General features: G+C 62.1%; 37 protein-coding genes, 1 tRNA gene and 1 pseudogene. 15 read left to right on the forward strand and 24 right to left on the reverse strand.

Annotated features, from left to right (window positions below; genetic code table 11):
• Nucleotides 1-146: 146 nt before the first annotated feature.
• Together gltX and uvrB are read right to left on the reverse strand one after the other, a co-directional pair.
• Entirely contained in the window at nucleotides 147-1628 is a 1482-nt protein-coding gene (gltX, locus tag FHK92_RS21900) for a glutamate--tRNA ligase (protein ID WP_039593947.1), read from the reverse strand.
• A gap of 231 nt (nucleotides 1629-1859) precedes the next feature.
• The gene (gene uvrB, locus FHK92_RS21905; protein WP_181289954.1) at nucleotides 1860-3875 is read right to left on the reverse strand and encodes an excinuclease ABC subunit UvrB; all 2016 of its coding nucleotides are present in this window, start codon (nucleotides 3873-3875) and stop codon (nucleotides 1860-1862) included.
• Between the two features lie 332 nt (nucleotides 3876-4207).
• Here uvrB and FHK92_RS21910 point away from each other — a divergent pair, with 332 nt between their 5' ends.
• The 4 genes from FHK92_RS21910 (at nucleotide 4208) to FHK92_RS21925 (ending at nucleotide 6521) form a co-directional block, all read left to right on the forward strand.
• Nucleotides 4208-5404 carry an amino acid aminotransferase gene (locus FHK92_RS21910; RefSeq protein WP_181289955.1) on the forward strand — a complete coding sequence of 399 codons (1197 nt, stop codon included), beginning with the start codon at nucleotides 4208-4210 and terminating at the stop codon, nucleotides 5402-5404.
• A 317-nt stretch (nucleotides 5405-5721) separates the two neighbouring features.
• Nucleotides 5722-5797 (forward strand) — tRNA-Asn (locus FHK92_RS21915).
• Between the two features lie 258 nt (nucleotides 5798-6055).
• The gene (locus tag FHK92_RS21920) at nucleotides 6056-6250 is read left to right on the forward strand and encodes a hypothetical protein (protein WP_003179723.1); all 195 of its coding nucleotides are present in this window, start codon (nucleotides 6056-6058) and stop codon (nucleotides 6248-6250) included.
• An 88-nt stretch (nucleotides 6251-6338) separates the two neighbouring features.
• Nucleotides 6339-6521: a hypothetical protein gene (locus FHK92_RS21925; RefSeq protein WP_030142043.1), complete on the forward strand. Its 183-nt coding sequence runs from the start codon at nucleotides 6339-6341 to the stop codon at nucleotides 6519-6521.
• Here the strand turns inward: FHK92_RS21925 and FHK92_RS21930 are convergent.
• Nucleotides 6518-7579, reverse strand: coding sequence for an AI-2E family transporter (locus FHK92_RS21930; protein WP_181289956.1), 1062 nt, complete (start codon nucleotides 7577-7579; stop codon nucleotides 6518-6520). The genes FHK92_RS21925 and FHK92_RS21930 overlap by 4 nt on opposite strands.
• A gap of 146 nt (nucleotides 7580-7725) precedes the next feature.
• Between FHK92_RS21930 and trhP the strand changes: the two genes are divergently transcribed.
• Nucleotides 7726-9057 (forward strand): prephenate-dependent tRNA uridine(34) hydroxylase TrhP, encoded by a 1332-nt coding sequence (trhP, locus tag FHK92_RS21935; RefSeq protein WP_181289957.1) that lies wholly within the window; start codon nucleotides 7726-7728, stop codon nucleotides 9055-9057.
• Nucleotides 9058-9257: 200 nt separating this feature from the next.
• Here trhP and FHK92_RS28185 read toward each other — a convergent pair whose 3' ends face one another.
• The 7 genes and pseudogenes from FHK92_RS28185 to FHK92_RS21965 all read right to left on the reverse strand — a co-directional run bounded on the left by FHK92_RS28185 (nucleotide 9258) and on the right by FHK92_RS21965 (nucleotide 15310).
• Nucleotides 9258-10079, reverse strand: a complete 822-nt coding sequence (locus FHK92_RS28185) for a methyl-accepting chemotaxis protein (RefSeq protein ID WP_371914218.1) — start codon at nucleotides 10077-10079, stop codon at nucleotides 9258-9260.
• A 36-nt stretch (nucleotides 10080-10115) separates the two neighbouring features.
• Nucleotides 10116-11051: pseudogene (locus FHK92_RS28190) on the reverse strand (cache domain-containing protein); the annotation flags it as partial.
• Between the two features lie 109 nt (nucleotides 11052-11160).
• Nucleotides 11161-12477 carry a Na+/H+ antiporter family protein gene (locus tag FHK92_RS21945; protein WP_181289989.1) on the reverse strand — a complete coding sequence of 439 codons (1317 nt, stop codon included), beginning with the start codon at nucleotides 12475-12477 and terminating at the stop codon, nucleotides 11161-11163.
• 235 nt (nucleotides 12478-12712) lie between these two features.
• A complete protein-coding gene (locus FHK92_RS21950) occupies nucleotides 12713-14026 on the reverse strand; it encodes an ATP-binding protein (RefSeq protein WP_181289959.1) in 1314 nt (437 codons plus the stop codon).
• Nucleotides 14023-14691, reverse strand: a complete 669-nt coding sequence (locus FHK92_RS21955; RefSeq protein WP_181289960.1) for a response regulator transcription factor — start codon at nucleotides 14689-14691, stop codon at nucleotides 14023-14025. Before FHK92_RS21955 ends, FHK92_RS21950 begins: the two co-directional genes overlap by 4 nt.
• Entirely contained in the window at nucleotides 14691-15002 is a 312-nt protein-coding gene (locus tag FHK92_RS21960; RefSeq protein ID WP_181289961.1) for a PepSY domain-containing protein, read from the reverse strand. The genes FHK92_RS21955 and FHK92_RS21960 overlap by 1 nt, the downstream gene beginning before the upstream one ends.
• The gene (locus tag FHK92_RS21965) at nucleotides 15002-15310 is read right to left on the reverse strand and encodes a PepSY domain-containing protein (protein ID WP_181289962.1); all 309 of its coding nucleotides are present in this window, start codon (nucleotides 15308-15310) and stop codon (nucleotides 15002-15004) included. Before FHK92_RS21965 ends, FHK92_RS21960 begins: the two co-directional genes overlap by 1 nt.
• A 226-nt stretch (nucleotides 15311-15536) precedes the next feature.
• Here FHK92_RS21965 and FHK92_RS21970 point away from each other — a divergent pair, with 226 nt between their 5' ends.
• The 5 genes from FHK92_RS21970 (at nucleotide 15537) to codA (ending at nucleotide 20942) form a co-directional block, all read left to right on the forward strand.
• Nucleotides 15537-16616 (forward strand): patatin-like phospholipase family protein, encoded by a 1080-nt coding sequence (locus tag FHK92_RS21970; protein WP_181289963.1) that lies wholly within the window; start codon nucleotides 15537-15539, stop codon nucleotides 16614-16616.
• An 83-nt stretch (nucleotides 16617-16699) separates the two neighbouring features.
• Entirely contained in the window at nucleotides 16700-17056 is a 357-nt protein-coding gene (gene queD / locus FHK92_RS21975; protein WP_181289964.1) for a 6-carboxytetrahydropterin synthase QueD, read from the forward strand.
• A gap of 249 nt (nucleotides 17057-17305) precedes the next feature.
• Nucleotides 17306-18121, forward strand: a complete 816-nt coding sequence (locus FHK92_RS21980; RefSeq protein WP_181289965.1) for an alpha/beta fold hydrolase — start codon at nucleotides 17306-17308, stop codon at nucleotides 18119-18121.
• Nucleotides 18122-18410: 289 nt separating this feature from the next.
• Complete coding sequence (gene codB, locus FHK92_RS21985) at nucleotides 18411-19682, forward strand: cytosine permease (RefSeq protein WP_181289966.1); 1272 nt, start codon at nucleotides 18411-18413, stop codon at nucleotides 19680-19682.
• A 12-nt stretch (nucleotides 19683-19694) separates the two neighbouring features.
• Nucleotides 19695-20942: a cytosine deaminase gene (gene codA, locus FHK92_RS21990; RefSeq protein WP_181289967.1), complete on the forward strand. Its 1248-nt coding sequence runs from the start codon at nucleotides 19695-19697 to the stop codon at nucleotides 20940-20942.
• A 143-nt stretch (nucleotides 20943-21085) separates the two neighbouring features.
• On the opposite strand, the gene FHK92_RS21995 is transcribed toward codA, so the two are convergent.
• Nucleotides 21086-22105, reverse strand: a complete 1020-nt coding sequence (locus FHK92_RS21995; RefSeq protein WP_181289968.1) for a diaminopimelate epimerase — start codon at nucleotides 22103-22105, stop codon at nucleotides 21086-21088.
• 180 nt (nucleotides 22106-22285) lie between these two features.
• On the opposite strand from FHK92_RS21995, the gene FHK92_RS22000 reads away from it, so the two are divergent.
• The gene (locus FHK92_RS22000) at nucleotides 22286-23437 is read left to right on the forward strand and encodes an MFS transporter (protein ID WP_181289969.1); all 1152 of its coding nucleotides are present in this window, start codon (nucleotides 22286-22288) and stop codon (nucleotides 23435-23437) included.
• A gap of 175 nt (nucleotides 23438-23612) precedes the next feature.
• Here FHK92_RS22000 and FHK92_RS22005 read toward each other — a convergent pair whose 3' ends face one another.
• The 13 genes from FHK92_RS22005 to FHK92_RS22065 all read right to left on the reverse strand — a co-directional run bounded on the left by FHK92_RS22005 (nucleotide 23613) and on the right by FHK92_RS22065 (nucleotide 39838).
• Nucleotides 23613-26042: a TonB-dependent siderophore receptor gene (locus FHK92_RS22005; RefSeq protein ID WP_181289970.1), complete on the reverse strand. Its 2430-nt coding sequence runs from the start codon at nucleotides 26040-26042 to the stop codon at nucleotides 23613-23615.
• A gap of 98 nt (nucleotides 26043-26140) precedes the next feature.
• Nucleotides 26141-27112, reverse strand: coding sequence for a FecR family protein (locus FHK92_RS22010; RefSeq protein ID WP_181289971.1), 972 nt, complete (start codon nucleotides 27110-27112; stop codon nucleotides 26141-26143).
• A 38-nt stretch (nucleotides 27113-27150) separates the two neighbouring features.
• Nucleotides 27151-27648, reverse strand: coding sequence for a sigma-70 family RNA polymerase sigma factor (locus FHK92_RS22015; RefSeq protein WP_181289972.1), 498 nt, complete (start codon nucleotides 27646-27648; stop codon nucleotides 27151-27153).
• Nucleotides 27649-27834: 186 nt separating this feature from the next.
• Entirely contained in the window at nucleotides 27835-29010 is a 1176-nt protein-coding gene (locus FHK92_RS22020) for a baeRF3 domain-containing protein (protein WP_181289973.1), read from the reverse strand.
• A 10-nt stretch (nucleotides 29011-29020) separates the two neighbouring features.
• Nucleotides 29021-29443, reverse strand: coding sequence for an HPF/RaiA family ribosome-associated protein (locus FHK92_RS22025; protein WP_181289974.1), 423 nt, complete (start codon nucleotides 29441-29443; stop codon nucleotides 29021-29023).
• 233 nt (nucleotides 29444-29676) lie between these two features.
• Nucleotides 29677-30117 (reverse strand): carboxymuconolactone decarboxylase family protein, encoded by a 441-nt coding sequence (locus FHK92_RS22030; RefSeq protein WP_181289975.1) that lies wholly within the window; start codon nucleotides 30115-30117, stop codon nucleotides 29677-29679.
• A 274-nt stretch (nucleotides 30118-30391) separates the two neighbouring features.
• Nucleotides 30392-31834, reverse strand: a complete 1443-nt coding sequence (locus FHK92_RS22035) for a mechanosensitive ion channel family protein (protein ID WP_181289976.1) — start codon at nucleotides 31832-31834, stop codon at nucleotides 30392-30394.
• A gap of 199 nt (nucleotides 31835-32033) precedes the next feature.
• Nucleotides 32034-32900: a pirin family protein gene (locus FHK92_RS22040; protein ID WP_181289977.1), complete on the reverse strand. Its 867-nt coding sequence runs from the start codon at nucleotides 32898-32900 to the stop codon at nucleotides 32034-32036.
• A gap of 130 nt (nucleotides 32901-33030) precedes the next feature.
• Nucleotides 33031-33645 (reverse strand): response regulator transcription factor, encoded by a 615-nt coding sequence (locus FHK92_RS22045; RefSeq protein WP_181289978.1) that lies wholly within the window; start codon nucleotides 33643-33645, stop codon nucleotides 33031-33033.
• Between the two features lie 114 nt (nucleotides 33646-33759).
• Complete coding sequence (locus FHK92_RS22050) at nucleotides 33760-34140, reverse strand: response regulator (RefSeq protein ID WP_375154622.1); 381 nt, start codon at nucleotides 34138-34140, stop codon at nucleotides 33760-33762.
• Between the two features lie 194 nt (nucleotides 34141-34334).
• Nucleotides 34335-37604 carry a transporter substrate-binding domain-containing protein gene (locus FHK92_RS22055; protein WP_181289980.1) on the reverse strand — a complete coding sequence of 1090 codons (3270 nt, stop codon included), beginning with the start codon at nucleotides 37602-37604 and terminating at the stop codon, nucleotides 34335-34337.
• 272 nt (nucleotides 37605-37876) lie between these two features.
• Nucleotides 37877-39211 (reverse strand): lysine N(6)-hydroxylase/L-ornithine N(5)-oxygenase family protein, encoded by a 1335-nt coding sequence (locus FHK92_RS22060; RefSeq protein ID WP_181289981.1) that lies wholly within the window; start codon nucleotides 39209-39211, stop codon nucleotides 37877-37879.
• Between the two features lie 144 nt (nucleotides 39212-39355).
• Nucleotides 39356-39838: a sigma-70 family RNA polymerase sigma factor gene (locus FHK92_RS22065; RefSeq protein WP_181289982.1), complete on the reverse strand. Its 483-nt coding sequence runs from the start codon at nucleotides 39836-39838 to the stop codon at nucleotides 39356-39358.
• Between the two features lie 481 nt (nucleotides 39839-40319).
• On the opposite strand from FHK92_RS22065, the gene FHK92_RS22070 reads away from it, so the two are divergent.
• The 4 genes from FHK92_RS22070 to FHK92_RS22085 form a co-directional block, all read left to right on the forward strand.
• A complete protein-coding gene (locus FHK92_RS22070; protein ID WP_181289983.1) occupies nucleotides 40320-41468 on the forward strand; it encodes an efflux RND transporter periplasmic adaptor subunit in 1149 nt (382 codons plus the stop codon).
• On the forward strand, nucleotides 41469-43430 hold the full coding sequence (locus FHK92_RS22075) for a MacB family efflux pump subunit (RefSeq protein ID WP_181289984.1): 1962 nt from the start codon (nucleotides 41469-41471) through the stop codon (nucleotides 43428-43430).
• A gap of 10 nt (nucleotides 43431-43440) precedes the next feature.
• Nucleotides 43441-44835 carry an efflux transporter outer membrane subunit gene (locus FHK92_RS22080; protein ID WP_181289985.1) on the forward strand — a complete coding sequence of 465 codons (1395 nt, stop codon included), beginning with the start codon at nucleotides 43441-43443 and terminating at the stop codon, nucleotides 44833-44835.
• Nucleotides 44836-45376: 541 nt separating this feature from the next.
• A partial coding sequence (locus tag FHK92_RS22085; RefSeq protein ID WP_181289990.1) for a DUF6124 family protein occupies nucleotides 45377-45640 on the forward strand: 264 nt, incomplete at its 3' end.

Raw genomic sequence — 45640 nt, forward strand, 5'->3', positions numbered from 1 at the left:
TCATCGCTGAGGACGGGGCGAATCTTAAGGGCGTATCGGAGGGCTGTCAAATTTATTTTCAAAGAATTTGAAAATTTTTTGCCGGGATAACAATCACTTACCGACAAACCCCGGAAAACCGGGGCATGTCCTGCTCCATCGACCGCTTAAGCAATCGCGCCCAGCAGTTTTTCCCACTCCTTGTTTTCCTTCTTCGACACACCACCGAGCAGATCGATGGCTTGGCGAAGACGGAAACGGGTCAGGTCCGGCCCGAGGATTTCCATGGCGTCGAGCACCGACACCGAGCTCGCCTGGCCGGTAATGGCGGCGAACATCAGCGGCATCGCATCGCGCAATTTCAACTCCAGCGATTCGACCACGGCCTGGATGGTCGCGGTGATGCTGTCCTTTTCCCACTGACGCAGGCTTTCTAGCTTCCACAGGATCAATTGCATCAACTGCCGCACCTGGTCGCCCGAGAGCTTCTTGGATTCGAACAGCTTCGCATCAGGGGTCACGCCGCCGGCAAAGAAGAACCCGGCCAATGGCGCGATCTGGCTGAACGTCTCGACCCGGCCCTGCACGTGCGGCGCGATCTTCATCATGTATTCAGGGTTGAACGCCCACTTCTGCACACGCGCGGCGAACTCTTCAACCGGCAGGTCGCGCAGCCACTGGCCGTTGAGCCAGGACAGTTTCTCGACGTCGAAGATCGGCCCACCCAGGGAGACGCGGGACAGATCGAAGTGCTCGACCATTTCCTGCAGCGAGAACTTCTCGCGCTCGTCGGGCATCGACCAGCCCATGCGGCCCAGGTAGTTGAGCATCGCCTCGGGCATGAAGCCCATGCGCTCGTAGAAGGTCACCGAGGTCGGGTTCTTGCGCTTGGACAGCTTGCTCTTGTCCGGGTTACGCAGCAGCGGCATGTAGCACAGCTGCGGTTGTTCCCAGCCGAAGTATTCGTAGAGTAGGATCAGTTTCGGCGCCGACGGCAGCCACTCTTCACCGCGCAGGACGTGGGTAATGCCCATCAGGTGATCGTCGACCACGTTGGCCAGGAAGTACGTCGGCAGGCCGTCGGTCTTCATCAGCACTTGCATGTCCATGCGATCCCACGGGATCTCGACATCGCCACGCAGCATGTCCGGCACCACGCAGACACCCTCGGTCGGCACCTTCATGCGGATCACATGCGGTTCGCCAGCGGCCAGGCGACGGGCGACTTCTTCCTTGGACAGCAACAGCGCACGGCCGTCGTAGCGCGGGGTTTCGCCCCGGGCGATCTGCTCGGCGCGCATCTGGTCGAGCTCTTCGGCGGTGCAGAAGCAAGGGAACGCGTGCCCCATGTCCACCAACTGCTGGCAGTACTGCTTGTAGATCTCACCACGTTCGCTCTGGCGATACGGACCGTGCGGGCCGCCGACGTCCGGACCTTCGCTCCAGTCGATGCCGAGCCAGCGCAGGGCGTCGAAAATCTGCTGTTCCGACTCACGGGTCGAACGCAACTGGTCCGTGTCCTCGATCCGCAGGATGAACTCACCACCGTGCTGCTTGGCAAAGCAATAGTTGAACAGGGCGATGTAAGCGGTGCCGACATGGGGATCGCCAGTGGGCGAAGGCGCGATGCGGGTACGGACGGTGGTCATGGCATGTCTCGGAAAGAAGATAAAAGCAAAGATCGAACAGGGGGCGAATGGTAACAGGCGATGGTGGGCGGGCTCCAGTGAGAGCGGGATTTGTGTGGCCTGCCGTTAGACCGAGTCGCGCCCATCGCGAGCAAGCTCGCTCCCACAGAGGATCGCGTCCAGCCTGAACAACGCGGTCAACTGTGGGAGCGAGCTTGCTCGCGATGAGGTCCTCAACACCGCCACAAAACCTCAGACAGTCAACAACCGCTCACGCAACTTGCCAATCTCATCGCGCAACTGCGCCGCAGCCTCGAACTCCAGGTCTCGGGCCAGTTGGTACATCTTCTCTTCCAACTGCCGGATGCGCTTGGTGATTTCGCTTGGCGAGCGCAGTTCGGCCTCGTAGCGGGCGCTTTCTTCGGCGGCCTTGGCCATGCCCTTGCGCTTCTTGCTGCGCGAGCCAGGCACGGTGGCGCCTTCCATGATGTCGGCGACGTCCTTGAACACGCCTTTCGGAGTGATGCCATTGGCCAGGTTGAAGGCGATCTGCTTGTCGCGGCGGCGCTCGGTCTCGCCGATGGCCCGCTCCATGGAACCGGTCATGCGGTCGGCATACAGAATCGCGCGGCCATTGAGGTTACGCGCCGCGCGGCCGATGGTCTGGATCAACGAGCGCTCGGAACGCAGGAAACCTTCCTTGTCGGCGTCGAGGATCGCCACCAGCGACACCTCGGGCATATCGAGGCCTTCACGCAGCAGGTTGATCCCCACCAGCACGTCAAAGGTACCCAGGCGCAGGTCACGGATGATCTCGACCCGCTCCACCGTGTCGATGTCCGAGTGCAGGTAACGCACCCGCACGCCATGGTCGGCCAGGTAATCGGTGAGGTCTTCGGCCATGCGCTTGGTCAGCGTGGTGACCAACACCCGCTCCTCCAGCGCCACGCGCTTGGTGATTTCCGACAGCAGGTCATCGACCTGGGTCAGCGCCGGACGCACTTCGACCTGCGGGTCCACCAGTCCGGTTGGCCGTACCACCTGCTCGACCACCCGACCGGCATGCTCGGCCTCGTAGTTGCCAGGGGTGGCCGAGACGAAAATCGTCTGCGGGCTGACGCTTTCCCATTCGTCGAAGCGCATCGGTCGGTTGTCCAGTGCCGAAGGTAGGCGGAAACCGTATTCCACCAGGGTTTCCTTGCGCGAACGGTCGCCTTTATACATGGCGCCGACCTGGGGCACGCTGACGTGGGATTCGTCGATCACCAGCAAGGCGTCAGGCGGCAGGTAGTCATACAAGGTCGGCGGCGGCGCACCCGCCGGACGACCCGACAGGTAGCGCGAGTAGTTTTCGATGCCGTTGCAGTAGCCCAACTCCAGGATCATCTCCAGGTCGAAGCGGGTGCGTTGTTCCAAGCGCTGGGCTTCTACCAACTTGTTGTTCGAACGCAGGTATTCCAGGCGCTCCTGCAACTCGGCCTTGATCCCTTCGATGGCGCCCAGCAGGGTTTCCCGTGGCGTCACGTAGTGGCTCTTGGGGTAGAACGTGAAGCGTGGCAACTTGCGGATCACTTCGCCGGTCAACGGATCGAAGGCCGAGATGCTTTCGACTTCATCGTCGAACAGCTCGATGCGGATCGCTTCCAGGTCCGACTCCGCCGGGTAGATGTCGATCACATCGCCCCGCACCCGGAACGTCGCCCGGGCAAAATCCATGTCGTTGCGGGTGTACTGCAGATCCGCCAGGCGCCGGAGCAAGGCGCGCTGGTCGAGTTTGTCGCCGCGGTCCACGTGCAACACCATCTTCAGGTAGGTTTCCGGGCTGCCCAAGCCGTAGATACACGACACCGTGGTGACGATGATCGCGTCCTTGCGCTCGAGCAACGCCTTGGTCGCCGACAGCCGCATCTGTTCGATGTGATCGTTGATCGAGGCGTCTTTCTCGATGAAGGTGTCCGACGACGGCACGTAGGCCTCGGGCTGGTAGTAGTCGTAGTAGGAAACGAAGTACTCCACGGCGTTGTTCGGGAAAAACGCCTTGAACTCACCATATAACTGCGCCGCCAGGGTCTTGTTCGGCGCCAGTACCAAGGTCGGGCGCTGCACCTGGGCGATCACGTTGGCGATGCTGAAGGTCTTGCCCGAACCGGTCACACCGAGCAATGTCTGGTGCGCCAAGCCAGCCTCGATGCCTTCGACCATCAGGCGGATGGCCTCTGGCTGGTCGCCGGCGGGCTGGAAGCGAGTGACGAGCTGGAATTCAGACATGACATGACCCCTGGATTCATTCCCGTCGGCCAGGCGATGGGAACAAGAAAGACCGAAACGACTGACGCCGCCCGAGGAAAAAGTTGGAATTCACACAATGTGGAGGTGAATGCCTTCGCTTTCAAGACGAACGTCCTACACGCCTTGCAGACTTTGACGCTGCGAAGGGACTAACGGTCGAAAAAAATCGAAAATACTTACGGTAAACACCGATTAGCCTGTCGCCCTGCTCGGTGATGGCCTCTATACTAGCTCCCCGTTTGTGCACCGCTCTAGTGCATCCGGCTGGAGCGCGACACGTCCCCTCACTCTCCATTCAGAGCCGCGCACTAATGAGCCTGTTTTCCGCTGTCGAATTGGCACCACGCGACCCCATCCTGGGCCTCAACGAAGCTTTCAACGCCGACACCCGTACCAATAAGGTCAACCTGGGCGTGGGTGTTTACTGCAACGAGGAAGGGCGCATTCCATTGCTGCGCGCCGTGGTCGAAGCCGAAACGATTCGCGTGGCTCAGCACGTTTCCCGTGGCTACCTGCCGATCGACGGCATCGCCGCGTACGACCAGGCGGTCCAGACCCTGCTGTTCGGCAAGGATTCCGCGCTGATCGCCTCCGGTCGCGTCATCACCACCCAGGCCGTGGGCGGCACCGGCGCGTTGAAGATCGGCGCCGACTTCCTCAAGCAACTGCTGCCTGACGCAGTCGTCGCCATCAGCGACCCGAGCTGGGAAAACCACCGCGCCCTGTTCGAAACAGCCGGTTTCCCGGTGCAGAACTATCGCTACTACGACGCCGCCACCCACGACGTGAACCGCAGCGGCCTGCTGGAAGACCTCAACGCCCTGCCCGACCGTTCGATCGTCGTGCTGCACGCCTGCTGCCACAACCCGACCGGCGTCGACCTGAGCCCGGAAGACTGGAAAAACGTGCTGGCCGTGGTCAAGGCCAAGAACCACGTTCCGTTCCTGGACATGGCCTACCAGGGCTTCGGCCAAGGCATCGATGAAGACGCCGCCGCCGTGCGCCTGTTCGCCGAGTCGGGCCTGACCTTCTTTGCCTCCAGCTCGTTCTCCAAGTCGTTCTCGTTGTACGGCGAGCGCGTCGGCGCCCTGTCGATCGTCAGCGAATCGAAAGAAGAAAGTACCCGCGTGCTGTCCCAGGTCAAGCGCGTGATCCGCACCAACTACTCCAACCCGCCGACCCACGGCGCCAGCATCGTCGCCGCCGTGCTCAACAGTCCAGAGCTGCGGGCCCAGTGGGAAGAAGAGCTGGCCGAAATGCGCCTGCGCATCCGTGGCATGCGCGACCAGATGGTGGACATGCTGGCCAAGGCCGCGCCGCACCACGACTTCAGCTTCGTGGCACGCCAGAGCGGGATGTTCTCCTACTCCGGCCTGACCGTTGAACAAGTGACGCGCCTGCGCAACGAGTTCGGCATCTATGCCTTGGACACCGGCCGCATCTGCGTAGCCGCGCTGAACCAGAACAACATCGAAGCGGTGACCAAGGCCATCGTCCAGGTGATCTGAGCCTCGATGGTTTGAAAAATGGGAGGCCGTCGGCCTCCCATTTTTTTTGGCTGCCCCCCCCCTGTGGCGAGGGAGCTTGCTCCCGCTGGGCTGCGTAGCGGCCCCAAAGCCATCCACCTCGGTATCTCAGGCTGCTTAGTCCAAGCATCAAGGGGCTGCTGCACAGCCCAGCGGGAGCAAGCTCCCTCGCCACGAAAGCTTTTAGTGGCTGTGTGAAGTAGTAACATTTGCTACCCGAACACCACAGCCACAAAAATCCCGCCCGATCATCAACCCAAGCTTGACTTCTCTTTTCCAATCAGTAACATACGCATCATTCCGCGATAGCTCAGTTGGTAGAGCAAGTGACTGTTAATCACTGGGTCCCTGGTTCGAGTCCAGGTCGTGGAGCCAGACAGCAACAATCAAAGCCCCTGAATCGAAAGATCCAGGGGCTTTTTTGTGGGCGCTTTTCACCCTCCAAGGCCCGCCGGTGGCCGTGGACCGCCTGCCCAAGGTCGCTACCAGAACAATAATCTGGCGCCAATGCGGCATCATGGTCTGAATCCTGCTTTGTTTTTCCGACTCCCCAAGCTGTCACCTGAGCGTCATGGCGGTGCCGCACACTGTCCCGGTCCGCCATTGCAGCTTCATAACAACAAGGACGAAGCCATGCCAACACAAAACCCTCACCGCATCGTCGGACTGTGCACCTCAAGCAAGGTGTACAACGCCCTGACCGAGCTCAAGCACCTGGAAGGCCACCGCAGCGCCAAGTTCCTTTCCCTGCTCGCGGAAAACCTGGTCCGCAAGGGCCTGCTCAACGAGCAGGAAGTGGTGCACATGCTCGATCTGGTGGTCGATTGAGCGACATCGATTCCAACTATCGAGCCTGTTGATTTTTCCTCATCCCACAGGACACGTAAGGTAACCCCATCGATTGATGGAGGTTCTCATGCCGAAGGTTCAAATCATGTCTGTAGTTGGCAGTGCCGTCCCCGCCCCGCTCAGGGAGCGCGGCCTGTTGGCTTGCTGGTATCTGGTGCAGGACGGCGTGACCGTCAGCGGCCCGCTGACTTCCCTGCCCGCCGCCCAGGCCATGTCGCAGCGTATCGGCCCCTACCTGCTGCGCGCCTAGGGCAACTGCACCCGAGGCGTGTTCTCGACGAACAGCGCCCAGCACGACATGAACAGCGCCGCGATCAACGGGCCGATGACGAAGCCGTTCAGGCCGAACACCGCCAGCCCGCCCAGCGTCGAGACCAGCACCATGTAGTCGGGCATCTTGGTGTCCTTGCCTACCAAAATCGGCCGCAGGAAGTTGTCCACCAGGCCGATCACAAAGACACCGAAAAGCGCCAGCACCACGCCCTGCCAGATCGACCCCGAGAGCAGGAAATACACCGCCACCGGCGCCCAGACGATGCCCGCGCCCACCGCCGGCAGCAGTGACAGGAAAGCCATCAACACCGCCCAAGGCAACACCGTCGGAACGCCCAGCACCCAGAAAATCAAGCCGCCCAGCGCACCTTGGGTGATCGCGACGAGCAGGTTGCCCTTCACTGTCGCCCGCACTACCCGGTTGAATTTCAGTTGCAGGCGGCGCTTCTGGTGCTCGGCCAAAGGCACGGCCGAACGGACCTTGCGCACCAACTCCGGACCGTCGCGCAGGAAGAAAAACAACAGATAAAGCATCACGAAAAAGCTCACCAGGAACTGGAACGTGCCCTGGCCGAAACTGAATGCCTGGGTGGCGAAGAACTCGCTGCCCTGCATCGCGCTCTTGACGATCTTGTCCCGCAGCCCGCTCAGGTTCCCCAAGCCAAATCGATCCAGCAGATGCTGGAAGTACGGCGGTAACGCATCCTTGAAGCGAGCCAGGTAATCGGCAACATCCAGCTCGCCGCTTTCCAGGCTTTTATACAGCGCAGCCCCTTCCTGGACTAGCAACGTGCTGATGACAATCACCGGCAAGATCGCGATCAGCAAACAGATGGCCAGGGTCAACAGCGTGGTGAGGTTGCGCGGCCAGTTGAGCTTGAATTGCAGGCGACGCTGCAGCGGCGCGAAGACAATGCCCAGGATGACCGCCCAGAATACCGCGCCATAGAATGGCAGCAGGATCCAGACGAAGGCGATGCTGACCAGGATCAGCAGCACCATCTGCGACTTGTTTTGAAGGTTCTTGCGGTTCATTTGCTTTCCATGTCCTTGGCAGATACACGTTAGTCCGCCAGGACGCGCCGGAGTGCCGTCGCGTCTGCAGCGCATCCTTGATCCAGATCAATACCGCCTGGCCGGTCGTGGCCTACCCTCGCCGCTTTTTGCGATCCGACGCCACCATGCCCCTCGTAGCTCCCGAACTGCTCGCCCCCGCCGGCACCCTGAAAAACATGCGCTATGCCTTCGCGTACGGCGCCGACGCGGTATACGCCGGCCAACCGCGCTACAGCTTGCGGGTGCGCAACAACGAATTCGACCATGCCAACCTGGCCGTCGGCATCGACGAGGCCCACGCGCAGGGCAAACGTTTCTACGTGGTGGTGAACATCGCCCCGCACAACGCCAAGTTGCGCACGTTCCTCAAGGACCTCGAACCGGTGGTCGCCATGGGGCCGGACGCCCTGATCATGTCCGACCCGGGACTGATCATGCTGGTGCGCCGACATTTCCCACACATGCCGATCCACCTGTCGGTGCAGGCCAACACGGTGAATTGGGCGAGCGTCGAGTTCTGGCAACAACAGGGCTTGAGCCGGATCATCCTGTCCCGGGAGTTGTCGCTGGAGGAAATCGCCGAGATTCGCCAGCAGGTGCCAGCCATGGAGCTGGAAGTGTTCGTCCACGGCGCGTTGTGCATGGCCTATTCCGGACGCTGCCTGCTGTCCGGCTATCTGAACAAGCGCGATGCCAACCAGGGCAGTTGCACCAACGCCTGTCGCTGGAAATATTCAGCACAACCGGCGGTGGAAAACGCCGTGGGCGACATCGTCCAGGTGTATCAGCCGGAACCGACCCTGGGCCTCGGCGCGCCGACCGACCAGGTGTTCCTGCTGCAAGAGGCCAATCGCCCGGACGAATCCATGCCGGCCTTCGAAGACGAGCACGGCACCTACATCATGAATGCCAAGGACCTGCGAGCCGTGCACCATGTGGAAAAACTCGCCCATATGGGCGTGCATTCATTGAAGATCGAGGGCCGGACCAAGTCGCACTTCTATTGCGCGCGCACCACCCAGGTCTATCGCCGCGCCATCGATGACGCCATGGCTGGCCGGGAATTCGACCGCAGCCTCATGGCCGACCTGGAATCCCTCGCCCAGCGCGGCTACACCGAAGGCTTCTTGCGCCGGCATGTGCATGACGAATACCAGAACTACCAGAACGGCAGCTCGGTATCGGAGCGCCAGCAGTTCGTCGGGGAACTGACCGGCGCCCGGCGCGAGCGCATGGCCGAGGTCCGGGTGAAGAACCGCTTCGCCCTGGGGGATCACATGGAGTTGATGACGCCCAAGGGCAACTTCCACTTCGACTTGCATCAGTTGCAGAACGTCAAAGGCCAGGGCATCGAGGTCGCGCCGGGAGATGGGCATGTGGTGTATGTGCCGATTCCGGATGCGGTGGATTTGCGGTTCGGGTTGTTGATGCGGGATGTGCGGGAGTTGCCCGCTTAAGATCACTGGGTTACTTGTGGCGAGGGAGCAAGCTCCCTCGCCACAATGGTGTATGACTCAGATAGGCGGAGTGACTTCCCCAACAGAAACTGCCGAAGGCTGCGATCCTCCGCTTTCGATAAGGCCTGGTAGGCCAGGCGAAAAACGTCTGGATCGAAAGCGAAAGATCGCAGCCTTCGGCAGCTTCTGCTGCCCCGGGGTCAGATCCGGAACTGCCCCACCAGTTTGCCCAGGCGCTGGCCCAGGTCGGCCAGGCTGCGGGAAGTCTGGGCGCCGAGCTGGGTTTCGTCGGCCACGCTGTCCACCGCCACGGCAATCTGATGCACGCTACGGTTGATTTCTTCGGCCACCGCGGTTTGCTCCTCGGCGGCGCTGGCGATCTGGGCGTTCATCGAGTTGATGGTGCCGATCAGCTGCGCCATGGTGTCCAGGGAGGCACCGGCCTCGTTGGCCCGCTCCGAGGTGCCATCGCCGGCCTCGCTGGAACGGCGCATGGCCTCCACCGCCGCATGGGTGCCGGATTGCAGGCGGTCGATCATGCCCTGGATTTCCTGGGTGCTTTGCTGGGTCCGACTGGCCAGGGCGCGCACTTCATCGGCCACCACCGCAAAACCACGCCCCGCCTCACCGGCACGCGCAGCCTCGATGGCGGCGTTGAGGGCCAGTAGGTTGGTCTGCTCGGCAATCGAACGAATCACCCCCAGTACACTGACAATCGAGGCCACGTCCTGTTGCAGGCTGTCCAGGGACACGCCGCTGCTGCGGATATCGTTCACCAGTGCGTGAATCTGCTGGATGCTGCCGGCCACCACGCGCTTGGCGGACTGGCCTTCTTCATCAGTCTGCTGGGCTGCGACGGCAGCGCCCTGGGCACTGCGAGCGACTTCCTGGGCTGCGGACGACATTTCGTTGATCGCCGTGGCGACCTGATCGGTCTCGTGGCGCTGGCGCTCCATCGCCTGTTCGGAGCGCTGGGCCTGCTCGGACACCTGCGTTACCAGCCCCGTCAGTTGCGAGGTCATGTCGGTGATCTGCCGCACCAGGCCATGGATCTTGTCGACAAAACGGTTGAACGAACCGGCCAGTTGCCCCAATTCATCCTGACTGGTGATCTCCAGGCGCCGGGTCAGGTCGCCTTCGCCCGCCGCAATGTCATCGAGGTTGTCTTTCATCAGATGCAGCGGCCGCAGGATGGTGTTGGCGAGCAGCAGGCCCACCACCGCGATCACCAGCAACACCACGGCGGCAATCCCGACGATGCTCAGGATCACCCCTTGCACTCTGTCATGGACCTTGGCTTCCACCAGTGCGACCTGGGCTTCGATGCCGTCCAGGTTGACCGAGCTGCCGACCGCCATGTCCCATTTGGACAGGTATTCGGTGTAGCCGAGCTTGGGCACCAGGTCCTTGCTGCCGGGCAGCGGCGAGCTGTATTCCAGGTAATGCGTACCGTCCTTGGCGACTTTCACCAAGTCACGGTTGACGTAGACACCGTTCGGGTCGCGGTTGTCCTTAAAGCTTTTGCCCACCCCATCGGGGCTATTGGCCTTGAACAGGCGAATGGTCTCGGAGTCGTAGCCGAAGAAGTAACCATCCTTGCCATAACTGACGTTGGACAGCAGCTTGATCGCCTGGGCGCGCGCCTCGTTATCACCCGGCGCGGCGGCATCGTAGAGCGGCTTGATCGCGGTAAGGCCCACCGCCACGTAGTTCTGCAACGTGGCCTTGGCTTCGCTGAGCAGACGCTCGCGAGTTTGCTGGACTTCGTTGCTGGCCTGCTCCTTCAAGATGAATGCCGTGGTCAGGCTGATGATCACCGCAGACAGCAATACGGGGAGTATCGCAAGGGACAGGACTTTTGCCTTCAAGCTCAGGCGCATGCTGTTCACTCTTGTAGGTGTTATGGCGTGGTTAGCTGGGTTAACGGCAGCGCACGGCAAAACTGTAGGACAAGGTGAACGGTTGGCGGGAGTCGCTGAACTCAAAGGCCCCATCGCGAGCAAGCTCGCTCCCACAGGGGGATGGTGCGAACACAAGATGTGTGAACACCACCGGACCCTGTGGGAGCGAGCTTGCTCGCGATGAAGGCAACGCGGTCCCGGACTACAGCACCATCGCCGCCACCCAACCAAACGCCAGCAATGGCAGGTTGTAGTGGATGAAGGTCGGGACCACGGTGTCCCAGATGTGATGGTGCTGGCCGTCGATGTTCAGGCCGGAGGTCGGGCCCAGCGTCGAGTCCGAGGCGGGCGATCCAGCGTCACCCAGGGCGCCCGCGGTGCCGACGATGCAGACGATCGCCAGCGGGCTGAAGCCCAGTTGCAGGCACAGCGGCACGAAGATGGTCGCCAGGATCGGCACGGTGGAGAACGACGAACCGATGCCCATGGTCACCAGCAACCCCACCAACAGCATCAGTAGCGCACCAACACCTTTGTTATGGCCGATCCAGGCCGCCGAAGTTTCCACCAGGCTCTGGACTTCACCGGTGGCCTTCATCACTTCGGCGAACCCCGAGGCGGCGATCATGATGAAACCGATCATCGCCATCATCTTCATGCCCTCGGTGAACAGGTCATCGGTCTCGCGCCAACGCACCACACCCGATACCGAGAAAATCAGGAAACCGGCCAGCGCCCCGATGATCATCGAATCGAGCAGCAACTGAATGGCGAACGCCGCCGCGATCGCCAGCCCGGCCACCAGCAGGCTGAGGGGGTTGTAGCGCACCGTCACCTGCTCGGCGCGAGCGATTTTCTTCAGGTCGTAGACGCGTTTCTTCCGATAGGTGATAAAGGACAGCATCAGGCCAAACACCATGCCCAGCGCCGGGATGCCCATGGCGTGGGTGATGTTGATGCCGCTGACGTCCACGCCACTGCGGGCGATATTGGCGAGCAGAATCTCGTTGAGGAAGATATTGCCGAAGCCCACCGGCAGGAACATGTACGGCGTGATCAGGCCGAACGTCATGACGCAGGCGATCAGTCGACGGTCCAGCTGCAGCTTGGTCAGCACATAAAGCAGCGGCGGCACCAGCAGCGGGATGAAGGCGATGTGAATGGGCAAGATGTTCTGCGAGGCGACCGCAACCGTGCCCAGCAGACCGATCAGCACCCATTTGACGCCTGTGCCGCCCGCGGCGTCCTGGCGATCCACCATCGCCAGGGCTTTGTCCGCCAGGGCGTGGGCCATGCCGGATTTGGCAATCGCCACCGCAAAAGCGCCCAGCAGCGCGTAGGAAAGTGCCACCGTCGCACCGCCACCGAGGCCTGCGTTGAACGCCTTGAGCGTCGCCTCGATCCCCAGCCCACCCATCAAGCCGCCGACCAACGCGCCGACAATCAGCGCGATCACCACATGCACGCGGGACAAGCTGAGCACCAGCATGACGCCAACCGCGGCAATTACTGCATTTATCATCGTTACCTCAAAGCACAGCGATGGAAAGCCACCGGACAAAAAGGTCGCGACTTTGCAGCAAGCGGCGGCAAGCTGCAAGGGTCATGCGGCGGGTTTTGCAGTCACTGCCCATCCATTGTGGGAGCGAGCTTGCTCGCGATAGCGGAGGGTCAGTTGATATTCATTTTGCTGAACTGACGCTATCGCGAGCAAGCTCGCTCCCACAGGGGCTCTGCGCCACCATTGGTATGTTTCAGCGCCTGGGCAAGTCGATCACGACCTTCAACCCGCCCCACTCGCTTTCATCCAACCCCAACGTCCCGCCCCAGGTATCGACGATGTCGCGCACGATGCCCAGGCCCAGGCCGTGGCCGTCGGTCTGCTCGTCCAGGCGCGTGCCGCGGCTGAAGACCTGGTCGCGGCGGTCTTCGGGGATGCCCGGGCCGTCGTCCTCCACGGTCAGGCTGTAGCCGTCGGCCGTCTCGGTCACGCTCAGGCGCACTTCGGCGTCGGCCCATTTGCAGGCGTTGTCCAACAGGTTGCCCAACAGTTCCAGCAGGTCTTCCCGATCCCACGGCAGGTGCAAGCCGGGCGGCGCGACGCAGGCCAGATGCAGGTGCTCGCCATGGATCATGTTCAACGTCGCCAGCAACCCCGGCAACTCGGCGTCGCAGTCCAGGTGCGCGCCGGGCAAGGCATCGCCCGCCAACCGGGCGCGGTTGAGTTCGCGGTTCAGGCGCTGGCGGACTTGTTCAAGTTGTTCAAGCAACAGCTTGCGCAACTCCGGATAGGGATCGAGCTTTTCGTTCGAGGCCAGGCTTTGCAGCACCGCCAGCGGGGTTTTCAAGGCATGGCCCAGGTTACCGAGGGCATTGCGTGAACGCTTGAGGCTGTCTTCGGTATGGGCCAGCAGGTGGTTGATCTGTGCCACCAGCGGCTCCAGCTCCCTGGGTACCTGTTCATCGAGCTGCGAACGCTGCCCGCGCTGCAACTGGGCGATCTGCTCCCGGGCTTTTTCCAAGGGACGCAAGGCGCGCTGCACCGTAAGCCGCTGCAACAGCAGAATCAGCAGCAATCCCGCCAAGCCAAGACCAAGACCGACCTGCTGCATTCGCAGGAAGCTGTCGCGCACCGGGGTGTAGTCCTGGGCGACGCTGATGGATATAGCCTGGCCCAAGCGTCGATAGTCGGTGCGCAAGACCAGCAGCTTCTGGCCTTCGGGGCCCAATTGCAGGTTGCTGTGCAGCCCCGGATGGTCGAGTTGGGGCAGTTCCTGGTCCCATAGAGAACGAGAGCGCCAATGCTCCTCGGCAAAATCGATACGGAAGTAATGCCCCGAAAACGGTCTCAGATAAGCCGGAGACAAGCGTCGCTCATCCAGTTGCAGGCCTTGCGGACCGCGTACCAGGGCGACCAACAGGTTTTCACTGTCGTTGCGCAATCCTGCTTCCAGGTAACGCTGCAAGCCCAGCTCGAACAACCACAAGCTGGTCTGCGCCAGGATCAGACCGACCACGACCATCACACCGATCAGTCCAAGGCTCAAGCGCCGCTGGATGGATCTCACTGCGCCTGTCCGCCGAACAGGTAGCCCTGGCCGCGGCGGGTTTCGATCACACTGCGCCCCAATTTGCGGCGCAGGTGGTTGACGTGGACCTCCAGCACATTGGAATCGCGCTCGGTCTCACCGTCATACAGGTGCTCGGCGAGATGAGTCTTGGAAAGGATTTGCTCGGGATGGAGCATGAAATAGCGCAACAGGCGGAACTCGGCGGCGGTCAATTGGATTTCCGCACCGTCGCGAATCACGCACTGGCGACCTTCATCCAGATGCAACCCCGCCGCCTGGAGCGTCGGCTGGTTGGCCTGGCCGTGGGAGCGGCGCAACAGCGCCTGGATGCGCAGGTGCAGTTCTTCGGGGTGGAATGGCTTGGTCAGGTAATCATCGGCCCCGGCCTTGAGCCCTTCGATGCGCTCGGCCCAGGAACCCCGGGCGGTGAGGATCAGCACCGGAGTACTCAAGCCTGCGGCCCGCCATTGGGCCAGGACGTCGAGCCCCGGCACGCCGGGCAGGCCTAGGTCGAGAATGATCAAGTCGTAAGGCTCGCTGCTGCCCTGGTACACCGCATCGCGACCATCGGCGAGCCAATCGACCGCGTAACCCTGTCGGGCCAGCCCGGCCATCAGTTCGTCCGCCAGGGGAACATGGTCTTCCACGAGGAGCAGGCGCATCAATCTTCCTTATCTTTGAGTAAACGGCCGGTTGCGGCCTCAAGGTCCAGTTCGCGCACTACGCCATCGGTATCCAGCAGCTCGACTTCATAAATATAGACGCCGTGCTTTTCCTCAAGCTCGGCTTCCAGCAACTTGGCGCCGGGGTGAAGATCCAGCGCCTGTTGCAGCAACTGCTCCAGCGGCAGGATCACGCCCTGCTGGCGCAATTGCAGGGCTTCGTCCTGATCCAGGTCTCGGGCTGCGGCCAGCGAGCAAAACGTCAACAGCGCCAACGCCCAGCGGCTGCGGGCGCGTAGATTAAGCTTCATTACGTATCCTGATGATTCTTGAGCACCTCGCCGGTAACGGCGTCGAGTTCCAGGTCCCACTCGATGCCTTTGGCATCACGCAGGTCCACCTTGTAACGGTACTTGCCGTAATCCTCTTCCAGCTCGGTATCGGTCACCTTGGCATCAGGGTGTTTGGCCAGGGCAGCGGCGTTGAGTTTCTCGAAGGACAGGATGGTACCAGCGTCCAGCAGTTTTTTGGCCTCATGGTCATGGAGGTCTCTTGCTTGAGCCAAGCCAGCGATCAGGATCATGAACGTCGCGATAAAAACGGCAGTCAGGCGGTTCACGGGTTATCTCCTTTTTATAATCTTTGCCGGAAAACTGTATCGGGGTGAACTTAACTGAAACTGAATTGCCATCATGGGACGCACATCAATGTGGGAGCGCGCTTGCTTTCCACAACAGTCTTCCAGTTGACATCGAAACATCTGAACTGACGCTATCGCGAGTAGGCTCGCTCCTACACCGCCCCATGTCGTTATAATCAGCCGCTTGCCAGCATTCGAGACCGGTATGACCGCCATCCATATCAAGTTTCCCGCCCTTACCCTCAAGGCCGGCCCCCGTGCCTTCCAGCGTATCCGCCAGGCGGGCCTCAATGCCGCCGACGTCGGCATCCTGCCCGGCGCCGCCGGTGGTCCGAAGGCGCTGGGTATCCAGGGGCTGGACCTGGCACTGTTCGGTGAATGGCTCCCCGCCGCGCCCCGGGAACGTTCGCTGATCGGCGCTTCGGTGGGCTCCTGGCGCTTTGCCAGCGCCTGCCTGCCAAACGCCGCCGAGGGCATCCAGCGCCTGGGCACGTTGTACAACGAGCAAAGTTTCGCCAAAGGCGTGACAATGGCCGGCGTCAGCCAAAGCTCCCAGCGCATGCTCGATGACTTGCTGGAAGGCCGCGACCTGACGATCCTCGACAACCCGCATTACCGGCTCAACATCATGGTGGTCAAGAGCCACGGCCTGCTGTCACAAGACCACCGAGGCCGGCTGGGCCTGGGTTTGTCGTCGGTGATTGCCGACAATCTGCGGGGCCGTGCGCGACTGTCGCGGCATTTCGAACGGCTGATCGTGCACGACCCACGCCTGGCTCCGCCGCTGCATCCTTTGACCGACTTTCCGTCGCGCTTCGTGCCGCTGGTGGCCGGGAATCTGCGCCAGGCACTGCTGGCGTCCGGCTCGATCCCGATGGTGATGGAAGGCGTGCGCGACCTCCCCGGCGCCGGCGCGGGGACCTACCGCGATGGCGGCCTGCTGGATTATCACCTCGACCTGCCCTACAGCGGCGACGACATCGTCCTCTATCCGCATTTCACCGACCGGGTCATCCCCGGCTGGTTCGATAAGGGCCTGCCATGGCGCAAGGGCAATGCCAAGCGCCTCCAGAACGTGTTGTTGCTCGCCCCGTCGCGCGAATACCTGGCCCGCCTGCCCTACGGCAAACTGCCGGACCGCAACGACTTCAAGCGCTTCATGGGCGACGACCCGAGCCGCCGCAAATACTGGCGCACGGCGATGGACGAGAGCCGCCGGCTCGGCGACGAATTCCTCGAACTGACGGCCAACGGTGGATTGGGCGAGCGTTTGCTGACCCTTTAGTCAGCATGCTCGCGCATCACAGGGATCAACCTGATAAACTCCGCCGCCTGCCTCGCGACCGCTACCTTAAAGAGCCTGAACCTGTGGAAATTTTCAAAGAATTCACCTTCGAATCCGCCCACCGCCTGCCCTACGTGCCGGAAGGCCACAAGTGCGGCCGCCTGCATGGCCACTCGTTCAAGGTGGCGATCCACCTCAGTGGCGACATCGATCCGCATACGGGCTGGATTCGCGACTTCTCGGAAATCAAGGCGATCTTCAAGCCGCTCTACGAACGTCTCGACCACAACTATCTCAATGACATCCCTGGCCTGGAAAACCCGACCAGCGAAGTCCTGGCCAAGTGGATCTGGAATGAGTTGAAGCCGCTGCTGCCGGAACTCAGCGCCATTCGCATCCACGAGACCTGCACCAGCGGCTGCATTTATCACGGCGAATAAAACCGGCGCAGCTCCCTGGCGAGCCTTCTGTGACAAGGAACTTCCGTGGCGAGGGAGCTTGCTCCCGCTGGGCTGCAAAGCAGTCCCCTCCAAAGGGCGCCACTCAATCCACCTGAAACACCGCGCCGCCAGGTTTCAGGGCCGCTTCGCGCCCCAGCGGGAGCAAGCTCCCTCGCCACAAGGGTCTCCCTGCTGAATCGCATTGGCCTATGCTTGATCCCCTGAGCCATTTTCAGTGGAGTATCAAGCATGACCAACTGGCCGCTGGATCAGGTCTACGACTTCAACGGACATCCCGTCCGCTACGCCATCCACGGCGACGGCCCGCCGCTGGTGTTCGTCCACGGCACGCCGTTCTCCTCTTATGTATGGCATCGGATCGCGCCGCTGTTTTTCGCCACGCATCGGGTGCACTACTTCGACCTGCTGGGGTATGGCCAGTCCGCGCAGCCGAATGCCGACGTGTCCCTGGGGGTACAGAACCAACTGCTCGCCCAGTTACTGGAACATTGGAACCTGGAGCGTCCAGACGTGGTGGCCCACGACTTCGGCGGCGCCACCGCCCTGCGTACGCATCTGCTCGATGGCAAGGACTACCGAAGCCTGACCCTGATCGACCCGGTGGCTCTTTCACCTTGGGGTTCACCTTTTGTCCAGCACGTACGCCAGCACGAAGCGGCATTCAGCGGCCTGCCCGACTACATTCAGCGCGCCATTGTGCCGACCTATATCCGTGGCGCGATCAAGCGGGATATACCCGATGAGGAATTGGCCCCCTACGTGCAGCCGTGGCTCGGCGATCCGGGCCAGGCGGCGTTCTATCGGCAGATTGCGCAGATGGACCAGCGCTACACCGACGAGGTCGAGGGCCTGTATCCAAACGTTCGCTGCCCGACGCAAATTCTCTGGGGCGAAGATGACCAGTGGATCCCCATCGAGCGCGGACGGACGTTGCACGGGATGATTCCGGGGGCGCTGTTTCAGCCCGTTCCGAACGCTGGGCACCTGGTCCAGGAAGATGCGCCGGAAATGGTGGTTGCGGCGGTGTTGCGGTTCCTGGCGTGACTTCCCTCAAAATAAGCACACCACCTACCCTGTGGGAGCGAGCCTGCTCGCGAAAGCAGTGTGTCAGGTCCAGATACATTGACTGACACACCTTCGCGAGCAGGCTCGCTCCCACAAGGAAACCGGATAGGCAGTGAAGCTGTGTTCCAACTTGAATCATTGCCGCACCGCTTTTGCTCCTCGCAGCTCACCCAACCCAACAGATTGACTATAAATAACCGGCGATCACCCGCTTGGCACGGCCGCTGCACGCTTGCGACTTTCCCTCTCCTACGCAAGGACCGCCACAATGACTCAGAACGATCCGGGCAACGACTATCCCTTGAGCGAAGTCCCGATGAACGCTCGCAAGGGCCTGGCCTCCACGGCCATGGTGCTGCTGGGCTTCACGTTTTTCACCGCCACTATGTTTGCCGGCGGCAAGCTGGGCGTGGCGTTCGGTTTTGCCGAGATGCTCACGGTCATCGTCATCGGTAATCTGCTGCTGGGCCTTTATGCCGCAGGCCTCGGTTATATCGCGTTCAAGAGCGGGCTCAATTCGGTGCTGATGGGCCGCTTCTGTTTTGGCGAGGTGGGCAGCAAGCTCAGTGACTTGATCCTCGGCTTTACCCAGATCGGCTGGTACGCCTGGGGCACGGCCACCGCGGCGGTGGTGCTGGGCAAGTATTTCGAGCTGGGCCAGGGGACTGTGCTGGGGCTGATGGTGCTGTTCGGGCTGGGGTTCTGCGCCACGGCGTATATCGGCTATCGCGGGCTGGAGATCCTGTCGTACATCGCCGTACCGGCCATGCTGTTATTGCTGATGCTCTCGATGTGGGTCGCGACGCAAAAAGTCGGCGGCCTCGATGGCCTGTTGGCAGTGGTGCCCACGGGCAACCTGGATTGGTCGACGGCGATCACGCTGGTCTTCGGCACGTTTGTCAGCGGCGCCACCCAGGCGACCAATTGGACCCGGTTTTCCCGTTCAGCGAAGGTCGCCGTGCTGGCGAGCCTGATCGGCTTTTTCCTGGGCAATGGCTTGATGGTGCTGATCGGCGCCTACGGGGCCATCGTCTACCAACAGCCTGATGTGGTCGAAGTGCTGCTGTTGCAGGGCTTTGCCATGGCCGCGATGGCGATGTTGCTGTTGAACATCTGGAGCACCCAGGACAACACCATCTACAACTTTGCCGTGGCCGGTTGCAACCTGCTGCGCACCCGTCGGCGCAAGGCCGTCACCCTGGCCGGCGCGGTGATCGGCACGCTGCTGGCGCTGCTGGGCATGTACGACATGCTGGTGCCTTATCTGATCCTGCTCGGCACGGTTATCCCGCCCATTGGCGGCGTGATCATGGCCGATTTCTTTTTCCGCTGGCGCGGTCGTTATCCGCGCCTGGCAGAGACGCAGCTGCCGGCGTTCAACTGGCCCGGGCTGTGCGCCTATGGCGTGGGCACCGTAGCCGCTTTCAACGCACCATGGATCGCACCACTGGTAGGAATCGCCGCTGGCGCGCTAACGTATGTGCTATTGATCGGCGTAACCGGCACTCGCACCGCAGACGCCCCTCTACAAGACCTATAAAGGACTCACCCGATGCATATCATCAACGCCCGCCTGCGCAACCGTGAAGGCTTGCATGAACTGCACCTGGAAAACGGTCTGATCGCCAGCATCGCCCGCCAGACCGAGGCCCCCAGCCTGGGGCCCGAAGACATCGACGCCGGTGGCAACCTGGTGGTGCCGCCCTTTGTCGAGCCGCACATTCACCTGGACGCGACCCTCACTGCCGGCGAACCGCGCTGGAACATGAGCGGCACGCTGTTCGAAGGCATCGAGTGCTGGGGCGAACGCAAGGCCACGATCACGGAAGAGGACACCAAGACCCGCGCCCGCAAAACCCTCCAGGCCCTAGCCGCACATGGCATCCAGCATGTGCGCACCCACGTCGACGTGACCGATCCTGCGCTCACCGCCCTCAAGGCAATGCTCGAAGTGCGCGAGGAGAGCCGTCATCTGGTGGACATGCAGATCGTCGCGTTTCCCCAGGAAGGCATCGAGTCCTACCGCAACGGCCGCGAGCTGATGGAAGAAGCGATCCGCATGGGCGCTGATGTGGTAGGCGGCATTCCCCACTTCGAATACACCCGCGACCAGGGCGTCAGCTCGGTGAAATTCCTCATGGACCTGGCCGAGCGCACCGGCTGCCTGGTGGACGTGCATTGCGACGAAACCGACGATCCACACTCGCGTTTTCTCGAAGTGCTCGCCGAAGAAGCCCGCAGCCGCGACATGGGCGCCCGCGTCACCGCCAGCCACACCACGGCCATGGGCTCCTACGACAATGCCTACTGCGCCAAACTGTTCCGCCTGCTCGGGCATTCGGGCATCAGCTTCGTGTCATGCCCGACCGAAAGCATTCACCTGCAGGGACGCTTCGATAATTTTCCCAAGCGCCGCGGTGTCACCCGGGTCAATGAACTGCTCGAAGCCGGGATGAACGTGTGCTTCGGCCAGGATTCCATCGTCGATCCGTGGTATCCGCTAGGCAACGGCAACATCTTGCGAGTGCTCGAAGCCGGGCTGCATATCTGCCACATGCTCGGCTACCGCAACCTGCAAAGCGCCCTGGACCTGGTCACCGACAACAGCGCCAAGGCCATGGCCCTGGGCGAGCGCTACGGGCTGGAGCCTGGCCGACCGGCGAACCTGCTGGTCCTCTCGGCCGACAGCGACTACGAAGTGATCCGCAGCCAAGGCCTGCCGCTCTATTCGATTCGCAACGGTGAAGTGCTGATGAAGCGGCAGATGCCGGTGGTGGAGTTCGGGCCGCAGCTGGGCTGAAATCACCAATACCTGTAGGAGCGAGCTTGCTCGCGATAGCGGTCTGTCAGTTGACAGCGATGTGAGCGACCGGGCGCTATCGCGAGCAAGCTCGCTCCCACAGGGGACCTCAGTCGTACGCTGATTTTGCGCACGACGAATATCTACTGTGGGAGCGAGCTTGCTCGCGATGGCGTCATTGGCCGCGCCGCACCAAACAACCTCACCCGCACCAGCTCACCCGGCTCTTCCTCCAGCAAAATCGGTGCAGTCCCGCCAGGCATCACGACCCTGACCACCCCGGCCTTCACCCAACCCACCCGCCACGCGGCACTGGCCACGGCGCTGGCGCTGGTGCCGGACGACGCGGTAGGGCCTTCGCCTCGCTCGAACACCCGGGCAGCGATTCGTCCTTCGGCTTCGAGGCACGCCCATTGCAGATTGACCCCCGCCAGACAAGGATTCCCCGACCCACCGGGCGCGGCATAGGCAATCTCGGTCAGGGGCTGCGACAGCGCCGACGCGCGCATCTGCGCAAGACTCGGCAACGCCGCCACATCATCGACCAACGTCACGCAATGAGGATTGCCAATGCGCACGAACTGGCTGTTGCCCCATGCCGTACTCAACGCCTGAAGCGCCGGCACACGGCTCACTTCGCACTGATTGAACATCACGCTTTCAATACCTTGGGCATCCACGGCCCGGGGTCCGAACAGCGGCTTGCCCAAGTCCAGCCAAAAACCCTGGACGCCTTCGAATTCAGCAGCGCGAACCAACGTCTGCATCGGTGAGACGCTTTCAGGTTTGTCATGATGAACCTGCAGCAGACATTCACCGTCGCCCACCAGCAAACCTCGCTCCTGCAGCGCCACGGAAAAAATCGTCAGGCCATTGCCGCTGCGCTCGGCCAGCGTCCCGTCGGTATTGACGATCAACAGATCAAACGGTGGTTCGTCCTGGAAGGGCCCGATCAGCAGACCATCACTGCGATGGGCCTTGGCATCCGGCGGGGCTTCGCCCGGCGCCCATGCACAAAAAGCCTGCACCGCGGCGCAGCTCCAGGCCTCGCGGGTTTGCGCGGCCTGGGCGGCAGACAATGGCAGGTCGATCCCCTGGGCACGGACTTGCAGTGGCGAAACAACGCCATAGATATTGCCGCGTGCATCGTAAAACTGTGTCATGGACCCAACCCGGATCGGCCAGCAAGGGCCGCTACTGTATGCCGGCGAACGCTGCCGGGCAAAGCTTGCCGGCTTCCCAGGCATTCGCGTCGGCACCTTGAGGTCGCGGCGAGGTCAGTGGATATGCAAGCATAGGCCCCCGCTCGCAACACCGTACCGCACGAAAGCCAAGGACGTTTCATGACCGCCATCACTCCTCCACCAACTTTTGCTCCCGGACGCCTGGAGCAGATGTCCACCCGCATCGCTTATCTCATCGCCGGGATCGGCATCGCCGCCTGGGCACCGCTGGTGCCCTACGCCAAGGTGCGAGCGAACCTGGACGAAGGCGCCCTCGGGTTGCTGCTGCTGTGCCTTGGGGTCGGATCGATCCTGGCGATGCCGATTTCCGGCGCGCTGGCGGCACGGTTCGGCTGCCGCCGGGTGCTCAGTGGCGGCACGTTGCTGGTCTGCCTGGCGCTGCCGCTGCTGGCGACGATGAGTTCCCTGCCATGGCTGGTCGCGGCGTTGTTCCTGTTTGGCGCCGGGCTCGGCACCGTGGACTCTACCGTGAACCTGCAAGCGGTCATCGTCGAGCGCGCCAGTGGCAAGACGATGATGTCGGGGTTCCACGGCATGTTCAGCCTCGGCGGGATCATCGGCGCGGCCGGCGTCAGTGCGCTGCTCGGGCTGGGGCTTTCGCCGCTGGCGGCGACGCTGGTGGTCAACGCCGTGCTGTTGGTGGCGCTGTTCAAGGCGGCGCCGCACCTGCTGCCCTATGGCAGTGAAAGCTCAGGCCCGGCGTTTGCCATTCCCCACGGCGTGGTGCTGTTTATTGGCATCCTGTGCTTCATCGTATTCCTGGCCGAAGGCGCGGTGCTGGACTGGAGCGCGGTGTTCCTGACCACTGAACGCGCGGTAGATACCGCCTATGCCGGGTTGGGTTATGCCGCGTTTGCGCTGACCATGACCGTCGGCCGACTGACCGGCGATTCGGTGGTGCATCGCCTGGGCGCCAAGCGCGTGATCATCTACGGCGGATCGATTGCGGCGGCGGGCTTCCTGATGGCCACCGTCGCGCCGATGTGGCAAGCCGCGCTGCTGGGCTACGCGTTGGTCGGCGCCGGGTGTTCGAACATCGTGCCGGTGCTGTACACCGCCGTCGGCAAACAGACACTGATGCCCGAAGCCATCGCCGTGCCGGCCATCACCACCATCGGTTACGCCGGCATTCTCGCGGGGCCGGCATTGATCGGGTTTGTTGCCCATGGCAGCAGTCTGGGGATTGCGTTCGGGTTGATTGCGCTGTCGCTGGTGGCGGTGGCGGCCAGTGGGAAGGTGCTGAAAGTCTGAAGCCTTGCAGATTTCCCCGTGGCGAGGGAGCTTGCTCCCGCTCGGCTGCGAAGCAGTCGTAATCCGGTGGATACGTGTGCCTGAAGCTCCGCATTCAGCAGGTTTTGGGGCCGCTTCGCGGCCCAGCGGGAGCAAGCTCCCTCGCCACAGGGTCCCGCTCAATCTTGGGGCTCGATCAAAACCCCACGCTCGCCTGCACAAAGAACGTCCGCGGCGCGCCGACGTAGATACCCGAGTTGTTGTCGCTGGAACGGGTGTAGTACTGATGGTCGAACAGGTTCTTGACCCCGGCGCCGACTTTCAGGTTCGACAGCTGCTCGCCGAAGTCATAACCGGCCCGTGCGTTCCAGAGCATGTAGCCGGGCATGTTGCCGTATTGGCCATCGGCGCTGCCGTCGGTGATGTAGTGGTCGCTGAAGCTCCCGTCGGGATTGACACTGTTGCCCGGTGAACGCTGCTTGGACTGGGCGAAGCCGTCGAGGTTATAGGTCCAGCGATTGACGTCGTAGCGCAGGCCAACGGTGGCCACCTGGCGGGAGTAGAACGGCAGGTCGCGGCCCTTGAAGCTCGGGATCTGGCCTTCATAAGTCGCGCGGGTGTAGGTGAAGCCGGCGCTGGCGGTCAGGCCGTCGAGGCGTGGATCGAGCGCGGCCATGTCGTAATGCACCGAGGCTTCAAGGCCCTGGTGCTTGGTGGCGCCCATGTTGGTCCAGCCGACATCGTTGCTGATGTACTGCAACTCGTCGTCGAAATCGATGTAGAACAGCGTCACTTCACCGCCCCACACGTCATCGTTGTAGCGCGTACCGATCTCGTAGGTCTTGGCCTTTTCCGGGCTCAGGCCATTGGCGGTGTTGTTGCCATCTCCACCCTGACCTAATTGGAAATACTGCAAACTGCCAAACGAGGTTTCGTAGTTGGCGAACAGCTTCCAGGCATCGGACACGTGATACATCACGCTCAGGGCTGGCAGCGGTTCGTTGCTGTCGATGCTGCGGCGCTTTTCCAGCACGGGATTGCCAGCGGTGTCGAGCACCGGGCGGTCGTGCCATTCGGTGCTGATGCTTTCGAAGCGGATGCCCGGAGTGATAGTCCACTTACCCACGTCGATCTTGTCATCGATGTAGACCGCATGGGCTTCGGTGCCACCAGTCCGGTCCTGGTAGACGTGGCCGTCGGCCCCCGGACGCACCACCGGTTCATTGTTGCGCAGCGCCAGGCGACTGGCTTCCTCGTGCATGCCTTCCTTGAGGTAACGATAACCGACGCTGGCTTCCTGGGTGGTCGGCCCGAAATCAAACACATGGGAAACTCGAGGTTCGATGCCGAAGGTGTAATACGTGCGCGGGTAGGACACCAGGTTGCGCTGGTCCCGGGAAGCAATGGTGCTGCCACGGTAGCTGTCGGAGTAGTAGGTCAGCACCTCGGCCTGGGTGCGATCGCTGATCTCGCGAATCCACTTGAAGGACACGTCCTTGCGCCGGCCGCTGAAGTTGTCCCAGTCGCGGTCGGACTGGTACGGATCCGCGTCGTACTGGGCCTGGTTCAGACCGCCGGGCATGTCGGCCTTGGCGTCGTAATAATGGAAATTCAACGAGAAGTCATCGACATCGGTCGGTGCCCAATGGGTCTTGAGAATCACGTCGTCGATGTCGTTGTCGTTATTGCTTTTGCGATAACCGTTGCCGTTGACGCCGGAGTACAACAGCGCCACGCCCAGGCCGTTGTCAGCGGTGCCGCCGAGGAACGCCGTGTCGATGTGCTTCCAGCCGCCGCGCTGGGAAGTCTCCAGGGTGCTGCCGATTTCCCCGGTGGCTTTTTCCGGAATGGCGCGGGTCACGAAGTTGATCACCCCGCCGACGTTCTGCGGTCCATAGCGCACCGACCCGGCGCCGCGCACCACGTCGATGCTGTCCAGATTGCCAGATGAAATCGGCGCCATGGACAATTGCGGTTGGCCGTAGGGCGCGAACGCCGCCGGTACGCCGTCGATCAGCACCGTGGAGCGTGGCGACAGGCGTGAAGTGAGGCCGCGCACACCGACGTTCAAGGAGATATCACTGCCACCCGTGCCGTTGGCGTCCTGCACTTGCACACCGGGCACGCGACGCAGCACATCGCCGACGTTCATGGCGCCCTGCTCGACCATCGCTTCGCGGCGGATCACCGTCCGCGCGCCGGCGTGGTTTTGCACCACTTCGGCATTGGCATCGCCGAGCCAGTCGCCAACCACCTGGATGTCGGTGGTGCCCAGTTCCAGCGGGCCCGCCGTGGGTGCCGGCAGAATGGTCACCGAACCTTCGTCGATCTGGTATTGCAGGCCGCTGCCCCGCAACAATTGGCTGAGCGCCGCCTCCGCGGACAAGCTGCCTTCCACCGCCGGGGCTTGCTTGCCGGCCACCAGTTCCGGGCTGAAAAACACTTGCAACGAGGTCTGCTGGCCCAACTGGCTCAGCGCCTGGCCCAAGGGTTGCGCCTGGATATGGACGGTCGTGACGGCCTGGTCGGCAAAGGCCTGGGGCAACCCGGCGCTGACCGCCAGGCTCAGGGCCAGCGGCAGCCAGCGTGCGGGGAGGCGTTTGTTGTTTTTGGCGGAAGTTTTCACGTCGAACCTTGTCCTGTCGAATCGCAAGAATACGCGTCTGTTAATGCAAACCAGTTGCAGTTGGACAAGAAGACGAAGAACTCGAAAAAAACCTGAATCTATTTCGAAATTATTTCCTGGCTGCCGTCATCCAGCGTGCGTACGGCCACCGGCAGGATGTTCGGCAAGGCCTTGAGCAGCGCCTCGGGATTGTCCGAACGAAACACGCTGGTCAGGCGCAGGTTGCCCACCGATGCGCTGGCGACCCGCAGGGGCTTGGCGCGATAACGGGAGACTTCCTCGGCCACTTCACTCAATGGCGCATTGTTGAAAATCAGTTTGCCGTTGCGCCATGCGGTGACTTCACCGGCATTGATCGCAAAGGGCGACGCGACCTTGCCCTGGGCATCGATCCGGGTGCCGAGGCCGGCCGTGAGGTTGACGGGCATGTCGCGACCCTGGACCCGGACGCTGCCCTGTTCCACCGCTACCCGAGAACCGTCGACATCACGGCGCACATCGAAGCGCGTACCGGTGACCGTCACCTGGCCGCTGCCCGCGTCCACGGTGAACGGACGCCCCGTGTCATGCTCAACGCTGAACAGCGCCTCGCCCTCGACCAATTCCACCCGACGTTGATGATGAGCGAACTGGACACGCACACGGCTACGGCTGTTGAGGTCGATCGCCGAACCATCCGGCAAGGCGACATGCCGACGCTCACCCAGCGCGGTGGCAAACTCGCCGCTGTAATCGCCCGCAGCGTCCAGGCCACTGAACAGCCCCAACCCGACCGCCACCGCCAGCAACCCCGCAGCCACGGCAAAACGCAGCAGCGGCCGGCGCTTCGCACGTTCGGCGGGTCGCTCGCACAACGCTTGCAGACGCTCCTTGGGCAGCAGATCCGTTGCGCTCCAGATGCCTTGAAGCAGTTGAATCTCGTCGCGATGATTGGGATGTTCGGCCAACCAGGCATCGAAACGCTGACGCTCCTCGACGTCCATCCCCGGGTTTTGCAAACGCACAAACCATTGCGCCGCCTCGTCGCGAACCCTGCTCTGCCCGCACGGGCATTCACGGCTATCCGTCATGGAAGGGTCCTGTGGCTCAGGTGGAAGAAGGCGACGGGTCATTGTTCTGGCCCGTCCAGGCGATCCCGCAGATGGCGCAGGGTGCGGATCATATACTTTTCCACCATGTTTTTTGACAGCCCCAGGCGTTCGGCGATTTCCGCCTGGGTCAGGCCCTCGATCTTCTGCCAGACAAACACCGTGCGGCAGTTGGCCGGCAGTTCGGCAAGTGCCCGCTCGATGGAGTCCGCCAATTGGATCGCGTGCATGTAGTGCTCCGGGTCGCTCGCAAGCGATGGGGTATCGAACGCCACTTCCTCCAGGGCGCCCCGTCGATCTTCACGCCGATAGCCGTCTACCGCAATGTTGCGCGCCGTCTGGTGCAGGTAGGCCCGTGGCTGCTCCACCTGGGCCGAATCGGATTCGAGCACCCGCACGAAGGTGTCGTGGGCCAGGTCCTCGGCCTGCTGGCGATTGCGCAGGCGACGGGTCCAGGTGCCGATCAACTCTTCGTAATGCTCGAAAAAGCCGGGTCTGCGGGGCAGCTTGGGGATCATCGCGGGGCGCTTTGGGGATGAGGCGTGAATAGTAATGGTTACTATTAATAAGAAGCAAACGCCGCCCGACCGGCTGGTACAAAAACAATGTGGGAGCGAGCCTGCTCGCGAAAGCGGATTGGCCGTCAATAATTATGTCGACTGACACACCGATTTCGCGAGCAGGCTCGCTCCCACAGGGGCAGGTCAGAACCGGCACACCGCCGCCGCCCCGGTGTCGGTCGGCATGACATGCTCGGGCGGCACCACGACGACTTCGCCGCCTTGCCGGGTCACCGCGAGGATCAGCTCATCCAACACATCCGGAGCCTGTTCGTCGCCCGTCTCGTCGATGATCAACCGGCCCTTATCCGGGTCGAGCTGGCCGGGAACCTGGCGCTCCGCCTCCACCAGCAACAGCGCCACGCGGCTTTCCCAGGCAGCCTTGGCAATGCCTGCCAAGTTGTCCAGCGCCCGTCCCTGCCCCACCGCGACACCGTAGCGATTGAGGCTGTCGACAACCCGGTCGGCATGGCTGTGGGCCATGAGTTTCGAGCAGTGGACGCGCAACTCTTCCAGGCTCAGACGCGAGGGATCGCCCTCGATGCCCTGCGCCAGCAAGTTCTGGTTATGGCTGACGGCGCGGAACACTGCCTGGTTTTCCGGCAGGGCTACCAGGATCATCGGCAGGCCTGAAGGTTGCGAATGGTATTGCAGGATCGCCTTGTCCACGGCGCGGAAAAATCGTTCGCGGTCCAGGTTGATTTCGTCCTGCTTACCGCCGCCGGCGGCCTCATGCATCATCGCATCGCCGCGTTCGCCGCTGCGGCTGAAGCCGTTGGGGAAGCCCTGCTGGTCACCCGGCGTCAGCTCGTCACCGAGCGCCTCGTTCTGGTTGCGCGGCACCTGTTCGGCCAGCTCGATCTTTTCCAACTGCTCCGAAGAGCCTTCGTAGAGCCAGACTTCATTGCGGGTCAGGCACAGGGCTTGATAGCGCTCGGTGGATTGGACCAGTCGCAACAACGGCTTGAGATACGGGTGGCTGTTGGCGACGGCGCACTCCGGCAGACGGTGATTTACCGCGATCACTTTGAAATAGTCGCGGGCACCGAACACGGCAATGCCGTCACGATTGGAGTTCCAGAAACCCTGGTCCTCCACGAGCGCCTGGAAGGGCTCGAGCAATGGCGCGCAATCGAGCTCCGGGTGCTGCTGTTGCAATTGAGTCTGCAGTTCGCGCACCAGGTTCTTGTAGCGAATCGGGTCCTGGCTGCGCTCGGGGAACGTGCGATGGGTGGGCATGTACAGCGAAAGGCTCGGCTGTTCGTCGAACGCCAGGAGCTCGGCCAGTACCTGGCGGCTGAAGGGTTGATGAGCGGTCATGATCGTCTCCTTATTCTTTGCCACGAGCCTCTTGGTTTTCGAGAAAGTCTTCCTCCAGCATCGCGTCCACCATCTCGGGTGGCGCTTCATCGGTGGGTGCGGTCACGCGTCCCATCGGTTCGATGGCGGGGTTGAGCTTGCCAACCTGATGATCGAGCGCATGCAGCATCTTCTCGGCGGCGCCCTCCACGGCCAGTTCAAGGCTCTCGGCCTTGTGGCTGACCGACATCGGCGCAAGACCTTGCATGCGCGCCTCGATCTGGCAGCGCTTGTCGGCGGCGCCGCCCTTCTGGGCGTTTTCGTCGCTGACGTGGATTTCGATGCGGGCCAGTTGGTCTTCGAAACGCTGCAACGCGTCCACCACCGTACTGCCGACCCACTCCTGCAGACGGGCACTGCCTTCGATATGGTTGCTGTTAACTTGAACTTGCATGATCGACTCCTTTGCAAAAGACGGCTGGCGCCGCCTGTTGTAGGTAGAAGAAGATCAAACGGGCGAAGTTCCCGGCGCGGGATGACTGGCGGTTACGCAAAAATTGAACGGCGATGAGCAAAAAACTGTGGGAGCGAGCTTGCTCGCGATAGCGGTCGGTCAGTCGATTTCACCATTGACTGACACACCGCAATCGCGAGCAAGCTCGCTCCCACAGGTATTTAGCTGATTTCTCAAGCCTCGGGCATTTTCCGGAAGCCCACCGCCAGGCGGTTCCAACCGTTGATGGCATTGATCGCCACGGTCAAGTCGACCATTTCCTTGGGCGTGAAGTGCTCGCTCAGCAATTCGTAGTCGGCGTCGGGCGCATGGGTCTCGCTCAGGCGCGTCAGGGCTTCGGTCCAGGCCAGCGCGGCGCGTTCACGACCGGTGAAAAAAGGCGTCTCGCGCCAGGCGGTCACGGCGTACAGGCGCCGCTCAGTCTCGCCGTCCTTGCGCGCATCGGCGGTGTGCATGTCGATGCAGAACGCGCAGCCATTGATTTGCGAAGAACGCAGCTTGACCAGCTCGATCAGGGATTTTTCCAGGCCCAGTTTAGAGACCGCGTTCTCCAGGCCCAACATGGCCTTGTAGGCATCAGGGGAAGCGGCAAAGAAATCGATACGCGGTTGCATGGTGAACTCCTGAACAATTGAATGTAGCGCTACGTTAGCCCTGCACTGGCGCCGGACAAATAGCCAATTGTTGGGAAGTTCGGGTGGCCAATGGAGACCGCGGCCTACCCTGTAAATGACGCAAGCTATTGTGGCGAGGGAGCTTGCTCCCGCTCGGCTGCGCAGCAGTCGTAAACCGGTTGGCATGGTTTAATAGAATTTTTGGGGCCGCTTCGCAGCCCAGCGGGAGCAAGCTCCCTCGCCACAGAGGCGAAGAGCGTGCTTCGAAGGGGAATTACGCTCGGCTGCGCAACCATTGCAGGAAGCGCTTCTTGGCGACCGGCTTGGGCAGTTCGCGGGTCAGGTTCTGCGCCAGGTGGATGCGCACGTCCAACAGGTTTTTCATGGCGTCGCCGATGTCGCGGCGGGCCTCGAGACAAGGCTTGAGGTAGCTGTTCTCAATGCGGTACAGGGTGCAGAAGGTCTTGGCATTGAAGTTTGCCAACGCCGCTTGTTCGGCGACGATCCCGGCTTCACCAATCACTTCTCCCGGCCCCATGCGCCCGCCCTCGAGGGGCTGGCCGTTACGCAGGAGGCTAACGCTGACGACGCCGGACTCGATGATGAACAGATGATCGCTGACCTCCCCGGCCGCCAGAATCACCTCGCCCGCGCGAAACGTCTGCAGGGTCATGTTCTGGCTGAAGGTGTCTTTCTCCTCCGGGCGCAACGTGGAAAAAATGCTCGAGCTTTCCAGCAACGCCCGCGGCCGTGATACCGCCAGGGCCGCAGTGCTTTCGCTGGTGGACAACAGGCTCACGCCGGATGCGTGCAGATGCCGGAAAGCCAGGTCGAACAGTTGATTGCGCACCTCGCGTTTCTGTCCCATCGAGGCGACGAATCCGCTGATTTCATATTCCGCCCCGGCGCTGCTGGCGCTCTTGAGCGTGACGCAGGGCGCCGGGGTGGCGAGCAGTGCACGACAGCCGATCATCGCCCGTTCCAGCGCTTCGATCACCTTTTGCGGTCGCGCATGTGGGCTGACCTGGATGCTGATGGACAAGCCATGCATGTCGCTGGGTCGGCTGAAGTTGACGATCTTGGCTTTCGCCGCCAGCGAGTTGGGGATGACCGCCATGCTGCCCTGGGAGGTCTGCAATCGCGTGGCGCGCCAATCGATGTCGGTGACCCGGCCTTCGGTGCCGTCGATGGAGATCCAGTCATCGACCTGGTAAGGCTTGGTGGTGTTGAGCACGATCCCGGAAAACACGTCGCTGAGGGTGCTCTGCAAGGCCAGGCCGACGATGATTGCCATCGCGCCGGAGGTCGCCAGCACGCCCTTGACCGGCAGGTCGAGCACATACGCCAATGCCGCGATGACCGCGACCAGGAAGATCACCGCGCCCAGCAGGTCCTGCAACAACCGCCCCGTATGGCCGACCCGCTGCATCATGACCGCGCCGATCATCACCGTCAGGGTCCGCGCGGCGAACAACCACCAGGCAATCTGCAACCCGGTCGCCGCCAGATGCCGTGGCACGTCATCGACCCATTGCGCGGTCTGCATGGGATTGAGGCCTTCGTTGAACAGCAGCATGCTGAACAACATGAAAATCACCAGCCGTCCACCGATCTTCCAATAGGTCCGCTCGGCACTGACGAACCGCCACGCCAGCAAATCGAGCACAAGCAACGCCAGGGCGCTGAGCAGCGGGTGGTCGGTGATCAGGGAGAACATCGGGACAGCTCCAGGAGGGTCATGGGCGTGAAGATTGGCACAGAATCAACACGCTGTAGAGATCACCCATAAAACCTTGTGGGAGCGAGCTTGCTCGCGATAGCGGCAGGCCAGTCACATCTGCATCAACTGAAAGACCGCTATCGCGAGCAAGCTCGCTCCCACATTTGAGTTCCAAGATCAGTTCATTGGTTTCGCGTCAGCCTTCCATTTGCCCGAAGCGCCCGGAATGGAAATCTTCAAACGCCTGTTGAATCTCCTGCTCGCTGTTCATCACGAACGGACCATGGCCGACAATCGGCTCGTCGATGGGCTCGCCGCTGAGCAGCAACACCACGGCATCGTTATCGGCTTGCAGACTCACCTGGTCGCCGGCCCGATCGAACAAGGCCAGTTGCCCCGCTTCGACCCGCTCGCGGCCATTGACCTGGACCGTACCCCGCAGTATCACCAGCGCCGTGTTATGGCCCTCTTGCAAATTCAGGGTCAGGTCCTTGCCGGCATTCAAGCGAATATCCCAGACATCGATCGGCGTGAAGGTCTTCGCCGGACCTTGATGACCCTCGAAGCGTCCGGCGATCAGCCGCAAGCTGCCGGCATCATTCTTCAAGGCGATGTTAGGGATGTCCCCCTTGAGCAGGGTCTGGTAGCCGGCCGGGGCCATTTTGTCCTTGGCCGGCAGGTTGACCCACAACTGGACCATTTCCATGAACCCGCCTTGCCGGGCGAAGGTTTCGGAATGGAATTCCTCATGGATGATCCCGGAGGCGGCGGTCATCCATTGCACATCGCCTGGGCCGATCTTGCCGCCGCTGCCGGTGGAATCACGATGTTCCAGCTCGCCCTGATAGACGATGGTCACGGTCTCGAAACCGCGATGGGGGTGCTGGCCGACGCCACGTCGCTCTGAAGTGGGGGAAAACTCACTGGGAGCCGCGTGGTCCAGCAGCAGGAAAGGACTGATGTGCTTGCCCAGGTTGTCGTAGGAAAACAAGGTGCGGACCGGAAAGCCGTCGCCGACCCAATGAGCGCGCGGGCTGGTATAGAGGCCGATGATGTTTTTCAAGACTGTGTCTCCAAATCAGGTGTTGCGACTCGATGGACACAGCTTAAAACCCGTACCGTTGATGCACCAGACTACAAAAATCGGCCATAGCGTTCTATTTACAGAACAGCCAACAGGCTCGCTTTACCCTTTAAAGATGATTGCGCTTGGCAAATTCCGACAGTCCCACGAGGGAGGTGAGACCGAGCTTTTTCAACAGGCGGATCTTGTAGGTGCTGACCGTTTTTTGGCTGATGAACAATGCCTCGCCGATGTCCTTGCCACGCATGCCCATCGACAGCATCCGCAGGATGGACAGCTCACGGGTGGAGAGGCTTTCCAGGGCCTGCTGTTCGCCACGCTGTTCAACGTCCAGTCTGAGGGACGTCTGGGGGAAAAAGGAGTAGCCGGATTTCAACGCGTGAATCGCCTTGGTCAACTCCTTCAGGTCGCTTTTCTTGGTGACGAACCCCCTGGCCCCGGCCGCGATACAGCGGTTGCAGAAATGCTGGGCATCCTGGGAAGTGAACACCAGCACAGCACACCCGGGAAATTCCATCAGAATCCAGACCAACAGGTCCAGGCCATCGAAACCGTTCATAACCAGGTCCAGGATCACCAGGTCGGCCCGCACCTCCTTGAGCTGCGCCCTGGCCTCAATCACGCCGCTGACGTCACTGATATCGGTAAACCCTTCGTTCTGGCACACGAGCCGCAAGGCCCCACGTATGACAGGGTGGTCATCCACGATCATTACATGCTTCAAGACAGCTCCCCAGATGAATGCAAACCAAGCCCTATGCTCAAACTGCAGCGGACTTTTACACAAGCGATAGGCCGCGTCACCTGTCAGACCTGACAGTGCTGACTATCGGTGCGATCAACTACCCAAGCCCCGCCTGCAGGCATAGAGCCAAGGCTGGGCCGACTCGTTGGCTTCGGGGTCAATGAGGGTCATCAGGCGTTCCAGCACGGCCGAATCGGGCAACTGGACAGCGGTCATCTGCAAGCAGGACGGATGCGCGACGGGCACCGATTCCAAGAGCGCCTGTGGGGCGTTATAGATCATGGAATGACGAACCTGCAGGTTGCCGCGCAAGAATCCGGTCAGATCCAGTGATCCGCTTGCAAGGTCGGCATTGGCCAGGATCAGGTCGAAAGGCTTGCTGCCATATTCCACCAACGTCAGGAATTCCTCCAGGCTACCCACCGGCGCGATGCAGAAATAGCCGCGATGGTTGAGCAGCCGTTCAAGCTTCATCCGATGATAATGCTCCGTGTCGGCAATTATGATTCTTAGTGCTTTGTTCGGCATGGCAGGCATCCCAATGGCAACGCGACAGGTGTAAACCGGGTCGGAAACGTTAAGTCGCGACAGGCTAGAGGAAGATTTTTTAGGACGCTGTAGGACAATTCCCAAATAAGGCACGGAAAAATCCGCGCCCGATTTGCGGCTCAGGGCGCCTTGGTCTGGCGGTAATCGAGGGAAGCCTGAAGAGGTTCGCCGGTTGACCCGGAAAGAGCGGACTCTCCAGCCATATAAAAATCCAGCCGTTCCGTGAGGTGCTCCATCACCCGGCACACCGCTTCCACCGATTCGGTGAGCGCCGCATTGATACCGTTGCGACAAGCGTCTTCCAGCGCGTCGCACGCGACGACCAGCGGCTCTGCCTGGATAATCCGTGCGCCGCCCTTGATCCGATGCGCCAGGTCGGCCAACCCGGACACGTCATGGCGCGAAGACAAATCCTGCAATCGCGCCCTGTCCATAGCGTTGCTGGCGAGCAGTTCCTTCAACAACGGGTGTATCAACAGCCTGTCGCCACCGGTCAGCTGTTCCAAGATAGTCAGATCGAAGTCACTCGCGGGTGCCGGCGCGTCGCGATGGGACGTGATCAATACCAGGCGCGCATTCAACTGCTGCAGGCTGATGGGTTTGAACAGGCAATCATCCATGCCCGCTTCGATGCAGCGAGCCTTTTCCTCGGGCTGGGCATTGGCCGTGAACCCCAGGATTACCGTTGGCGACAGAGCCCTGGCCCGCTCTTCTTCGCGGATGGCACGGGACATTTCATAACCGCTCATCAATGGCATGTTGCAGTCGGTGATGACCACGTCGAACTGCCCGTCGCGCCAGGCACGCAGCCCTTGGACGCCGTGTTCCGCCTCCTGCACCGGGTGTCCCAGGTACCTCATTTGCTGGCACAGCAGCAGGCGATTGGCCGGGTGGTCGTCAACGATCAGGATCTTCAGCACTTGGCCCGGCGGCGCCGGAACCTCGGTTGGGGGCATTCGGGGCAACGCCTCCAGCAACGGCACCGCCAGCCGGATCTCGACCTTCGTGCCCTGCCCCGGCACGCTGCTCAACGCCAGGGTACCCCCCATCATTTCGCACAAGGTGCGGCTGATCACCAACCCCAGCCCGGAGCCACCGCCCGCGCCCTGAGCGTGGTCGCCGACCTGGATGAACGGGTTGAACAGGCGTTGCTGGTCTTGTGCCGAAATACCCGGGCCGGTGTCTTCGATCACCACGCGGATGGCCAGGCGCTCGTTACCCACAGCCGGTTCAGCTCGCAGGCTCAGGCGCACCTGGCCTTGCTCGGTGAACTTGATGGCGTTGCTCAGCACGTTGGAAAGGATCTGCTTGAAGCGCAGCGGGTCGATCAGCACGTCCTCGTCGCTGGCCACATCCAGGTCCAGATCCAAGGACAGCTGTTTTTGCCGGGCCAGGCCATCGAACATCCGCGCCACGGCCTCGATCAGTTCCCGCAAATTGGCGCGCGCCGGCACCAGGGACAGCTTGCCGGATTCGATCCGAGCGATGTCGAGGATGTCACCGATCAGGTCCAGCATGCCACGGGCGGCACCGGAAGCCACTTCGATGGCCGATTTGTCCATGACGCCCTGGTCGGCTTTTTTCAGGGCCAGCTCCAACATGCCGATCACAGCGTTCATCGGCGTGCGGATCTCATGGCTCATCGTCGCGAGGAATGTGGTCTTGGCCCGGTTGGCGTCGTCGGCGCTGGCCTTGGCCACGCGCAACTGCTCCAACAGCCGTCGCAGGTAGACAACCCAGCCCAACACCAGCAACAAGAGCAGCGCAGCGATGGCGAACCCTTGGACAATGGCGGTGCGATTGCGCAGCCAGTAACTGTCATCGATCACCACTTCGCTGCGCCAGCGGTTGGTGAGCTCGTCCATTTCCTCTGGGGAAATGCTCAGCAGCGCCTTGTCCAGGATCGAGTAGAGCTCGGTTGCGTTGCGGCTCGTCGCCAGGGCAACGCGGGCGGGCACCGTGCCCACGGTGCTGGTGACCTGCAATTTGTCGCGGTACTGGCGAGAGATCATATAGCGGGCACTGATCAGCGAATTGATCGCACCGTCCGCACGGCCCGCGGCGACCATGGCCATGGCATCGGCCATGTTTTGCGCCGGCACCAATTGCACGCTGGGGAACTGCTCGGACAGGTACTCACGCAAAACGTTGCCGCGCACCAGCGCCAGCCGCTTGCCGGCCATCCGATCCACGGTCAGGGTCTCCGTGGCCTTGGCCGGCACCACCAACACGAAAGGATTGGTCAGGTATGGGCGGGTGAAGCGCAGTTCACTTTCAAGCTCGGCGCTGGGGACCGCGGTTGCCAGGACATCCGCCTTGCCAGTGGCGATCAGATCGTCCGCCGAGTCGCCACGCTGGATGTCGAATTTCAGCCCGGTGCGCAAGCTGATCCTGGCCAGCACATCGGCGCCGATGCCGCGCAATTGGCCCTGCTCATCGAAGAAGGTCAACGGCAGGAAGTTTTCGCTGACGGCCACGTTGATACGTGGATGAGTATCGAGCCAGCGTTGTTCATTCACACTGAAATGCAGCGTCTCGCCCGGCACGCTCGCCCCACCGGCGCTCCAACGCCGCAGGATGCCCATGCGTTCGCCGACCGGAATGGCCTGCAGCGCGGCATTGACGATGCGCAACAGGCGCCCGTTGTCGCGACTGACAGCGAAGGCGAACGGCTGCACTTCCATGCGGGAAAAATCCGCCAGTTGGACGTTGTTCAGGTAGTTCTTGCTGATCAGGTAATGGGCGCTGATCGAATCCCCCAGGTAAACGTCGGCCTGGCCGAACGCCACGGCGCCGATGGCGCTCAAGGTCGAGGGGAACAGCTGCAACGTGGCGTCCGGATAAAAAGCTTCGACCGTGTCCGGTGGCAGGTAGTGATAAAGCATGGCCAGCCGTTTTCCCGCCAGGTCCGCCGGTAGCTCTTCGCTGTTGTCGACACGGGTCACCAGCGTCGGCACATCATCGGCATACGCCCGGGACATCGCCAATGCGGGGTCACTGGCCTCGAAACCGTTGGCGGTGCCGAGCAGATCGATTTCCCCGCTACGCAGGGCCTGGAGCGATGCGTCCCGGGAGGCGTAACGCCGCACCCGTATCTCGATCTGCAACAACTGACCGAGCAAGTAGGCATAGTCAGCCGTCAGGCCTTCATAGTCGTTGCCATTGCCGGTGATGCTGAACGGCGGATAATCCGGTGCCGAGGCGCCCAGCCACAACGTGCCCTTGCCGCGCAGCCAGGTCCGGTCAGCTTCGTCCAGGGTCACCGAATAATCGCTCACGGCAGAACGCCCGAGCACATGCAGCGACTCGGGTGCCGCGCCCACTGGCGGCGCCACACTTGATAAACCCAGCCATATTGCCGCCAGGCCAATGCGCAGGAACAGTCTCATTCGATCAGGTTTCGCTTGGCGAAATCGGCCCGGACGCTTCATCAGCGACCGGCTGATCGGTTCAAACTGCCAATGCGAGGGAACAGTGAACCGTCCACGTTCCCTCCTGGATAGCCAGGAGGACCGTGAGGTGAGTGTAGGAAGTTTCTGAAGAATTTCCTAGCGGGCTTGCGATTGTTCTGTAGGACCTGGCGAAGCCTGCGATCTTTGATCTTTCACTTTGTGCTCAATGGCTTGAGAAAAGATCGCAGCCTCGCTTCGCTCGGCAGCTCCTACACCGCTGCCAATCGCAGATCGCGCTCTGGACGAGCCTGCCCGTGATTGTTTCCATGCTCATAGAGCGAGCCGGCGATCTCATCGGCGCGCACCGGCAGGATCGACAACAGGGTGTCGCTCAGGCCGTGGCTGGCCTGGCAGAAGCCCTGCATGTAGATCGCCGCCTTGCAGCGCTCGTCGGTGATCAACTTGTAGTTGCGGTCCACCTCGAAATCCCCCAGGTACTGCGCCAACGGCTCCAGCAACGTGCGGTGCATCTGGCGTTCGTAGCCGGTGGCGAGCACCACCGCGTCGTAACGGCGCACCGACAACTCGCCGGTGGCGTTGTTGCGTACCGCCAAGTCCACGCCATCCTTCGTCGCCGTGGCCTTCTCCACCGTGGTCAGGGTGCGGAATCCATGACGGGCGATGCCCGATACTTTCTGGCGATAGAAAATTCCGTAGATGCGTTCGATCAGGTCGATGTCCACCACCGAATAGTTGGTGTTGTGGTACTCGTTGACCAGGCGCTCGCGCTCGCTGTGGGGTTGCTGGAACACCAGGTCGGTGAATTCCGGCGAGAACACTTCGTTGACGAACGGGCTGTCATCCGCCGGTTTGAGGGCCGAGCCGCGCAGGATCATGTCGACCTGCACCGATGGGAAGCTGTCGTTGAGGTCGATGAAGGCTTCCGCCGCGCTCTGCCCGCCGCCGATGATCGCCACGTTCATGGGTCGGCCGCTCACGTACGGTTGGCTTGCCATGCGCTCCAGGTATTGCGAGTGATGGAACACCCGGGCGTCATCCTTGAAGGTCTTGAACGCCTCGGGAATACGCGGCGTGCCACCGGCACTGACCACCACCGAGCGGCTGATGCGCACGCATTCTTCGCCTTCGCTGTTGCGGGAAATCACCCGCAAGGCTTCGACCTGCTGGTGATGCAGCACCGGCTCGATGCGCAGCACTTCCTCGCCGTAGCGGCTCTGCCCGGCAAATTGCGCCGCCACCCAGCGCAGGTAGTCGTTGTACTCCATGCGGCACGGGTAGAACGTCCCGAGGTTGATGAAATCCACCAGGCGACCATGGTGCTTGAGGTAATTGACGAACGAGTAAGGGCTGGTGGGATTTCGCAGCGTCACCAGATCCTTGAGGAAGGAAATCTGCAGCTCGCTCTGGGTCACCAGCGTGTTGCCGTGCCAGCGATAGTCAGCCTGTTTGTCGAGGAACAGCACGTCCAATTCGCCCTGCACCGGGCCACGCTCCTGCAACGCGATGGCCAGCGCCAGGTTCGAAGGGCCGAAGCCGATGCCGATCAAATCGTGAACGTGGGGCGCTGCAATTGCCTGAGTCATGTCCAGTGTCCTCTGGAAAAGCCCCTCAACAGGGCACAAAAGCCGGGTGACCTGTTCGGCGCGCATCGGGCCGCCAGATCGTCTGTTGAGAGGAACGAGGAGGATGTAAGAAAATTTACCGCCGCAGGGTTCACACCAGGCGAATCAGGTCGCGTCCCACTGTCGTACGCGAACGCGGCAATGCTTCATGGCGTTGACGATGTGTTTTTCCACCAGCGCGCGGGAAATGCCCAGGCGCTCGGCAATCTGCGGGTGGGACAGGCCTTCGAGCTTGCGCAGCAGGAAGCTTTCGCGGCACAGCGGTGGCAGCTCGGCCAGGGCGCGTTGCAGCATGTCCAGGCGTTGGCCGTGATCGAGGCTGGTATGGGGCGACGGGGTGAAGAAGCGTTCTTCAGTCTCGAGCACGTCGAGGGATTCGGATTGGCGCAGCGTGTTGCGCCGATGCCCATCGATCACCAGGTTCAGCGCCGTGCGATACAAGAATGCGCGCGGCTGCTCGATGGGCGTGTCGCTGGCGCGCTCCAGTACTCGCACATAAGCGTCATGCACCACATCTTCGGCCGCCTGGCGGTTGCCTAGCCTGGCGTTCAGGAAACACACCAGCTCGCGATAGTAGTTTTCCAACATGGCTCCCGTGCGCAATGCCTGCGACAGCTTTCCCTAGGCCCCTCGGCATGCCGAAAAGCGCATGGCACGATGGTGGCAGATTCAATCGCGTAATTTATAGTAATTCTCATATAGATTTAAAGCTTTGGTTTGTGTCAGTGCGGATTCGTTCGTTACAGCAGCGCCAAGCACTACATCTGTGGCGAGGGGATTTATCCCCGCTGGGCTGCGAAGCAGCCCCAATGGCGAGCACTTCGGTGTGTCAGAGGTTTTGAGTGAGCTGGTTTTGGGGCTGCTGCGCAGCCCAACGGGGATAAATCCCCTCGCCACAGATAAACCTTCACCACAACATCACTTGACCTAGTTATTGCGCTGCCCCTCCGCCAACTGCTACCAAGTATTTCACCCCGCTAAATTCCCGCCCCGAACACTCGTCTACCAGAACAGCCTCCCGTCCCGATCCTCTGCGCGACGGGCCCGACACCACCGGCCGGAACCCTGCATGAAACGTCCCCGCCTCACCCGCCCCGCCTGGCTCCTGACCTTCGCTCTGCTGCCGGCCGTGGCCTTCGCCGCGTGGCAGGCGGTCGGGCCGGGCCATGAGCCTGTCGCCACCGCCCCCGTCACCCGTGGCGATATCGAAAACAGCGTCACCGCCCTGGGAACCTTGCAGCCGCGCCGCTACGTGGATGTCGGCGCCCAGGCGTCCGGGCAGATCCAGAAGATTCACGTCGAGGCCGGCGACGAGGTCACGGAGGGCCAGCTATTGGTTGAAATCGACCCCTCCACGCAAAAAGCCAGGCTCGACGCCGGGCGGTTTTCCATCGAGAACCTCAAGGCCCAGCTTCAGGAACAGCGCGCCCAGCACGACCTCGCGCAACAGAAATTCCGCCGCCAGCAGCAACTCAAGGCCGGCGGCGCCACCCGCGAAGAAGACGTGCAGACTGCCCAGGCCGAGGTGCGCGCGACCCAGGCGCGCATCGACATGTTCCAGGCGCAGATCCGCCAGGCCCAGGCCAACCTGCGCAGCGACGAGGCCGAGCTGGGCTACACCCGCATCTATGCGCCGATGAACGGCACGGTGGTGGCCGTCGGTGCCCGGGAAGGCCAGACCCTCAACGCCCAGCAGCAGACGCCTTTGATCCTGCGTATCGCCCGGTTGTCGCCGATGACCGTCTGGGCCGAAGTCTCGGAAGCCGACATCGGCCACGTCAAGCCGGGCATGACCGCCTATTTCACCACCCTCGCCGGTGGCGGCCGGCGGTGGAGCAGCACCGTCCGGCAAATCCTCCCGGTGCCGCCGCGTCCGCTGGAGGCCAACCAGGGCGGCAGCCCCACCGGCGGCCGCAGCGGGAGCGAGCGGGTGGTGCTCTATACCGTCTTGCTCGATGTGGACAATACCGACCGCTCCTTGATGACCGACATGACCGCCCAAGTGTTTTTTGTCGCCGCCCAGGCCAAGGATGTGCTGACCGTGCCCATCGCGGCCTTGCAGGACACCGATCAAGTGCGGGTGCTCGCCGACAACGGCGATGTCCAGCCGCGTACCGTTCGCACCGGCATCAGCGACCGCTTGCGCACGCAGATCCTCGACGGTCTGAACGAAGGCGACCGTGTGCTGATCGACTCGGCCAGCGGCAGCGGGGGCTGAATGAACACGCCCCTGATCGAACTGCGGGACATTCGCAAGGCTTACGGCGGCGGTGACAGCCCTCGGGTAGAAGTCCTGCGGGGCATCGACCTGGCGATTCATGCCGGCGAATTCCTGGCGATTGTCGGGGCGTCCGGCTCCGGCAAATCCACCTTGATGAACATCCTCGGCTGCCTCGACCGTCCCACCAGCGGCGAATACCGCTTTGCCGGCGAAGATGTCGCTCAATTGGGCAGCGACGAATTGGCCTGGCTGCGCCGTGAAGCGTTCGGCTTCGTGTTCCAGGGCTATCACCTCATCCCGTCCGGCACGGCTCAGGAAAATGTCGAGATGCCGGCCATCTATGCCGGCACGTCGGCCGCCGAGCGCCACGCCCGGGCCAGCGCCCTGCTCGAACGCCTCGGCCTGGCGAGCCGCACCGGCAACCGTCCCCATCAACTCTCCGGCGGGCAGCAACAACGGGTATCGATTGCCCGGGCCTTGATGAACGGCGGCCACATCATCCTCGCCGACGAGCCCACCGGCGCCCTCGACAGCCAGAGCGGCATTGAGGTCATGGCCTTGCTCGACGAATTGGCGAGCCAGGGCCACGTAGTGATCCTTATCACCCACGACCGCGAAGTCGCGGCCCGGGCCAAGCGCATCATCGAGATCCGCGACGGATCGATCATCAGCGACAGCGCCACCGCAGCACCACAGGCCAATGCCAGGGCGTTGCAAGCCGTAGACCTGCGCCAGCGCCTGAGCGTCGGCAGCGAACACAATGGCGCCTGGAAAGGCGAACTGGTGGACGCGGTGCAAGCGGCCTGGCGGGTGATGTGGATCAATCGCTTTCGCACCGCCCTGACCCTGCTTGGCATCGTCATCGGCGTGGCCTCGGTGGTGGTGATGCTGGCAGTGGGCGAAGGCAGCAAGCGCCAGGTCATGGCGCAGATGGGCGCCTTTGGCTCGAATATCATTTATCTCAACGGCACCGCTCCCAACCCGCGCGCGACCAAGGGCATCATCAGCGAACAGGACATTGCCGCCCTCGCCGCGCTGCCCGAAGTGGAGCGCATCATGCCGGTCAACGGCAAGAACGCCAGCGTGCGTTTCGGCAACCTCGACCACACCAGCTACGTGGGCGGCAATGACACGAATTTCCCGACCATTTTCAATTGGCCGGTGGCCCAGGGCACGTATTTCAGCGACGCCGATGAACGTAGCGCGGCGGCGGTGGCAGTGATCGGCTCCAAGGTCCGGCAGAAGCTGCTCAAAGACGTTGCCGATCCCATCGGCCGCTACATCCTGATCGAAAACGTGCCATTCCAGGTCGTCGGCGTACTGGCGGAAAAAGGCGCCAGCTCCGGGGATTCGGACGCCGACAACCGCATCGCCGTGCCCTACTCCGCCGCCAGCGTGCGGCTGTTCGGCACCCGACATCCCGAGTACGTGGTGATCGCCGCTCGCGACGCGGGCAAGGTCAATGAGGCCGAGCAGGCCGTATCCCGGACCTTGTTGCGACTGCACAAGGGCAAGCAGGATTTCGAGCTGACCAACAACGCCGCGATGATCCAGGCCGAAGCTCGCACCCAAGGCACGCTGTCGTTGATGCTCGGTGCCATTGCGGCGATTTCGCTGCTGGTGGGCGGCATCGGCGTGATGAACATCATGCTCATGACCGTGCGTGAACGGACCCGGGAGATCGGCATCCGCATGGCCACTGGCGCCCGCCAGCGCGACATTCTGCGCCAGTTCCTCACCGAAGCGGTGATGCTCTCGGTGGTCGGCGGGCTTGCCGGTATCGGCCTGGCGCTGCTGGTGGGCGGTGCGTTGCTGCTGGGCAAAATCGCCGTGGCGTTCGAATGGCTGGCAGTGTTCGGCGCCTTCGGTTGCGCGCTGGTCACCGGCGTCGTCTTCGGTTTCATGCCGGCCCGCAAGGCGGCTCGCCTCGACCCGGTCGCGGCCCTCACCAGTGAATGAACCTCACCCTATGAAAGCGCATCTGACCCTCTTGGCCGCCTGCCTGCTGCTGGCGGCGTGCGGCACGCCTTTGTCGGCGCCGGACAGCGGCATCCAGCCGCCCGACGCTTGGCAGAGCCTCGATACACCCGGCGCCCGAGCGGATAACCAACAATGGTGGACGCACTTCGGCAGCCCGCAACTCGATCAGCTGATCGAACAGGCGCGCCTGGGTAGCTTCGACCTCGCGGCCGCCATGGCCCGGGTTCGCCAGGCCCAAGCCAGCGCGGTGATCGCCGGCGCGCCGCTGCTGCCGGAAATCAGCGCCGGGCTCAACGGCAATCGCCAGGAACTGCTGCGCGGCAAGGGCTACAGCCAGTTGGATGTGGATCGTAACAACCGTACCATCGACTACTACGATGCCCACCTCAGTGCCAGTTACGAGCTGGATTTCTGGGGCGGTAAACGGGCGGCCCGGGACAGCGCGCTGAGCACGTTGTCGGCGACCCAATTTGATCGGGCGACGGTGGAACTGACCCTGCTCAGCGGCGTCGCCAATAGCTACAGCCAAGCCTTGTCCCTGCGCGAACAACAGCGCATCGCCGAACTGAACCTGGCCAACGCCCGCAATGTGCTCGACCTGGTGCAAACCCGCTACGACGCCGGCAGCGCCACGGCACTGGAACTGTCCCAACAAAAGAGCCTGGTAGCGGCCCAGGAACGACGGTTACCGCAAGTGCAGCAACAGGCCCGCGAGGCATCGATCACCCTCGCGGCCCTGTTGGGGCAACCGGTGCAATCGCTCAAGCTCGAAGATGAATCCTTCGACGCACTGCGCTGGCCCGCCATCGACGCCGGGGTGCCCAGCGATCTGCTGCTGCGCCGCCCCGACATCGCTGCCGCCGAAGCGCGCCTCGCCGCCGCCCAGGCCGACATCACGGTGGCCCGCGCGGCCATGCTGCCCTCGGCCACCCTGGGCCTGAGCCTGGCCACCGGCGCCGACATTGCCGACCAATTGCTGCGCAACAACGTCTACAACCTCAGCGCCGGGCTGGCCGCGCCAATCTTCAATAACGGTCGCCTGAAAGCTGAGCGAGACAGGGCCACCGCGCGCCAGGAAGAACTGCTGGAGGCCTACCGCGCCGCCATCATCAACGGCTTCGCCGACGTCGAAAAAGCCCTGAACAGCATCCGCGGCCTGGACCAGCAGCGCCAATGGCAGCGCGAAGAACTGAACCAGGCAAAGAGCGCCTTCGACATCGCCCAGCGCCGCTACCAGGCCGGCGCCGAAGACCTGCTCACCGTGCTCGAAACCCAACGTACGTTGTACGCGGCGCAGGACATGAACGTGCAATTGCGACTGGCGCGGGTGCAGGCGAGCGTGGCGTTGTACAAGGCGTTGGGTGGGGGTTGGCGGGTGATGTAGGCCTCAAACAACTTTCAAGCGTAGTGACATTCGTGGCGAGGGGATTTATCCCCGCTGGGCTGCGTAGCAGCCCCATTAGCCGCACCTCAGCGTGTCAGATGTTTCGAGGGTGCTGGTTTTGGGGCCGCTTCGCAGCCCAGCGGGGATAAATCCCCTCGCCACAGATCATTCCATCTTCCTAAACGGTGTTCGACTTTGGCTCTGTTTATCGGGCCATGTAGGACACCCGAGTAAGGCTACGTCACCTTGCGTCATTGCCTACAACTACGCCAGAATCCGCCGGCTTGTGCGCTTGGCTCCCTGTCGATAACTTGTTTCCCGTCACTGCCCATCAGTGATCGGGTCTGCAAGCCCGACGAAATACCAGGCGCATAGCCCAAGCCAATCGACAGATCCGTGTCGCTCAATGGCGGCTGTGTGCGGGAGACCTTCGGGTCTGCCGGGTTCCTGGTTTCCCGGTCTTGCAGACCCGCGCATAGCTGCCACCCATCATCTGCAAGTGATGTCTGGCAGTGCCTTGTCAATAACCAGGAGCTGCACAATGTTCAAAATCACCCCCAATCCCCCCGACGACGACGAAGCCAAAAAACTCAACGAAGCCGCGAACCGCGCCCTCGCCTTTTACCTCGACCCCAAGCCGGAAAAACCCATTCCACCACCGGGCCCGCTATTCACCGTGACGGAAGGCGCCGACATGGAATGCTTGCTAGCCAACCTCAGCGAAACCCTCGCCTCGGTGAATATCATGGCCAGCGAATTGGCTTTCGACCTGGAAGGCGCGCGACGAAGTTTTGCCCTGGGAATC

Origin of the sequence: Pseudomonas brassicacearum subsp. neoaurantiaca, assembly GCF_013608025.1 — a bacterium.
In the GTDB taxonomy this organism is placed as follows: domain Bacteria; phylum Pseudomonadota; class Gammaproteobacteria; order Pseudomonadales; family Pseudomonadaceae; genus Aquipseudomonas.

What these genes read in the sequence shown, in the direction of transcription:
- gltX (WP_039593947.1), bottom strand. Translation starts at nt 1,628, where the DNA reads ATGACCACCGTCCGTACCCGCATCGCGCCTTCGCCCACTGGCGATCCC.
- uvrB (WP_181289954.1), bottom strand. Translation starts at nt 3,875, where the DNA reads ATGTCTGAATTCCAGCTCGTCACTCGCTTCCAGCCCGCCGGCGACCAG.
- FHK92_RS21910 (WP_181289955.1), top strand. Translation starts at nt 4,208, where the DNA reads ATGAGCCTGTTTTCCGCTGTCGAATTGGCACCACGCGACCCCATCCTG.
- FHK92_RS21920 (WP_003179723.1), top strand. Translation starts at nt 6,056, where the DNA reads ATGCCAACACAAAACCCTCACCGCATCGTCGGACTGTGCACCTCAAGC.
- FHK92_RS21925 (WP_030142043.1), top strand. Translation starts at nt 6,339, where the DNA reads ATGCCGAAGGTTCAAATCATGTCTGTAGTTGGCAGTGCCGTCCCCGCC.
- FHK92_RS21930 (WP_181289956.1), bottom strand. Translation starts at nt 7,579, where the DNA reads ATGAACCGCAAGAACCTTCAAAACAAGTCGCAGATGGTGCTGCTGATC.
- trhP (WP_181289957.1), top strand. Translation starts at nt 7,726, where the DNA reads ATGCCCCTCGTAGCTCCCGAACTGCTCGCCCCCGCCGGCACCCTGAAA.
- FHK92_RS28185 (WP_371914218.1), bottom strand. Translation starts at nt 10,079, where the DNA reads ATGACCTCGCAACTGACGGGGCTGGTAACGCAGGTGTCCGAGCAGGCC.
- FHK92_RS21955 (WP_181289960.1), bottom strand. Translation starts at nt 14,691, where the DNA reads ATGCGCCTGCTCCTCGTGGAAGACCATGTTCCCCTGGCGGACGAACTG.
- FHK92_RS21960 (WP_181289961.1), bottom strand. Translation starts at nt 15,002, where the DNA reads ATGAAGCTTAATCTACGCGCCCGCAGCCGCTGGGCGTTGGCGCTGTTG.
- FHK92_RS21970 (WP_181289963.1), top strand. Translation starts at nt 15,537, where the DNA reads ATGACCGCCATCCATATCAAGTTTCCCGCCCTTACCCTCAAGGCCGGC.
- FHK92_RS21980 (WP_181289965.1), top strand. Translation starts at nt 17,306, where the DNA reads ATGACCAACTGGCCGCTGGATCAGGTCTACGACTTCAACGGACATCCC.
- codB (WP_181289966.1), top strand. Translation starts at nt 18,411, where the DNA reads ATGACTCAGAACGATCCGGGCAACGACTATCCCTTGAGCGAAGTCCCG.
- codA (WP_181289967.1), top strand. Translation starts at nt 19,695, where the DNA reads ATGCATATCATCAACGCCCGCCTGCGCAACCGTGAAGGCTTGCATGAA.
- FHK92_RS21995 (WP_181289968.1), bottom strand. Translation starts at nt 22,105, where the DNA reads ATGACACAGTTTTACGATGCACGCGGCAATATCTATGGCGTTGTTTCG.
- FHK92_RS22000 (WP_181289969.1), top strand. Translation starts at nt 22,286, where the DNA reads ATGACCGCCATCACTCCTCCACCAACTTTTGCTCCCGGACGCCTGGAG.
- FHK92_RS22010 (WP_181289971.1), bottom strand. Translation starts at nt 27,112, where the DNA reads ATGACGGATAGCCGTGAATGCCCGTGCGGGCAGAGCAGGGTTCGCGAC.
- FHK92_RS22015 (WP_181289972.1), bottom strand. Translation starts at nt 27,648, where the DNA reads ATGATCCCCAAGCTGCCCCGCAGACCCGGCTTTTTCGAGCATTACGAA.
- FHK92_RS22020 (WP_181289973.1), bottom strand. Translation starts at nt 29,010, where the DNA reads ATGACCGCTCATCAACCCTTCAGCCGCCAGGTACTGGCCGAGCTCCTG.
- FHK92_RS22025 (WP_181289974.1), bottom strand. Translation starts at nt 29,443, where the DNA reads ATGCAAGTTCAAGTTAACAGCAACCATATCGAAGGCAGTGCCCGTCTG.
- FHK92_RS22030 (WP_181289975.1), bottom strand. Translation starts at nt 30,117, where the DNA reads ATGCAACCGCGTATCGATTTCTTTGCCGCTTCCCCTGATGCCTACAAG.
- FHK92_RS22035 (WP_181289976.1), bottom strand. Translation starts at nt 31,834, where the DNA reads ATGTTCTCCCTGATCACCGACCACCCGCTGCTCAGCGCCCTGGCGTTG.
- FHK92_RS22050 (WP_375154622.1), bottom strand. Translation starts at nt 34,140, where the DNA reads ATGAAGCTTGAACGGCTGCTCAACCATCGCGGCTATTTCTGCATCGCG.
- FHK92_RS22055 (WP_181289980.1), bottom strand. Translation starts at nt 37,604, where the DNA reads ATGAGACTGTTCCTGCGCATTGGCCTGGCGGCAATATGGCTGGGTTTA.
- FHK92_RS22060 (WP_181289981.1), bottom strand. Translation starts at nt 39,211, where the DNA reads ATGACTCAGGCAATTGCAGCGCCCCACGTTCACGATTTGATCGGCATC.
- FHK92_RS22065 (WP_181289982.1), bottom strand. Translation starts at nt 39,838, where the DNA reads ATGTTGGAAAACTACTATCGCGAGCTGGTGTGTTTCCTGAACGCCAGG.
- FHK92_RS22070 (WP_181289983.1), top strand. Translation starts at nt 40,320, where the DNA reads ATGAAACGTCCCCGCCTCACCCGCCCCGCCTGGCTCCTGACCTTCGCT.
- FHK92_RS22075 (WP_181289984.1), top strand. Translation starts at nt 41,469, where the DNA reads ATGAACACGCCCCTGATCGAACTGCGGGACATTCGCAAGGCTTACGGC.
- FHK92_RS22080 (WP_181289985.1), top strand. Translation starts at nt 43,441, where the DNA reads ATGAAAGCGCATCTGACCCTCTTGGCCGCCTGCCTGCTGCTGGCGGCG.